The 57671-nt window shown below is 61.8% G+C and carries 42 protein-coding genes, 1 tRNA gene and 3 pseudogenes (2 of these 46 cut by a window edge); 30 read left to right on the forward strand and 16 right to left on the reverse strand.

Annotated features, from left to right (window positions below; genetic code table 11):
* The 3 genes in view from yhdP to tldD are tightly spaced (at most 7 nt apart) and all read left to right on the forward strand, a layout consistent with a single transcriptional unit that may run on beyond the window.
* Positions 1-3733 carry the 3' portion of an AsmA2 domain-containing protein YhdP gene (gene yhdP / locus QY76_RS04955; RefSeq protein WP_045427145.1) on the forward strand. Its footprint begins 50 nt before the window's first position, so only the last 3733 of its 3783 coding nucleotides appear in the window; its start codon lies beyond the left edge, outside the window; its stop codon occupies positions 3731-3733.
* Positions 3730-4572 carry a deaminated glutathione amidase gene (gene nit1, locus QY76_RS04960; RefSeq protein ID WP_034164806.1) on the forward strand — a complete coding sequence of 281 codons (843 nt, stop codon included), beginning with the start codon at positions 3730-3732 and terminating at the stop codon, positions 4570-4572. The genes yhdP and nit1 overlap by 4 nt, the downstream gene beginning before the upstream one ends.
* 7 nt (positions 4573-4579) lie before the next feature.
* Positions 4580-6025, forward strand: a complete 1446-nt coding sequence (gene tldD / locus QY76_RS04965) for a metalloprotease TldD (protein ID WP_045427148.1) — start codon at positions 4580-4582, stop codon at positions 6023-6025.
* A gap of 54 nt (positions 6026-6079) precedes the next feature.
* Here tldD and aaeR read toward each other — a convergent pair whose 3' ends face one another.
* Complete coding sequence (aaeR, locus tag QY76_RS04970; protein ID WP_034164803.1) at positions 6080-7000, reverse strand: HTH-type transcriptional activator AaeR; 921 nt, start codon at positions 6998-7000, stop codon at positions 6080-6082.
* A 306-nt stretch (positions 7001-7306) separates the two neighbouring features.
* Between aaeR and aaeX the strand changes: the two genes are divergently transcribed.
* The 6 genes from aaeX (at position 7307) to ridA (ending at position 12701) form a co-directional block, all read left to right on the forward strand.
* Positions 7307-7510, forward strand: a complete 204-nt coding sequence (gene aaeX / locus QY76_RS04975) for a p-hydroxybenzoic acid efflux pump operon protein AaeX (protein ID WP_012849940.1) — start codon at positions 7307-7309, stop codon at positions 7508-7510.
* 10 nt (positions 7511-7520) lie between these two features.
* Positions 7521-8456, forward strand: coding sequence for a p-hydroxybenzoic acid efflux pump subunit AaeA (aaeA, locus tag QY76_RS04980; protein WP_034164802.1), 936 nt, complete (start codon positions 7521-7523; stop codon positions 8454-8456).
* A gap of 13 nt (positions 8457-8469) precedes the next feature.
* Positions 8470-10416 (forward strand): p-hydroxybenzoic acid efflux pump subunit AaeB, encoded by a 1947-nt coding sequence (gene aaeB / locus QY76_RS04985; RefSeq protein ID WP_045427151.1) that lies wholly within the window; start codon positions 8470-8472, stop codon positions 10414-10416.
* Between the two features lie 389 nt (positions 10417-10805).
* A complete protein-coding gene (gene pyrB, locus QY76_RS04990; RefSeq protein WP_045427154.1) occupies positions 10806-11741 on the forward strand; it encodes an aspartate carbamoyltransferase in 936 nt (311 codons plus the stop codon).
* A 12-nt stretch (positions 11742-11753) separates the two neighbouring features.
* Positions 11754-12215 carry an aspartate carbamoyltransferase regulatory subunit gene (gene pyrI / locus QY76_RS04995; RefSeq protein ID WP_034164799.1) on the forward strand — a complete coding sequence of 154 codons (462 nt, stop codon included), beginning with the start codon at positions 11754-11756 and terminating at the stop codon, positions 12213-12215.
* Between the two features lie 99 nt (positions 12216-12314).
* Positions 12315-12701 (forward strand): 2-iminobutanoate/2-iminopropanoate deaminase, encoded by a 387-nt coding sequence (ridA, locus tag QY76_RS05000; RefSeq protein ID WP_012849935.1) that lies wholly within the window; start codon positions 12315-12317, stop codon positions 12699-12701.
* A 94-nt stretch (positions 12702-12795) separates the two neighbouring features.
* Here the strand turns inward: ridA and kch are convergent, their stop codons facing one another.
* From kch to QY76_RS05020, 4 genes are all read right to left on the reverse strand, one after another.
* A complete protein-coding gene (kch, locus tag QY76_RS05005; RefSeq protein WP_034164798.1) occupies positions 12796-14082 on the reverse strand; it encodes a voltage-gated potassium channel protein in 1287 nt (428 codons plus the stop codon).
* A gap of 99 nt (positions 14083-14181) precedes the next feature.
* Positions 14182-16080 carry a selenocysteine-specific translation elongation factor gene (selB, locus tag QY76_RS05010; RefSeq protein WP_034164797.1) on the reverse strand — a complete coding sequence of 633 codons (1899 nt, stop codon included), beginning with the start codon at positions 16078-16080 and terminating at the stop codon, positions 14182-14184.
* Positions 16077-17468 carry an L-seryl-tRNA(Sec) selenium transferase gene (selA, locus tag QY76_RS05015; RefSeq protein ID WP_045427157.1) on the reverse strand — a complete coding sequence of 464 codons (1392 nt, stop codon included), beginning with the start codon at positions 17466-17468 and terminating at the stop codon, positions 16077-16079. The genes selB and selA overlap by 4 nt, the downstream gene beginning before the upstream one ends.
* A 74-nt stretch (positions 17469-17542) precedes the next feature.
* Positions 17543-18154, reverse strand: a complete 612-nt coding sequence (locus tag QY76_RS05020; protein ID WP_034164795.1) for a glutathione S-transferase — start codon at positions 18152-18154, stop codon at positions 17543-17545.
* Positions 18155-18416: 262 nt separating this feature from the next.
* Here QY76_RS05020 and QY76_RS05025 point away from each other — a divergent pair, with 262 nt between their 5' ends.
* Positions 18417-19052, forward strand: coding sequence for a hypothetical protein (locus tag QY76_RS05025; protein ID WP_034164794.1), 636 nt, complete (start codon positions 18417-18419; stop codon positions 19050-19052).
* A 51-nt stretch (positions 19053-19103) separates the two neighbouring features.
* On the opposite strand, the gene glpQ is transcribed toward QY76_RS05025, so the two are convergent.
* Both glpQ and glpT read right to left on the reverse strand, forming a co-directional pair.
* Positions 19104-20183, reverse strand: a complete 1080-nt coding sequence (glpQ, locus tag QY76_RS05030; RefSeq protein WP_034164793.1) for a glycerophosphodiester phosphodiesterase — start codon at positions 20181-20183, stop codon at positions 19104-19106.
* Between the two features lie 128 nt (positions 20184-20311).
* Complete coding sequence (gene glpT / locus QY76_RS05035) at positions 20312-21664, reverse strand: glycerol-3-phosphate transporter (protein ID WP_012849928.1); 1353 nt, start codon at positions 21662-21664, stop codon at positions 20312-20314.
* Positions 21665-22087: 423 nt separating this feature from the next.
* Between glpT and glpA the strand changes: the two genes are divergently transcribed.
* The 4 genes from glpA to QY76_RS05055 all read left to right on the forward strand — a co-directional run bounded on the left by glpA (position 22088) and on the right by QY76_RS05055 (position 26892).
* Entirely contained in the window at positions 22088-23737 is a 1650-nt protein-coding gene (glpA, locus tag QY76_RS05040; protein WP_034164792.1) for an anaerobic glycerol-3-phosphate dehydrogenase subunit A, read from the forward strand.
* Positions 23727-24989: a glycerol-3-phosphate dehydrogenase subunit GlpB gene (glpB, locus tag QY76_RS05045; RefSeq protein ID WP_045427160.1), complete on the forward strand. Its 1263-nt coding sequence runs from the start codon at positions 23727-23729 to the stop codon at positions 24987-24989. The genes glpA and glpB overlap by 11 nt, the downstream gene beginning before the upstream one ends.
* Positions 24989-26188, forward strand: coding sequence for an anaerobic glycerol-3-phosphate dehydrogenase subunit GlpC (gene glpC, locus QY76_RS05050; RefSeq protein WP_045427164.1), 1200 nt, complete (start codon positions 24989-24991; stop codon positions 26186-26188). The genes glpB and glpC overlap by 1 nt, the downstream gene beginning before the upstream one ends.
* A 221-nt stretch (positions 26189-26409) precedes the next feature.
* Positions 26410-26892 (forward strand): YhcH/YjgK/YiaL family protein, encoded by a 483-nt coding sequence (locus QY76_RS05055; protein ID WP_034164787.1) that lies wholly within the window; start codon positions 26410-26412, stop codon positions 26890-26892.
* Positions 26893-26952: 60 nt separating this feature from the next.
* Here the strand turns inward: QY76_RS05055 and argF are convergent, their stop codons facing one another.
* Positions 26953-27954 carry an ornithine carbamoyltransferase gene (gene argF, locus QY76_RS05060; protein ID WP_034164786.1) on the reverse strand — a complete coding sequence of 334 codons (1002 nt, stop codon included), beginning with the start codon at positions 27952-27954 and terminating at the stop codon, positions 26953-26955.
* A gap of 172 nt (positions 27955-28126) precedes the next feature.
* On the opposite strand from argF, the gene rraB reads away from it, so the two are divergent.
* Positions 28127-28558, forward strand: coding sequence for a ribonuclease E inhibitor RraB (gene rraB, locus QY76_RS05065; protein ID WP_034164785.1), 432 nt, complete (start codon positions 28127-28129; stop codon positions 28556-28558).
* A 124-nt stretch (positions 28559-28682) separates the two neighbouring features.
* Here the strand turns inward: rraB and QY76_RS05070 are convergent, their stop codons facing one another.
* A complete protein-coding gene (locus QY76_RS05070) occupies positions 28683-30131 on the reverse strand; it encodes a sigma-54-dependent Fis family transcriptional regulator (RefSeq protein WP_034164783.1) in 1449 nt (482 codons plus the stop codon).
* A gap of 216 nt (positions 30132-30347) precedes the next feature.
* Here QY76_RS05070 and QY76_RS05075 point away from each other — a divergent pair, with 216 nt between their 5' ends.
* The 4 genes and pseudogenes from QY76_RS05075 to QY76_RS05090 all read left to right on the forward strand — a co-directional run bounded on the left by QY76_RS05075 (position 30348) and on the right by QY76_RS05090 (position 35816).
* Positions 30348-31745 carry an alanine racemase gene (locus QY76_RS05075; protein ID WP_034164782.1) on the forward strand — a complete coding sequence of 466 codons (1398 nt, stop codon included), beginning with the start codon at positions 30348-30350 and terminating at the stop codon, positions 31743-31745.
* 55 nt (positions 31746-31800) lie between these two features.
* On the forward strand, positions 31801-33222 hold the full coding sequence (locus QY76_RS05080; RefSeq protein ID WP_049648765.1) for an APC family permease: 1422 nt from the start codon (positions 31801-31803) through the stop codon (positions 33220-33222).
* A gap of 1 nt (position 33223) precedes the next feature.
* Positions 33224-34327, forward strand: a complete 1104-nt coding sequence (locus QY76_RS05085) for an alanine/ornithine racemase family PLP-dependent enzyme (RefSeq protein ID WP_034164780.1) — start codon at positions 33224-33226, stop codon at positions 34325-34327.
* A 71-nt stretch (positions 34328-34398) separates the two neighbouring features.
* A pseudogene (locus tag QY76_RS05090) lies at positions 34399-35816 on the forward strand (amino acid permease).
* Here QY76_RS05090 and QY76_RS05095 read toward each other — a convergent pair.
* From QY76_RS05095 to pepA, 6 genes are all read right to left on the reverse strand, one after another.
* Positions 35811-36314: a GNAT family N-acetyltransferase gene (locus QY76_RS05095; RefSeq protein ID WP_034164779.1), complete on the reverse strand. Its 504-nt coding sequence runs from the start codon at positions 36312-36314 to the stop codon at positions 35811-35813. The pseudogene QY76_RS05090 and the gene QY76_RS05095 overlap by 6 nt on opposite strands.
* Before the next feature lie 99 nt (positions 36315-36413).
* Complete coding sequence (locus tag QY76_RS05100) at positions 36414-37733, reverse strand: AAA-associated domain-containing protein (RefSeq protein ID WP_034164778.1); 1320 nt, start codon at positions 37731-37733, stop codon at positions 36414-36416.
* Positions 37734-37768: 35 nt separating this feature from the next.
* Positions 37769-39505, reverse strand: a complete 1737-nt coding sequence (locus tag QY76_RS05105; protein WP_034164776.1) for an ABC transporter permease subunit — start codon at positions 39503-39505, stop codon at positions 37769-37771.
* A gap of 224 nt (positions 39506-39729) precedes the next feature.
* Positions 39730-42585, reverse strand: a complete 2856-nt coding sequence (locus tag QY76_RS05110; protein WP_034164775.1) for a valine--tRNA ligase — start codon at positions 42583-42585, stop codon at positions 39730-39732.
* A gap of 24 nt (positions 42586-42609) precedes the next feature.
* The gene (locus QY76_RS05115; RefSeq protein ID WP_012849911.1) at positions 42610-43059 is read right to left on the reverse strand and encodes a DNA polymerase III subunit chi; all 450 of its coding nucleotides are present in this window, start codon (positions 43057-43059) and stop codon (positions 42610-42612) included.
* Positions 43060-43213: 154 nt separating this feature from the next.
* Positions 43214-44725: a leucyl aminopeptidase gene (pepA, locus tag QY76_RS05120; protein ID WP_045427173.1), complete on the reverse strand. Its 1512-nt coding sequence runs from the start codon at positions 44723-44725 to the stop codon at positions 43214-43216.
* A 448-nt stretch (positions 44726-45173) separates the two neighbouring features.
* Between pepA and lptF the strand changes: the two genes are divergently transcribed.
* Positions 45174-46274 (forward strand): LPS export ABC transporter permease LptF, encoded by a 1101-nt coding sequence (gene lptF, locus QY76_RS05125; protein WP_034164774.1) that lies wholly within the window; start codon positions 45174-45176, stop codon positions 46272-46274.
* Positions 46274-47344 (forward strand): LPS export ABC transporter permease LptG, encoded by a 1071-nt coding sequence (lptG, locus tag QY76_RS05130; protein ID WP_012849908.1) that lies wholly within the window; start codon positions 46274-46276, stop codon positions 47342-47344. Before lptF ends, lptG begins: the two co-directional genes overlap by 1 nt.
* 166 nt (positions 47345-47510) lie before the next feature.
* Here lptG and ampH read toward each other — a convergent pair whose 3' ends face one another.
* Positions 47511-48662, reverse strand: a complete 1152-nt coding sequence (gene ampH, locus QY76_RS05135; RefSeq protein ID WP_034164772.1) for a D-alanyl-D-alanine-carboxypeptidase/endopeptidase AmpH — start codon at positions 48660-48662, stop codon at positions 47511-47513.
* Positions 48663-48989: 327 nt separating this feature from the next.
* Here ampH and QY76_RS05140 point away from each other — a divergent pair, with 327 nt between their 5' ends.
* The 9 genes and pseudogenes from QY76_RS05140 to QY76_RS05180 all read left to right on the forward strand — a co-directional run.
* Positions 48990-49910, forward strand: coding sequence for a L,D-transpeptidase family protein (locus QY76_RS05140; RefSeq protein ID WP_012849905.1), 921 nt, complete (start codon positions 48990-48992; stop codon positions 49908-49910).
* A 229-nt stretch (positions 49911-50139) separates the two neighbouring features.
* Positions 50140-50224 (forward strand) — tRNA-Leu (locus tag QY76_RS05145).
* 96 nt (positions 50225-50320) lie between these two features.
* Positions 50321-50686, forward strand: a pseudogene (locus QY76_RS05150) (tyrosine-type recombinase/integrase); the annotation flags it as partial.
* A 351-nt stretch (positions 50687-51037) separates the two neighbouring features.
* Positions 51038-51277 (forward strand): hypothetical protein, encoded by a 240-nt coding sequence (locus QY76_RS05155; RefSeq protein ID WP_012849883.1) that lies wholly within the window; start codon positions 51038-51040, stop codon positions 51275-51277.
* 38 nt (positions 51278-51315) lie between these two features.
* Positions 51316-53746 (forward strand): annotated as a pseudogene (locus QY76_RS05160) (type I restriction-modification system subunit M).
* Positions 53746-55008, forward strand: a complete 1263-nt coding sequence (locus tag QY76_RS17395; RefSeq protein WP_045427183.1) for a restriction endonuclease subunit S — start codon at positions 53746-53748, stop codon at positions 55006-55008. Before QY76_RS05160 ends, QY76_RS17395 begins: the two are co-directional and overlap by 1 nt.
* A gap of 12 nt (positions 55009-55020) precedes the next feature.
* Positions 55021-55677, forward strand: coding sequence for a DUF4433 domain-containing protein (locus QY76_RS05170; protein WP_045427186.1), 657 nt, complete (start codon positions 55021-55023; stop codon positions 55675-55677).
* On the forward strand, positions 55674-56741 hold the full coding sequence (locus QY76_RS05175; protein ID WP_045427189.1) for a macro domain-containing protein: 1068 nt from the start codon (positions 55674-55676) through the stop codon (positions 56739-56741). Before QY76_RS05170 ends, QY76_RS05175 begins: the two co-directional genes overlap by 4 nt.
* A 163-nt stretch (positions 56742-56904) precedes the next feature.
* A protein-coding gene (locus QY76_RS05180; RefSeq protein WP_045427192.1) for a type I restriction endonuclease subunit R crosses the window boundary here: on the forward strand, positions 56905-57671 show its beginning. 2329 nt of this gene lie beyond the right edge of the window; 767 of the gene's 3096 nt are visible here — the first part of the coding sequence; its start codon is at positions 56905-56907; its stop codon lies beyond the right edge, outside the window.

A 57671-nucleotide genomic window follows, 5' to 3' on the forward strand; every position in this document is an offset into this window, starting at 1 on the left:
GCTGGTCGCTTTGCTGGTGAGCGGGCTGCGTTTACTGCTGCCGCACATCGACAGCGTGCGCCCGCAGATCGCCGCGCGCCTCGGCCAGTTTATCGGCGCGCCGCTGACCATCGGCGCGCTGAGCGCCAGCTGGCAATCCTTTGGCCCCACGCTAGAGGCGCGCGACATCGCCCTGCAGGGGGCGCAGGGGCAGCTGCAGGTACGGCGCATGACGCTGGGGCTGGATGTCTGGCAGTCGCTGCTGCACGCGCGTCCGCAGTTTCGCGATCTGACGTTTTATCAGCTGCAGGCCAGCACCGATCGCCCGCTGGTGCGCGAAGAGGGCCATGGCGGCCTGAAGCGCGACGAGCTGAGCAACATCTTCCTGCGCCAGTTTGACCACTTTACCCTGCGCGACAGTCGCCTGAGTTTCCCCTCGCCCTCGGGCACCCAACTGCAACTGACCATTCCGCAACTGACCTGGCTGAACAGCCCGGATCGTCATCGTGCCGAGGGTGAGGTGAGTTTTACCACCCCACAGGGGCAACATGGCACCCTCCAGGTCCGCATGGATCTGCGCGATAAAAACGGCTTGCTCAGCGATGGTGAACTCTACCTACAGGCGCAGCAGATCGACCTTACCCCCTGGCTGAGCCGTTGGGTCAACCGCAACACCGGGGTGAGCGGCGCTGACTTCAGCTTAGATGCCTGGTTGACCATCCATAAAGGCGAGATGCAGGCGGCGCAGATCCGTCTGCGTGACGGCCAGGCTGACTGGCAAGCGTCCAGCCAGCGCCACCGTTTAACCGTCGATGATCTGACGCTGCGTGCCGCGCGTTACCAGGATGGCTGGCGCCTGGATGTCCCGCGCCTGAATCTGGCGACGGATGGCCAATCTTGGCCGGCAGGGAGTCTGAGCCTGCTCTACCTGCCCAGGCAGGGGACGGCGCAGGATGAAGAGCTGCGGCTGCGGGCCACCGATCTGCAGCTGGCGCGCATTACGCCGCTGCTGCCGACCTTCAGCTTCCTGTCTCCGGCGCTGGTGGAGCCGCTGCAGCGTCTGCAGCCGCAGGGGTACATCAGCCGGGTGGGCGTCGATATTCCGCTGCAGCATCCCGAGCGCAGCCGGGTGCTGGCCGATTGGCGCGGCGTCAGCTGGCAGCCCTGGAAGCTGCTGCCCGGCATCGATCGCTTCAGCGGCTCCCTGAGCGGCAGCGGGCAGGATGCTCGGCTGCGTTTCACCCTGAAAGACAGTACGCTACCTTATGCTGCGATGTTCCGGGCGCCGCTGTCGGTGCAGCGCGCCAGCGGCGCGGTCAACTTTACCCGCGATGCTCAGGGGTGGACGCTGAGCGGACAGGATGTGGATGTGCAGGCGCGCGCCCTGTGGAGTCACGGCGGCTTTCGCTACCATCAGCCGACGACGGGGCCGGCGCTGCTCAGTATTCTGGCCGGGATTCGCCTGACGGACGCCCGCGAGGCCTGGCGCTATTTCCCCGAGCCACTGATGGGAACGGCGCTGACGGACTACCTGAGCGGGGCGCTGGAGGGGGGCGCGGTGGAGAACGCCACGCTGCTGTATGACGGCGATCCGCAGCAGTTCCCCTATCCGCACCACGACGGTCAGTTTCAGGTCTATGTGCCGCTGCGCCAGGCCACCTTCCGCTTTCAGCCGGACTGGGCCCCGCTGACCGATCTGTCCATCGACCTCAATTTCCTGAACGACGGACTGTGGATGTTTGCCCCGTCGGCCCATCTGGGGGCGGCGCGCGGCAGCGCTATTCACGCGGATATCCCGCAGTATGGCGCCGAGCGCCTGCTGATCCGCGCCGGAGTGTCCGGCAGTGGCAAGGCGGTGCGCGACTATTTCATGCTGTCGCCGCTGAAAAGCTCCGTGGGCGCGACGCTGGATGAGCTGCAGGTGGGCGGCGACGTGACGGGGCGCCTGGATCTGGATATTCCGCTCGACGGTGGCGATACCCGCGCCCGCGGAGAGGTGCGCCTGGACAATAACTCACTGTTTATCAAGCCCCTCGGCAGCCAGATGCAGGGGGTCAGCGGCGCGTTTCGCTTCGACGATGGTCGCCTGCAGAGCGATCGGCTGCGCGCCCACTGGCTGGGGCAGCCGCTGACGCTGCAGTTTGCCACCGTACCCCAGGCCGATCGGTATCAGGTCGCGGTCGATCTGAATGGCGACTGGCTGCCGGCCCGTCTGCCGTGGCTGCCGTCGGGTATGGATACGCGTCTGCAGGGGAACGCCCCCTGGCAGGGTAAGGTGGCGATCGATCTGCCTGACCGCGGCGCCAGCCGCTATCAGGTCGACGTCGAGGCTGACCTGCGCGCGGTGGCCAGTACGCTGCCCGCGCCGCTGACGAAAGCGGCCGGCGCGGCCCAGCGGCTGAAGGTTAACGCCGACGGCGATATGGTGGGCTTTACGCTCAACGGCAGTCTGGGCCGCGACAGCCATTTTGCCGCGAACGTGGCGCTCGGCCCGCGCGGCGTGGCGCTGGACAGCCTGAGCTGGGACAGCCAGAGCAGCGCTGCGCCGCAGACGCAGCCCGGTCAGGCCACGCTGCGCCTGCCGCCGCTGGACGGCGCCGGGTGGCTGGCCCTGCTAGCGGCGCCGCTGTCGTCGCAGTTGGATAGCCGCAGCGTGCTGCGTCTGCCGGCGCAGATAACCCTTTCTACGCCGCGGCTGCTGCTGGGTGGGCAGGCCTGGCACCAGCTGAGCCTGGCGCTGACGCGCCAGGGGGAGACGACGCATCTGCGCGCCGATGGCCGCGAAATCCGCGGTACCGCGCGTCTGGGCGCCGGGCAGCTGAGCGCTGCGCTGGACTTTCTGTACTACGATCCCCAGCCGATGATGCCGGGGAGCGCGGCGCCCATCGCCCGGCCGGTCGCCGGTCAGCCGCCCCTGTTTCGCCGCTGGCCGGCCATGCAGCTGCGCTGTCAGTCGTGCTGGTTTATGGGGCAAAACCTGGGGAAAGTGGCCGCCGATATGCGGGTGGAGGGAGATACCCTGCGGCTGACGGATGGCCTGCTGGACAGCGGTAACACTCGTCTGACGCTGAGTGGCCGCTGGCAGCAGCAGGACGGCATCAGCCGGACGCAGATCAGCGGGGTGCTGCAGGGGGCGAACCTGACGGACAGCGCGGACTTTTTTGGCCAGACCCTGCCGCTGAAGCAGTCCGCCTTTAAGGGCGAGTACGATCTCCGCTGGCAGGGGGAGCCCTGGCAGCCGCGCGTAGAGACGCTGGATGGCGCGCTGCGGGTGAGCCTGGGCAAGGGGGTGCTTGAGAGCATGGATACCGGGCGCGCCGGTCAGCTGCTGCGCCTGGTGAGCTTTGATGCTCTGCTGCGCAAGCTGCGGCTGGACTTTAGCGACACCTTCGGCGAAGGCTTCTACTTCGATGGCATCAAGGGGCATATCGCCCTACAGCACGGGGTGATGTCGACGGACGATCTGCTGATCGATGGCCTTTCTGCGGACGTGGCGATGAACGGCACGGTGAACCTGGTGACCCAGCGGATCGATATGCAGGCGGTGATCGCGCCGGAGCTGTCGGCGACGGTCGGCGTGGCCACCGCCTTTGCCGTTAACCCGGTGGTGGGGGCCGCGGTCTTTGCCGCGTCAAAAGTGCTGGCGCCATTGTGGAATAAAATATCGCTGATACGCTACAACATAAGCGGCGGGCTCGACAGCCCGACGATCCATGAAGTGTTACGTCAGCCGAAGAAGGAGAAGGCACAATGAGGAATGCCAACGTCGCCTTACTGCAACTGTGTAGCGGTGAAAACAGCCGCGCCAACCTGGCGCAGATTGAGCAGCAGTTGAAGCAGCTCAACGGCAATATCAGGCTGGCGCTGACCCCGGAGAATGCGCTGCTGTTCAGCGACGCCGCGGGGTACCGCCAGCACGCCGAGCGGGAGGGTGACGGTCCGCTCCAGGCGGCGGTGCGCGAGCTGGCGCGCCGCTACGGGGTGTGGCTGTTGGTCGGTTCGATGCCGCTATACAGCCGCGAGGACGCCGGCTGCATTACCTCAAGTAGCCTGCTGTTTGATGACGGCGGCGCGCTGCGCGCCCGCTACGACAAGCTGCACATGTTCGACGTCGAGGTGCGTGACGCGCATGGCCGCTATCGTGAGTCTGACGTTTACCGCCATGGCGAACTGCTGACGGTGGTGGATACGCCTGTGGGGCGTCTGGGGATGACCATCTGCTACGATCTGCGCTTTCCCGGACTGTTCCAGGCGCTGCGCGCGCAGGGGGCGGAGCTTATCTCGGTGCCGGCCGCCTTTACCCGGGTGACGGGCGAGGCGCACTGGGAGGTGCTGCTGCGCGCCCGGGCGATTGAAAACCAGTGCTATATCCTGGCGCCGGCCCAGGTCGGCAGCCACGGCGCGACCCGGCGTACCTGGGGCCACAGCATGGCGGTGGACGGCTGGGGCCGCGTGCTGCAGCAGAACGCCGATGCCGTACGGCCGATAAAGATTAAAGTGAACACCAACTCACTGAGCGTGCTGCGCGGGCAGATGCCGCTGGCACAGCACAACCGATTCCAGCCTGAGCTGATCCATCTTCACCAAGGGTAAAAACACCATGAGTCTGACGTTTGTCAGTGAGCAGTTACTGGCTGCCAATAACCTGAATCATCAGGATTTATATAATGTCTTGGGGCAGTTGAACGCCCGCCGCCTGGACTATGCCGATCTCTATTTTCAGTCCAGCGTCCACGAATCCTGGGTATTGGAAGATCGCATCATTAAAGAGGGCTCTTACCATATCGATCAGGGGGTGGGGGTGCGGGCCATCCACGGTGAAAAGACCGGGTTCGCCTATGCCGATCAGATAACCCTGCAGGCGCTGACCCAGAGTGCCCACGCCGCGCGCAGCATCGTGCGTGAGCAGGGCGATGGGCGGGCGCACACCCTGGGAGGGCTCAAGGCAGTTTCCCGCTACGGCACGCACTCCCCGCTCGATAGCCTGCCGCGCGAGGAGAAGATCGCGCTGCTGGCGCAGGTCGATCGGGTGGCGCGGGCGGCCGATGCCCGGGTTCAGGAGGTGAACGCCAGCCTGACCGGGGTGTATGAGCTGGTGCTGGTGGCCGCCAGCGACGGCACGCTGGCGGCGGACGTACGGCCGCTGGTGCGCCTCTCCGTCAGCGTGCTGGTAGAGCAGGATGGCCGCCGTGAGCGCGGCAGCAGCGGCGGCGGCGGCCGCTTTGGCTATGACTACTTCCTGACCCCCCGTGACGGCGAGGTGTGTGCCGATGCTTATGCGCGCGAGGCGGTACGCATGGCGCTGGTCAACCTGCACGCCAAGGCGGCGCCAGCCGGTACCATGCCGGTGGTGCTCGGCGCCGGCTGGCCGGGGGTGCTGCTGCACGAGGCGGTCGGCCACGGGCTGGAGGGGGACTTTAACCGGCGCGGCACCTCCGTGTTCAGCGGTCAGCTGGGCCAGCAGGTGGCCTCGCCGCTGTGTACCGTGGTGGACGACGGTACGCTGGAGGCGCGGCGCGGCTCGCTGGCGGTGGACGACGAAGGGGTGCCCGGCCAGTACAACGTGCTGATTGAGAACGGAGTGCTGCGCGGCTATATGCAGGATAAGCTCAACGCCCGCCTGATGGGGATGGCGCCGACCGGCAACGGCCGCCGCGAATCCTATGCCCACCTGCCGATGCCGCGGATGACCAACACCTATATGCTGGCCGGCGAGAGCACGCCGCAGGCGATTATCGAGAGCGTGGAGTATGGGTTGTATGCCCCTAACTTCGCCGGTGGTCAGGTCGATATCACCTCCGGTAAGTTTGTCTTCTCCACTTCGGAAGCCTATCTGATCGAGAAGGGACGGATCACCCATCCGGTGAAGGGGGCGACCCTGATCGGCTCCGGCATTGAGGTGATGCAGCAGATCTCGATGGTCGGCAACGATCTAGCGCTGGATAAGGGCGTCGGGGTCTGCGGCAAAGAGGGGCAGAGCGTGCCGGTCGGCGTCGGCCAGCCGACGCTGAAGCTGGATGCGATGACCGTCGGCGGCACCGCCTGAGTTCGGCGCGATTCGCCACGGTATGTCCCGCGGGCCGGCATTTGCCGGCCCGCGCTATTTCTCCTGGCGGGTATCGCGGAAGGTGTCTGCCATCTGGGCAAAATAGTCGCTTAGGTACTCTAGACAGAGACGCAGCTTGACGGGCAGGTGTGCCTTTTGGGCGTACAGCGCATACACCGGGCGCGGGGTGGACTGGTACTGGGGGAACAGGATCTCGACCTCTTTACGCCGCACCGCGTCGATCACCCACATCAGCGGCAGATAGGTGATCCCGGCCCCGGCGTTCAGCCAGCTCAGCAGGGTCTGAGCATCATTGGTGTGGAAGCGTCCGCTGGGCATCAGCCGCAGCGACTCCCCCTCCGGGGCGATCAGCGTCAGGTCGTGGGCGGGCTGGCCGCTAAAGTTGAGCCAGCTATAGCTGCCCAGCTCGGCGGGACTCTCCGGGGTTCCGTGTCGCTGCAGGTAGCCTTTGGCGGCGCAGATCACCATGGGCATGGCGCCCAGGGCGCGGCAGAACAGGCGTGAGTCCTGGAGATCGCCGGCGCGGACTACCAGATCCAGCCCGTCGGCGATCAGGTCGGGCGCCGGGACGCCGGTGACCAGGTTGACCGACAGCCCGGGATATTCGGCCAGCATCCGGGCGCTGATCGGCGCCAGAACGTTTTGCGCCATGGTGGCCGAGCAGCCGATGCGCAGGGTGCCGCTGGGGGTATTGTTATAGGCGTACAGCTGTTCGTGCACCTCCTGGGCCTCCTGCAGCATCTTGCGACAGCCCTGATAATAGATGCGTCCAGCTTCGGTCAGGCTGATGCGGCGGGTGCTGCGGTTGAGCAGCCTGATCTGCAGGGCGCGCTCCAGCTTGGTAATGGTCTGGCTGATGGATGACACGCTCATCGCCAGCTGCGCTGCGGCGCCGGTAAACGAGCCGCACTCGACCACCCGAGCGAAGATGGCCATACGCTTTAATCGCTCCATTTTTAATCCTGTCTTAATGGTGGTGGCCGAATTCAGAACCATCTGCCTGTTTTATGCGCATTTTTTCTTATCGACAATAGATAATCACCGCTGATTGTTTATTTACAATAAAAAGTGATTTGCGTCACAGATTATATATCCACGCGGCGCATTAGGCTAACATGTCCCTGCGCCGCCGATGTCGGGGCGCATCTGTTCCGCCCTGCGCCTGCGGCGCACATCGCGTAACCGCCACCCCTTTTCTCTGTCCGCCGTCTTTTGTCGTCAGCTTCGTGCGGGCATGCGTCGTTAAGTAAGGATTTTGCCATGGGAACGCTGCCCGTGATGGTGCTGTTTGGCCTCTCTTTTCCGCCGGCCTTTTTTGCGCTGCTGGCGGCTCTGCCCTTGTTCTGGCTGCTGCGGCGTCTGCTGCAGCCCAGCGGGCTGTACGACATGATTTGGCACCCCGCGCTGTTTAACTGCGCGCTGTACGGGTGTCTGTTTTATCTGGTGAGCTGGCTTTTTATCTGAAGGGGGTTTTGTGAAGCGTTGGATTGGACGCATGACGCGAGTGGCCATTACGCTGGCCTTACTGGCGCTGGCCGCGCTGGCGGTCTTCAAGGCCTGGGTGTTCTATACCGCCTCTCCCTGGACGCGGGACGCGCGTTTCAGCGCCGACGTGGTTGCCATCGCCCCCGACGTCAGCGGGCTGGTGGAGAACGTGCAGGTACAGGATAACCAGCGGGTGGCGCAGGGGGCGGTGCTGTTTCGCATCGATCCGCAGCGCTACCGCGCGGCGCTGGCGCAGGCCGAGGCGGACGAGCGCTACTATCAGGCGCTGGTGACGGAGAAACGGCGAGAGTCGCAGCGCCGGGCCGAGCTGGGTGGGCGCATCGTCGCCCAGGAGAGCATCGATCTCGCCTACAGCGCGCTGGCGGCGGCCGAGCAACAGTTGGCCCGAGCGCAGGCGACCCGAACCTTGGCGCAGCTGGATCTGGAGCGCACGGTGGTGCGGGCGCCGGCCAGCGGCTGGGTGACCAACCTGCAGGTTCACGGCGGCGAGTTTATCAACCGCGGGGTTAACGCCGTGGCGCTGATTAAGCAGAACAGCTTTTACGTGCAGGCCTATATGGAGGAGACCAAGCTGGCCGGAGTGCGCCGCGGCTCACCGGCGCAGATCACCCCGCTGGGCAGCGATCGCATTCTGCACGGCACGGTAGACAGCATCTCCGCCGGGGTCAACGACAGCAGCGCGACGCCGGGGCGCAAAGGGCTGGCGACGGTGGACTCCAATCTGGAGTGGGTACGTCTGGCGCAGCGGGTGCCGGTACGTATTCGCCTGGATGCGGCGACCCAGGCGCATCCCTATCCGGCGGGTACCACGGCGACGGTGGTGATCGGCACCGGCGGTGAGACACAGGCCGCGCGTCCGGCGCCGTATCGGCGCCTGCTGCAGCGTCTGCGCGAGTTCGGCTGAGCTGGGGGCGAAGATGCTGCATCCACGTGTACTCCGCCTGCGCTTTGCCTGCAAGCTGACGCTGGCGATCGTCCTGTCGCTGCTGCTCGGGTTCTATTTCGGCCTGCAGACGCCGCGCTGGTCGGCGCTGACCGCCGCCCTGGTGGCCGCCGGACCGGCCTTTGCCGCCGGCGGTGAACCCTTTGCCGGCGCCATTCGCTACCGCGGCTGGCTGCGTATCATCGGCACGGTGCTGGGCTCCCTGTGCGCGCTGCTGCTGATGATGCTGTTGATCCGCGCGCCGCTGCTGATGATCCTGCTGTGTTGCCTGTGGGCGGGCGTCTGCACCTGGCTGTCGTCGCTGGTGCGTATGGAGAACGCCTATGCGCTGGGACTCTCCGGCTATACGGCGCTGATCATCGTCGTCTCCTGCCTCGGCGAGCCGCAGTTTATCCTACAGCTGGCCCTGGAGCGCTGCGGCGAGATCGTGCTGGGGATCGTCTGCGCGGTGCTGGCCGATACGCTGCTGGCGCCGCGCTCGATCAAGGGCGAGGTGGATCGCGTCGTCGGCGGAATGCTGCTCGGTCAGCTACGCCTGCTGCAGCGCTGCGTCGACGGGTGCGACAGTGACGCCGTCGATCGGCACTGGCACGGGCTGATCCGGGAGAGCCATACGCTGGAGGGGATGCGCGCCAGCCTGGCGCTGGAGTCGTCCCGCTGGCCGCGCGCCTGTCGCCGGCTGGCGGCGCTGCACACCCTATCGCTGACCCTGATCACCCGGGCGTGTGAAATTTTCCTCACCCAGCGTCAGACGCCGACGGCGCTGCCGGCGCCGTTTTTGACCCTGATAGCCGCCCCGGCCAAGACGCCTGCGGAGGCCTATCAACGCTTAAAACAGCTGCGTCGCCTGCTGGCGACGCACGGGGGACATCAGCTACCGCCCGCGCTGATCGGCTGGATCGACGGCGCCAGCCAGCTGCAGCTGCTGGCCAAGGGGGTGGCGAGCAACGTCCGTATCGGGCGGCATGAGGCGGCGATCCTCGCCCACGACGCCGCGCCGCGCCAGCTCTACTCCGCCCAGGGGCACCATGCGCTGATCAATGGCCTGCGCACCTGGCTGGCCACCTCGCTGGGTGCGCTGTTTTGGCTGTGGAGCGGCTGGAACGCGGGCAGCGGTTGCATGATCATGATCGCAGTAGTGACCTCGCTGGCGGTGCGCACCCCCAACCCGCGGATGGCGGCGATCGACTTCTTGATGGGCTCACTGGTGGCGCTGCCGGTCGGCGCGCTGTACTACACGCTGATCCTCCCCGCCACCCAGCAAAGCCTGGTGCTGCTGTGCCTGAGCCTGGGCGCGCTGAGCTTTATCTGCGGGATGGAGGTGCAAAAGCGTCGTCTGGGATCGCTGGGAACGCTGGCCTCGACCCTGAATATTCTGGTGCTCAGCAACCCGATGCGTTTTCCGATCGAGAGCTTTGTCGACAGCGCCATCGGCCAGGTGATCGGCTGCCTACTGGCGCTGGTGGTGCTGCTGGCGGTGCGCGATCATTCGCGTGCCCGCACCGGTCGAACGCTGATGCGGCGCCTGGCGTTCGGCGCGGTGGCGGCCCTGCGGGGAGAGGGGACGCGCGGAAATCTGCTGCCGGCTCTCTACCGCCAGCTGTTCTTGCTGCTGACGCTGTTTCCCGATGACATCGGGCGTTACCGCCTGGCGCTGACGCTGATCGTCCTGCAGCAGCGTTTGGCGCACCCGGCGCTGCCGTACGACGCCGGGCGGCTGCGCGCGATCGATACGGCGGCGACCCGGCTCTTGACCGGGCGCGGTGCGGCGCGGCGCCGCGACGCCCTGCTACGGCTGACGACGGGGCTGAGCGGCTATGCCGATGCGCTGGCGCGGCAGGGCACCGCCGCCGCCGCGCTGCAGCCGCTGTATCAGCTTGCCGATGTGCTGCACCGATACCGCGGCGTGCTGCTGGGTTAACGGCTGCGCTAATCCAGCAGGCGCCCGCGCCGGTGCAACGATTAATCAAATGGGCGCTTTATTAATCGGGTAACCGTTTGCGCTAAATCAATCACCGGGGAAGATTGTGCTTGCGGCGAGGCGAGCGCTGAGTATAATGCCGGACAATTTGCCGGGAGACAGCATGAGAAACAGCGTTGGCTATTGTGGTTTATCGGTCGTGATGCGACCGAAGAATCTGCCCCATCAGGGCAGCCACCGGCCGTTTTTCTCCCGTCGCATTCACGATCGTAGAAAACCCCTCATTGGAGGGGTTTTTTTTTGCCCGTAATACGGCAAGTTGAAAAATTAACCCGAGTGAACAGTATGCCCGCGCCGCGCGATGCCGGCGCCAGAACAGGAGAATACCAATGGCCAATCCCTTGTATCTAAAAGATATTATCTCCATCAACGATCTGAGCCGCAGCGAGCTTGAGCTGGTGCTGGAGACCGCCGCCCGCCTGAAGGCTACGCCGCAGCCGGAGCTGCTGCGCCACAAGGTGATCGCCAGCCTGTTCTTTGAGGCCTCCACCCGTACCCGCCTCTCTTTTGAAACCGCCATGCACCGCCTGGGCGCCTCGGTGGTCGGCTTTGCCGACAGCAGCAACACCTCGCTGGGCAAGAAGGGGGAGACGCTGGCGGATACCATCTCGGTGATCGGCACCTACGTCGACGCCATCGTGATGCGCCACCCACAGGAAGGGGCCGCCCGTCTGGCCACGGAGTTCTGCGGCCGCATCCCGGTGGTCAACGCCGGCGACGGCGCCAACCAGCACCCGACCCAGACGCTGCTGGATCTGTTTACTATCCAGGAGACCCAGGGGCGCCTGAACAACATCAACATCGCCATGGTCGGCGACCTGAAGTATGGCCGTACCGTGCACTCCCTGACCCAGGCGCTGGCCAAGTTTGAGGGTAACCGCTTCTTCTTCATCGCCCCGCAGGCCCTGGCGATGCCGGACTATATCCTGACCATGCTGGAGGAGAAGGGGATCGCCTACAGCCTGCATGAAACCCTTGAAGAGGTGATGCCGCAGCTGGATATCCTGTACATGACTCGAGTACAGAAAGAGCGTCTGGACTCCTCCGAATACGCCAACGTTAAGTCGCAGTTCATTCTGCGCGCCGCGATGCTGGAGGGCGCGCGCGATAACCTGAAAGTGCTGCATCCGCTGCCGCGTATCGACGAGATCACCCCCGACGTCGACGCCACCCCCTATGCCTACTATTTCCAGCAGGCGGGCAACGGCATCTTTGCCCGTCAGGCGCTGCTGGCCCTGATCCTCAACGCTGAACTGAATTTCTAAGGGAGAAACGAAATGACTCACGACAACAAACTGCAGGTTGAAGCGATTAAATGCGGCACCGTCATTGACCATATCCCGGCGCACGTCGGCTTTAAGCTGCTGACCCTGTTCAAGCTGACGGAGACCAACCGGCGGGTCACCATCGGCCTGAATCTGCCCTCTAACGCACAGGGCAGTAAGGATTTGATCAAGATTGAGGATGTCTTTCTCAGCGAGGAGCAGGTGAACCAGCTGGCGATTTATGCCCCGCGCGCCACGGTCAACTGCATTGAGAACTACAGCGTGGTGCGCAAGATGGCGCCGAGCCTGCCGGAGCGTATCGACAGCGTGCTGACCTGCCCCAACAGCAACTGCATCAGCCGCAGCGAGCCGGTTTGCTCCAGCTTCAGCGTGCGCGCTCGCGCCGGCGAGGTGCTGCTTAAGTGCAAGTATTGTGAGAAAGAGTTTGAACATCACGCCGTGATGGAACAGTGATCCGGCAGGGTGGGATTTGCCGTGCGGGCTCCTTATAATGGGGCCTGGTTACCGTAGTCCCGCGGTAACGTCACATCCTACCATCCTTAAGGAGCAGATATGTCTGGCACCATCAGCACTGAGCACGCACCGGCCGCCATTGGGCCTTATGTACAGGGCGTTGATCTGGGCAACATGATCATCACCTCCGGCCAGATCCCGGTTGACCCGAAAACCGGTCTGGTTGCGGACGATGTGGCCGCCCAGGCCCGTCAGTCGCTGGAAAACGTGAAAGCGATCGTTGAAGCCGCCGGCCTGAGCGTGGCCAGCATCGTGAAGACGACCGTATTCGTTAAAGATCTGAATGACTTTGCGACGGTGAACGCCACCTATGAAGCGTTCTTTAATGAGCACAGCGCGCCGTTCCCGGCCCGCTCCTGCGTTGAAGTGGCTCGCCTGCCGAAAGATGTGAAGATCGAAATCGAGGCTATCGCGCTGCGTCGCTGAGGCTTATCGGTCAGCCCATCCGGGCTGACCGCTGCGTGATTTCCCCGATTTCCTTCTCCCCGCCGATAGGCGGCACTCCGTAGCGCAACGGGGATCAGTCCTGCTCCCCTGCTACCTCGGCATTGCCAAAGAACAGCTGCGTAACCAGCTTGTTGTCGATGGCTTCGCCGCTCAGGGTGCGCACCAGCAATTCGCTGCCCAGCAGCTGCAGCGAGAACACCATATCTGGCTGTACCCGCTTGATCTTCTGCAGATGCTTACTGGCGTTGACCAGCGAAATGGTCTTGGTGGCGCCGCCGGCCACCTCTTTGGCTGCTAAGACGATAAAGGCGTTTTCCGCATCGTCCTCGCGCAGCGCCAGAATGTACAGCGCACGCGCGGCGCCGGCCTCCGTCAGCACCTGTGCGCTGGAGGGATCGCCGACCACCACGTCGGCGTCCTGCGGATACTCGTGGGCGATGCCCATCGGGACGATGGCGGTGATCGCATCGCCGCGCTCCTTCAGCCCGTTGTAGATACTGAGCGCCAGCGGCGACGCGCCGGCGATAATAAAGTGGTTTTTCCGCATCACGTGAGAGATCCTGCCTTTAACCATGCGTTTAAGGTTGCCGCCGATCACCGGACCGATGATGGCGCTGATTGACGTGGCGAATACCGTAATCCCCATCACGATCACCGAGATGGTGAACAGCCGCGCGGTGGCGGTATAGGGAACGATGTCGCCGAAGCCGACGGTGGACATGCTGACGACCGAAAAGTAGAACGCGGTGACCACGTCCAGGATCGGCGGCTTGAACTCGTCGCCCAGATACAGCGAGCCAAAGATGGCGTAGATCAGCAACGAGGCAAAGCTGACCAGGGCAAACAGGCTACCGGCGGCCAGGCTGGCCCGGTCAAAGCGCTCCCAGTAGCGGATCAGCAGGGCGATCAGAACCAGGGTATACAGCGTCAGGTTATGGCTGTAGTTCTCCAGATTGGTCAGTGAGATATCCTGCCAGTTCCACGCCCTGAGATCGTGCCACAGCAGGCGCACCAGATCCTGCGCCTGCCAGATGGGCAGACTGGGATCTTGGATCAGCGACAGCACGGCGATGGCGATCAGCAGCAGCAGGGTAAACGCCCAGGCGACGCGCGCCCGCAGCAGTAGGCCGATGGACATCAGGATCAGCGCGACGCCGAGCATGACCCGGGGGATCTCCAGCAGGTTAACCACGGAGAGCGCCTCTTTCCAGCTGTGGAACGTCTGTAGTGCGCCGGGAACATAGCGGAATGCCTGAATGACGACCGGTTCGGCAAACAGATAACCCTCAAGGGCGACCAGCAGTGCCAGGCACCACGAGGGTTTGAATAGGCTATATACGCGGTGGAACAGTTTTTTCATAGCAATGCGCGGTAGAGGAATAATAAAAAAGTGTAACGCGAATGGGCCAAGATGGATAGGGAGAGCGGGCGCGGCCGCGCGGCGCCGCCCCCGCTACGCTTAACGGTGATCTTCCGGCGCCGACGCGCGCTCATCGCGGCAGAACAGAGCGCTGTCGCGCAGCAGATGGTCGTTGGCGCGCCGCCGGGTGAAGCCGCAGCGGTCGAAGAACTCCAGGATCTGCACTGCTAGCTTACGACCGATGCCGAGCCGATCGCGGAAGTCGGCCGCGCTAGTGCTGCCTTGGCTGCGATCCTGCCGGCGGATCAGCTCGGCAAACTGGTAGAGCCGTTCGTTGCGGTAGTAACGATCGCGCACCACGGCGGTGATGTGCCCGAGCAGCGCCGCCTGGCGCAGCGTCTGGCGCATCTCGTCTTCGTCGGCGCTCAGGGCATGGGCCAGATCGCGCACCCACCACGGATCGTCGGCGAACAGCGGCTGCGCCCGCTGCCACAGCGCCTGCTGCGGCGGCGTCATGGCCAGGCTGTGCTGCGGCAGATGCAGCCAGCCGCGGCTATTGCACAGCGCGCCCTCGGCCAGCAGCTCGCCTATCAGATGAAATACCAGCGTCTCCGCCTCGGTCGGTAGCGCCATGCGCCGCAGGCGGGCGCGCCCGACGCCCAGCTGATCGCCGTGCTGGTCATGGTAGTGCGCCAGGGTCTCCAGCAGCCGCTGGCGCAGCCGCGCCGCCGTCGCGCGGGAGAGCAGGTGATCGCCGACCACCAGCAGATCGTCCTGCGCCAGCAGCGTCCGGCAGGCCTCCTCCGTCAGCTGGCGCGCCCAGGCCAGGCTGGCGATGCTCAGGGTGCCCGAGGGCAGGCGTAGGCTGAGCGCCTCGCGATCGCCGTGGGCCTGCGCCAGGCGACGTAGGGTTTCCAGAAAAGCGGGCTGACGCTTGCCGCGGCGCGGTGCCTCCAGCTGCAGCACCCGCGCCGCGCCCAGGGTGTGGCGCGCGGCGATGTCGCGCAGGATCAGGGTGTCATCCTCGGCCAGCCAGAGGGGCGCATCGAGCACCAGTTCGGCCAGGATCGGCGCCTGCGGCGCCGCGGCGGTCTCCAGCAGCGAGAGGCGCCCGGTGATATGGCGTGCGGCGTGGTGGAGATGCAGCGGCTGCCAGTGCTGCAGCGGTGCGATGCTGTCTACGGCGACCAGCACCCGCTGGGCCGCCGCTGCGGCAGGCCGCTGCGCCAGCAGCCAGTCGCCGCGCTGGATCTGGTTTTTTTCTATGTCGCCGCTGAGGTTCAGGGCCACGCGCTGGCCGGCCTGCGCCTGCTGCGCCTCCCGGTTTTGGGCGTGCAGGGTGCGAACCCGCACCGGCGTGTCGCAGCCGGTTAGCCACAGCGTATCGCCACAGCGTACCGTTCCGGCCAGCGCCGTACCGGTAACCACCAGACCGCTGCCCTTGACGCTGAAGGCGCGATCGATGGCCAGGCGGAAGCGCCGATCGGCCCGCGGCGGGGCCGCGTTCAGCGCCAACAGATGGCGGCGCAGCGCCTCGATACCCTGACCGCTCAGGGCATCGGTTTCGAACAGCGCCGCGTCGGGCCAGCCCTGCTCCGCCAGCAGCGCCTGCACCTGATCGCGCACCTGCGCCCGCCGCGATGCATCGGCCCGATCGGATTTGGTCAGCGCCACGGTCAGGCCGGGACGTCCGGCCAGGCGCAGCAGCAGTAGGTGCTCGCGGGTCTGGGCCATCACGCCGTCGTCGCAGGCGACTACCAGCAGCGCCTGTGGAATACCGCCGATGCCGGCCAGCATATTGGCCAGAAATTTTTCATGTCCGGGGACGTCAATAAACCCCAGCACCCGCCCATCCGCCAGCGGCAGATAGGCATAGCCGAGATCGATGGTCATGCCGCGGCGCTTCTCTTCCGGTAGGCGATCGGTGTCGATGCCGGTCAGGGCGCGCAACAGGGTGGTCTTGCCATGGTCAACGTGTCCTGCGGTGGCTATGATCATTGGCACAGCTCCTGGAGCAGCGCCTGCTCATCGTCCAGACAGCGCAGATCGAGCCATAGTTTGCCCTCCTGCAGGCGCCCGATGACCGGGCGTGGCAGCGCACGCCAGCGCTCGGCCAGCGCCGTCAGGGTGCCGCCGCGGCCGTCACGCGGGGTCAGGGTGAGCGCATGGCTCGGCAGGCGATCCACCGGCAGCGAGCCGCTGCCGATCTGCGACAGGCAGGGCTCCAGCGCTAAGATGAACGCCTCGTCATAGCGCGGGCGCAGGCGGGCTAGCAACCGCTCGCCGCAGGCGGCGATCTCGCTGGCCTCCCGCGTCAGGTGGCGCAGGGTGGGTAGCGCCTGCCGCAGTTTCTCCGGCTGCTGGTACAGCTGCAGCGTGGCGTCCAGCGCCGCCAGCGTCATCTTGCCGCAGCGCAGGGCGCGCTTGAGCGGGTGGCGCTGCAGGCGGTGGATCAGCTCCCGGCGGCCAACGATGATCCCCGCCTGGGGACCGCCGAGCAGCTTGTCGCCGGAGAAGCTGACCAGATCGACGCCGTCGGCCAGCATGCGCTGCGGCATCGGCTCGGCCGGCAGACCGTAGCCGGCCATGTCCAGCAGCGATCCGCTGCCGAGATCGCTGATGACCGGCAGGCCATATTCGTGGCCCAGGGCGGCCAGCTCGGCCTCGCTGACGGCGGCGGTGAACCCGGCGATGGCGTAGTTGCTGGTGTGTACCTTCATCAATAGCGCGCTATGCTCGTCAATGGCCTGGCGGTAGTCGTGCAGGTGGGTACGGTTGGTGGTGCCGACCTCGCGCAGACGGCATCCGGCCTGGATCATGACGTCGGGAATACGGAACGCGCCGCCGATCTCCACCAGCTCGCCGCGCGAGACGATCACGTCTCGCCCCGGCGCCAGGGCCGCCAGCATCAGCAGCACCGCCGCCGCGTTATTGTTAACGATACAGGCGTCTTCGGCGCCGGTCAGGGCGCACAGTCGATCGGCGATCGCGCGATCGCGGTGGCCGCGCCCCGCATCGTCCAGATCGTACTCCAGGGTGACCGGGGCGCTCATCGCCTCGGCCGCCGCCGCGATCGCCGGATCGGGCAGCAGCGCCCGGCCCAGGTTGGTGTGCAGGACGGTGCCGGTCAGGTTAAAGACCTGGCGCAGGGCCGGCCGCAGCGTCTCGGCGAGCCGCCGGGTGCAGGCTACTCCCCAGTCGGCGCACCAGTCGGGCAGCGTCTGCTGTCGCTGCACGGCGTGACGGGCCTGCTGCTGCAGCGAGCGCAGGGTCTGGGTAACCAGCTGACTGCCATACTGCGCCTGTAGGGCTGCGCACGTGGGCGTGCGCAGCAGGGTATCGATCGCGGGGATTTGGCTGTAAAGCGCCTGATGATCTGAACTCATTGAACTGTTCCGTACCTTTATCTGCGCTGGGCGAAGGACTCCCATGATAAAGGCTGACGGGACAGGAATACAGCCTAGTCGGCCGGCGGCGCGGTGCGCAGAAAACTGTCGCGCTGAAACAGGCGCTCCGCCAGGCGTACTAACGCCGGGCGGCCAACGCACCAGTTGGGACAGACGCGGCGGAAGTTGAGATAGCTTAGGCAGCAGCCGGCAGCGATATCGGCCAGGCTCAGCGCCTCGCCGCCGATCCAGCGGCCCGCGGCGACGCTGCGCTCCAGCTCATCCAGTCCGCGCAGGATCTTGTCGCGCTGGCGCTGCAGCTCATGCTCATCTCTGTGCTCAGCGGGACGGCGCAGCTCTTTCACAATGGTGACCGCGGCGTCGCAGATGCCGTCGGCCAACGCCTCGGTCTGGCGCACCCGCAGCGCACGCTCCCAATCGAGGGGCAGAAAGCGGGGTGTCTCCGTTAGCCTGTCGATATAGTCGGCAACGATCGGCGAATCGAAGAAGATCTCGCCGTCGTCCGCCACCAGCGCGGGCACTTTGCCCAGCGGATTCACGTCGGGCACCCGGGAGCCGTCCAGATTGGGATTGTCGTTGACGAACTCGAAGGTCAGCTGCTTTTCCAGCAGCAGAATAAAGATTTTGCGCACGAAGGGACTGGTATAGCTGCCGATCAGTTTCATTCGGGCCTCCTATTGACGGACTGTGACGCTCCATAGCCGGATTGGCGGGGAGAACCGCCGTGAGACTCCAGTATGACAGAATTTCAGCATGCTACCGGGCGCACTGCGCAATCCTTGCACAGAAAAAGCCGTTTTCAGAGGATTGCCGTTTTATCAGAGCGAGTGCAGGGCATGCGCCTGTCGCCGCCGCGGGCGCCATCGTATGCTGGAAGGATCGGTGCGTGGCCAGCGCGGACTCGCACCACGGTTCAAGGAGGAGATCATGGGATATCGAGTATTTTGCTGTCTCTGTTTCTGCTGGCTGCTTTCCGGCTGCGCCCAGGCGGGCGACGCCGACGCGCGGGCGCTGATCGTGCGTGGCACTCTGAGCGCCGTTTCGCCCGGCGCGCTGCAGCTGCGCGAGCGCCACGGTGGAGAGTTGACGCTGAGGCTGACTCCCGCGACACGCCTGTTCGGGGTGTTCAGCGCAGCGCTGGACGATATCCGTCCCGGCGCATTTCTGGGGGCGGCTGCGCTGCCGCTGGCGGATGGTACGCTGGAGGCTCAGACGCTGCATCTGTTCTCCGATCGCCTGCGCGGCGCGGGCGAGGGGCATTCCCCCTGGCGGCTGGTCAACGGTGAACAGGGCAGCATGACCAACGGCACCGTCGACGTCGGGGGTGCCTGGCACGGTGACGGCGATGTGGCGGGGCAGCCGTTGATATTACGCTATGGCGGGGGGGCGCAGCAGATTAGGGTCGGCCTGCAGACGCCGGTGGTCTTTGTGGACTCGCTCACGCGCGGCGCACTGCGGCCGGGGCAGGCCGCGGTGCTGATCCTGACATCGCGTGACGGGCGCGCGACGGCGGAGGTGCAGCGTGCCTTTATCGGTATCAATGGGATGATTCCGCCCTTTTAGGCCCCGCGCCGGCCGTGGAGACCGGGGCCGAGGGGCCCCGGTGAGTCCGACTTACTGATGCTGTCCCTGCTTTTGCAGGAACTGTACGCCCTTGTCCGGGAAGTCGGTGAATACGCCGTCGACGCCGGCCTGGTTGTAGATCACGTCATACAACTGATTGACGTCGGTGACGTAGTCCGGCAGCTTATCGGCGCGAATGGTGTAGGGGTGGACGGCCATGTTGTTGGCGTGCGCCTCTTTCACCATCGAGGTCAGCTTGACGTTGCCCTTACGGGAGTCTTCGCTGACCAGCATGTGGTAGTCCGGGCCGATGCCGTCGGCATACTGGGCGATCTGTTTCATGGCGCCGGGCTTGAACATCCAGTCATAGCTGTAGTTGACCCAGGTGCCGTCCGGCTTCTTCTCCTGGGTTTCGTTCCAGTCGGTATAGGCGATCAGCTGCACCAGCTTGAGGTTCTGCCCCATCTTTGGCATCAGCTCGTTTTTAATCCGCTTGAGTTCGTTGGCGTCGAAGCACTGTACGTAGACGTTGGCGTCTTTATTGGTATAGCCGTACTGCTTGAGCACCTGCAATACCTTAGCGGAGATGTCCTTGCCCTCCTGCTGGTGGAACCAGGGAGCCTTGATCTCCGGGTAGATGCCGATGTTCTTGCCGGTGGAGTGGTTCAGCCCCTGAACGAACTCGATCTCCTCTGCAAAGGTATGTACTCGGAAGTCCGATTTCCCCATCGGGAAGCGGCCCGGATAGCTCTGCACCTTCTTGCCGTTTTCGATATCAAACCCCTCGGTGAACTTCAGGGATTTGATCTCATCCAGGGTAAAGTCGATGGCGTAATAGCGGCCATCCTTGCGCGCACGGTCCGGGAAGCGGTCGGCGACGTCGGTGACCCGATCCAGATAGTGGTCATGCAGCACCACCAGCTGGTCGTCCTTGGTCATCACCAGATCCTGCTCCAGAAAATCGGCGCCCTGGGCGTAGGCCATGGCCTTGGCGGGCAGGGTATGCTCCGGCAGGTAGCCGCTGGCGCCGCGGTGAGCAATCACCACTTTATCGTCAGCCGCCTGGGCGCTCATTGCCAGCGTCCCGCCGAGAAGAAGCCCGGCGACAATCGCATTCATTTTGATTTTCATAGGATTATCCTTGTTTTTGGTGTTTTTTTACGCTGCGTAGGGGTAAAGAAAAGGCCGCGCCCCGGGTGAGCGGCACAGCCTTGGTTCAACGGCGGCAGCGCGCAGGGCGCCGCCGCAATCGCGTGCTATCAGCCTCTCTTGGCTTCCAGATCGCGGTGGTGTTTGGTTTCGTTGATCATCACGACCAACAGCAGAACCACGGCGAGGATGCTGCCGCCGATCATCACCATAAAGCCGCCGTCCCAGCCAAAGTAGTCAACGGTGTAGCCGACGATGGCGCTGGCCGCCACGGAGCCGCCCAGGTAACCGAACAGGCCGGTGAAGCCCGCCGCGGTACCGGCCGCTTTTTTCGGCGCCAGCTCCAGGGCGTGCAGGCCGATCAGCATGACCGGACCGTAGATCAGGAAGCCGATGATGATCATACAGGCCATATCGACGTTGGGGTTGCCCGCCGGGTTGAGCCAGTAAACGATGGTGGCAATGGTCACCAGGGTCATGAAGAACACGCCGGTGGCGCCGCGGTTGCCGCGGAAGACCTTGTCAGACATCCAGCCGCAGATCAGAGTGCCGGGGATACCCGCGTACTCATACAGGAAGTAGGCCCAGGAGGACTTATCCAGCGCGAAGTGCTTCACCTCTTTCAGGTAGGTCGGTGACCAGTCCAGGATGCCGTAGCGCAACAGATAGACGAACACGTTGGCGATGGCGATGTACCACAACAGCTTGTTGGGGAAGACATACTGCATGAAAATCTGCTTGGCGGTTAGCTCTTGCTCCGCCTTGTCGGAGTAGTCGTCCGGATAGTCGTTCTTATACTCTTCGATGGGCGGCAGGCCGCAGGACTGCGGGGTATCGCGCATCATGCCAAAGGCGAACAGGGCGACCAGAATGGCGGCGAAGGCCGGCATGTACAGCGCGGCGTGCCAGTCGTTGAACCAGGCCATCCCTAGCAAGAACAGCAGCGGCGGCAGCCCCCCGCCTACGTTATGGGCGCAGTTCCATACCGACACGATACTGCCGCGCTCCTTCTGCGACCACCAGTGCACCATGGTACGGCCACACGGCGGCCACCCCATGCCCTGGAACCAGCCGCACAGGAACAGCAGCACGAACATGGTCATGATGCTGGAGGTTGCCCACGGGACGAAGCCCATCACCAACATGACGACGGCGGCCAGGATCAGGCCGGCCGGCAGGAAGACGCGCGGGTTGGAGCGGTCAGAGACGGAGCCCATGATGAACTTGGAGAAACCGTAGGCGATGGAGATACCGGACAGGGCAAAGCCGAGATCGCCGCGCGAGAACCCCTGTTCTACCAGGTAAGGCATCGCCAGGGTGAAGTTTTTACGCACCAGGTAGTAAGCGGCATAGCCAAAGAAAATCCCCATAAAAATCTGCCAGCGCAGGCGGCGGTAGGTCGGGTCTACCTGCGCATCCGGCAGCCGCGGTTTATGCGCCGCGGGCTTAAACATGCTTAACATAACTCTCTCCGATGACTGTTATTGTTTGTACTGTCTCAATCCGCTTCCCCAGTGAATGCGGTTAAGGCACACCCTATGCTTATCAAGAGAAAAGACGCGCATCCACTGGCGTAGGGGCGAGTGGATATACCGTCTGTTTTCATTTTCGAGCGCAGGATAGGCAATTACGAACGTCGATACTGTGAGAGATCACTCATATTGTTACAGTTTTATGAATTTGATATACAAATTGACCGTTAGGGTAAAAAATAACGATTATTTGTATGATTAAATCGTGTGTGTAGAGTGATTTCGATCACATTGATGAGCTTTTGTGGCCTGATTATTTTCGTTTTGTGCGCGTATTTGCTCCTTATCAAACATTTCATCATCGTAATATGGCCTACTAGCGTCATTACTACTCATTTGGCTTGGGAGCCACTCATGTTACAGAGCCCCGCATCACAGGAAACTGACGTCGTCATTATCGGCGGCGGCGCCACCGGCGCCGGCATCGCCCGTGACTGCGCGCGTCGCGGCCTGCGTTGCATTCTGCTGGAGCGCCACGACATCGCCACCGGTGCGACCGGCCGTAACCATGGTTTGCTGCACAGCGGCGCCCGTTATGCGGTGACCGACGGTGAGTCCGCGCGCGAATGTATTGAAGAGAACCGTATTCTTAAGCGCATCGCCCGCCACTGCGTCGAGCGCACCGACGGACTATTTATCACGCTACCGGAAGACGATTTGGCCTATCAGCCGCACTTTATTGAGGCCTGCCGCGCCGCGGGTATCGATGCCGAAGCCATCGAACCGGCCGAGGCGCTGCGTCTGGAGCCTGCCGCCAACCCGAATCTGCTGGGCGCGGTGCGCGTGCCGGACGGCACCGTCGATCCTTTCCGCCTGACGGCAGCCAACATGTTAGATGCGCGTGAGCACGGCGCCCAGGCGTTGACCTACCATGAGGTGTGCGGGCTGCTGCGCCAGGGCGATCGGGTGACCGGCGTGCGCGTTATCGACCATAAATCGCGCCAGCGCTACGACATTCACGCACAGATCGTGGTGAACGCCGCCGGGATCTGGGGGCAGCACATCGCCGAGTATGCCGATCTGCGTATCAAGATGTTCCCGGCCAAGGGGGCGCTGCTGATCCTGGGCCACCGTATCAACAACATGGTGATCAACCGCTGCCGCAAGCCGGCGGATGCCGATATTCTAGTACCGGGCGATACCATTTCGCTGATCGGTACCACCTCGACCCACGTCGATTACGATCAGATAGACAACATGATCGTCACGCCGCAGGAGGTGGATATCCTGATCCGTGAAGGAGAGAAGCTGGCGCCCAAGCTGGCGGCGACCCGCATTCTGCGCGCCTACGCCGGGGTGCGTCCGCTGGTGGCCAGCGACGACGATCCGAGCGGGCGTAACGTCAGCCGTGGTATCGTGCTGCTGGATCACGCGGTGCGCGACGGGCTGGAGGGCTTTATTACCATTACCGGCGGCAAGCTGATGACCTATCGCCTGATGGCCGAATGGGCCACCGATAAGGTCTGTGAAAAGCTGGGTGTCACCACCCCCTGCACCACCGCCAGCGAGCCGCTGCCCGGCTCTGAGCAGTCGGCTGAAGAGACGCTGCGCAAGGTGATTTCTCTGCCGGCGCCGATCCGTGGCTCGGCGGTTTACCGCCACGGCGATCGCGCCGATCGCCTGCTGAACGGCGATCGCCTCAATAGCAGCCTGGTGTGCGAATGCGAGGCGGTGACCGCCGGCGAGGTGCGCTATGCGGTGGATTCGCTGACGGTGAATAACCTGGTGGATCTGCGCCGTCGCACCCGCGTGGGGATGGGCACCTGTCAGGGCGAGCTGTGCGCCTGCCGTGCGGCCGGATTGCTGAACCGATTTAAGATCACCACGCCGCAGCAGTCTATCGATCAGCTGTCCCACTTCCTGAACGAACGCTGGAAGGGGATCCGCCCGATCGCCTGGGGCGATGCACTGCGCGAAAGCGAATTTACCAGTTGGGTTTACCAAGGGCTGTGCGGGATGGACGCCGCGCTGCCGCAGCGCGGGGAGAGCGACGATGAAATTTGATACCCTGATGATCGGCGGCGGCCTGGCCGGACTGGCCTGCGGCATCCGCCTGGCCGAGGCCGGGCAACGCTGCGCTATCGTCAGCGCCGGGCAGAGTGCGCTGCACTTCTCCTCCGGCTCCTTTGATCTGCTGTCGCGCCTGCCGGACGGTACGCCGGTTACCGCGCCGCGTGCGGCGATTGACGAGCTGCAGCGCCAGGCGCCGCAGCACCCCTATAGCCTGATGGGCGCCGAGCGGTTTTCCCGCTACGCCGTTGAGGCCGAGCGCCTGCTGGAGCGCAGCGGACTGGCGCTGGTGGGCGACCATCAGCGTAACCACCTGCGAGTCACCCCCCTGGGCACCCGCCGTCTGACCTGGCTGAGCCCGGATGAGGTGCCGGTGAGCGATGCGGACGCCGCGCTGCCGTGGCGGCGTATCCTGGTGGCCGGCATTGAAGGGTTTCTCGATTTTCAGCCGCAGCTGGTGGCCAGCTCTCTGCAGGAGCAGGGGGCCGAGTGCGAGGTGGTCGAGCTGACGCTGCCGGCGCTGGATCGTCTGCGCGGCAACCCCAGCGAGTTCCGCGCGGTCAACATCGCCCGGGTGCTCGACGTGGCGGAGAACCGCCGCCTGCTGGCCGAGGAGCTGAACCGTCATGGGGCGCAGGCGGATGCCATCCTGATGCCCGCCTGCGTCGGCGTGGACTGCGACGATGCGCTGGCGCAGCTGCGCGCGGCGGTCGCCCGTCCGCTGATGCTGCTGCCGACCCTGCCGCCGTCGGTGCTGGGGATCCATATTCACCAGCGGCTGCGCCGCCGTTTTCAGGCGCTGGGCGGCCTGATCATGCCGGGGGATACGGTGCTGCGTGCGGAGTATGAGAATAACCGGGTGGCTCGTGTGTACACCCGCAATCACGGCGATATTCCGCTGCGTCCGCGTCATGTGGTGTTGGCCAGCGGCAGCTTCTTCAGCAACGGGCTACGCGCCGACTTCGGCGGCGTGCGTGAGCCGGTGTTCGGTCTGGACGTCATCTCGGCCGCCGATCGCAGCGACTGGTGCAGCGAGTCGATGTTCGCGCCGCAGCCGTACCTGCAGTTCGGGGTGCGCGGCGACGCCGAGCAGCGCGCCGCCGTCAACGGCGCCGTCGTCAATAACCTGTATGCCGCCGGCGCCGTGCTGGGCGGCTATGATCCGATCCATCAGGGCTGCGGCGCCGGGGTTTCCCTGCTCACCGCCCTGCACGCCGCGCAACAGATTCTGGCGGAGGACGCGTAATGAGCCTGCCTGCTGATAACAGCTTTGAACAATGTATCAAGTGCACCGTGTGCACCACCTATTGTCCGGTCGCCAAGGTGAATCCGGCCTATCCCGGCCCAAAACAGGCGGGCCCGGACGGGGAGCGTCTGCGCCTGAAGGATCCGCAGCTGTACGATGAGGCGCTGAAGTACTGCACCAACTGCAAGCGCTGCGAGGTGGCCTGTCCGTCCGACGTAAAGATCGGCGACATCATTCTGCGCGCCAAGAATCAGTACGGTAACCATAAGCCCAAGCTGCGCGACGCCATCCTCAGCCATACCGATCTGATGGGCACCCTCTCAACGCCGTTTGCGCCGCTGATCAACGCCACCACCGGCCTGAAGCCGGTGCGTCAGCTGCTGGATAAGGCGCTGAAGATCGACCATCGCCGCGAGCTGCCCAAGTACTCCCATGGCACCTTCCGCAGCTGGATGCGCAAGCAGAGCGCGGAGCAGGCGCGCTTTAGTGAGCAGGTGGCGTTCTTCCACGGCTGCTACGTGAACTACAACCATCCACAGCTGGGCAAGGATCTGGTGCGGGTGTTTAACGCCATGGATATCGGGATCCAGCTGCTGTCACGTGAGAAGTGCTGCGGCGTGCCGCTGGTGGCCAACGGCTTTATCGATCAGGCCAAGAAACAGGCGCGGGTGAACGCCGACTCCCTGAGCGAGGCGGTGCTGGAGAAGGGGCTGCCGGTGGTGGCGACCTCCTCGAGCTGCACCTTCATGCTGCGCGACGAGTACCCGCACGTGCTGGATATCGATACCACGCCGGTGCGCGATCGGGTCGAGCTGGCGACCCGTCATCTCTACCGTCTGCTCGACGGCGGACGCACGCTGCCCCTGAAGCCGCTGAACCTGAAGATCGCCTACCATACGCCGTGTCATATGGAGCGGATGGGCTGGGCGCCCTATACCCTGGCGTTGCTGCAGATGATTCCGGGCGTAGAGCTTATCATTCTGGACTCCCAGTGCTGCGGTATCGCCGGGACCTACGGTTTCAAGAAGGAGAACTATGAGACCGCACAGGGCATCGGCGCCGGGTTGTTCCGCCAGATCGACGCCAGCGGCGTGGATCTGGTGGTCACCGACTGTGAGACTTGTAAATGGCAGATCGAAATGTCCACCAGTAAGCGCTGCGAACATCCGATCACCCTGCTGGCCCAGGCGCTGGCGTAGCCGGTCGGCGGCCCCGCTGGGTGACGGGGCGTCTCTGTATCATCGAGCTTTTCTTGTTATTACCTCCTGTTAGAGTGAGTGTCCCTGTTTGGTCCCGGCCTGCGCCGGGACCTTTTTTTCTTTCTGACGCCCCTGCCATAAATGTGGCGAACGGCGCAGTTACGCCGTCGTCTCCTGGTTAAAATAAAACGCAGTTTTATAAACAAGGGAATGAATGAGTCATGTTAACCGGTAACGTTCACTATCTGGATCAGATGCCGTATCTGCCGGTCGCGCTGCGCCAGGCGATTGAGTATGTGATGGTCAACTTCAGCGCCGAAACGCCGGCGGGCCGCTATGAAATTGATGCGCAGCGCCAGTTCGTGCTGATCGCCCACGACGATACGGCGCCGGCCGAGACACGCCGCGCCGAATACCACGCTCGCTATCTGGATATCCAGATCGTGCTGGAGGGGCAGGAGGGCATGGGCTTTAGCAATCTGGCACCGGGCGTCGCCGGGGAAGATCTGCTGGCGGAGAAGGATATCGCTTTCCTGCCGGTGGGCGCGGGCGGTCTGCAGGAGAAGCAGCTGGCGCTGTGCGCGGGCGATTTTGTGGTGTTCTATCCCGGCGAGGTGCACAAGCCGCTGTGCGCGCTGGGTGAGCCGGCGCGGGTGCGCAAGGCGGTGATCAAGCTGGATGCGCAGGCGCTCGGCCTGCTGTAGCGGTCACGGCGGCCAGCGGCGGTGGCCGCTGGCTCGTGCGGTCTTTGATGCCGCGCGCCGTTATTCGCCCAGGGTCGCCACCATCACCGCCTTGATGGTATGCAGGCGGTTCTCCGCCTGATCGAAGACGATGCTGTGGGGCGATTCAAACACCTCATCGGTCACCTCAATTCCGCCGTGTAGCCCATACTGTTCGGCCATCTGCTGGCCTACGCCGGTCATCTCGTCGTGGAAGGCGGGCAGGCAGTGCAGGAATTTTACCTGCGGGTTGCCGCTCAGCTGCAGCGTTTGCAGGTTGACCTGATACGGCAGCAGCTGGGTAATGCGCTCTTGCCAGACCGATTTGGGCTCGCCCATGGAGACCCACACATCGGTATACAGGAAGTCGGCGCCCTGTACCCCTTCGGCGACCTCCTCCGTCAGCACCAGCTTCGCCCCGGTCTGCTCTGCCACGGCCTGGCACTGGGCGATCAGCTCGGCCTCCGGCCAGTAGGCCTTGGGCGCGACCAGGCGCAGCTCCATCCCCATCAGCGCGGCGCCCTCCAGCAGTGAGTTGCCCATGTTATTGCGCGCGTCGCCCAGATAGGCCAGCTTCATGGCGGCAAGGGGCTTGGCGCAGTGTTCGCGCATGGTGAGGAAGTCCGCCAGGATCTGCGTGGGGTGAAACTCATCGGTCAGGCCGTTCCACACCGGCACGCCGGCGTAGTGCGCCAGCGTCTCTACCACCTGCTGGCCAAAGCCGCGGTATTGAATGGCGTCATACAGCCTGCCGAGCACCCGCGCGCTATCCTTGATCGACTCTTTATGGCCTATCTGGCTGCCGCTGGGGCCGAGGTAGGTGACATGGGCGCCCTGATCGTAGGCGGCCACCTCAAAGGAGCAGCGGGTACGGGTGGAGTCCTTTTCAAAGATCAGCGCGATGTTTTTGCCCCGCAGACGAGGGCATTCGCACCCCTGTTTTTTGGCCTGCTTCAGTTCGGCAGCCAGATTGAGTAGATATGCAATTTGCTGCGGGGTGAAATCCAGTAACCTCAGGAAGTGCTGCTGATTAAGCTGATCCATATGGGTCATCTCCGTCTGTGGGGGGTTATGCTGCGATGAATTTATATTCACATTATGTGTATTAAAATTCATTTTCAACCCCCGAGCGTGAAATATTGTATTTTCTTGAGTGGTGAGGCGCCGTCGCCTGTGGGAGAATGCGCCAAAGGCTTAGCGATTGAGGATCAGTGAAATGGCAAACCGAGAGCTGCTGGAAGAACAGCGCGAAGAAACCCGCATGATTATTGAGGAGCTGCTGGACGACGGCAGCGATCCGGACGCGCTGTACACCATTGAGCACCACCTGTCGGCGGAGCGCTTTGAGGCGCTGGAGCAGGCTGCCGTGGAGGCGTTCAAGCTGGGTTACGAAGTGACCGATGCCGAGGAGCTGGAGGTTGAAGGGGGCATCCTGCTGATGTGCTGCGACGTGATCAGTGAAGTGGGGCTGAACGCCGAGACCATCGATGCTCAGGTCGAGCAACTGATCGCCCTGGCGGAGAAGCACGGCGTCAGCTACGACGGCTGGGGAACCTATTTTGAAGATCCGGACGGCGAAGAGGGTGACGACGGCGAGGAGTACGACGACGAGGCGATCGACGAGGACGACGACGGTCGTCGCCACTGAGATCGATGTCGATCGCGATCGTGCTGACGGGAGCCTGCGGGCTCCCGTTTTTTTGTCCCGCGCAGGCTCTCCTGCCAGGCAGGGCGCGTCCCGTGCTGCGTCAGCGATGACGCTCCTCTCTGAGTTAGTCTAGGGTATCAATGACCCCCAGATGGATCGCGTATTTGTGCACCTTGTACTGCAGGGTGGTACGCGAGAGCCCCAGGCTGCGCGCCGCCTGGGCGACGCAGCCGTTGCTGTGGTTGAGGGCCTGGACGATCTGGCCGCGCTCATAGCGTGCGATGCGTTGGGCCAGATTGCCCTCTTCCTGGATGGCCGGATACGCGCTGGGCGGCGGCTCGATGGGCGGCGGAGGGCATGCGCCGCGCGACGGAATCATGCTCAGCGCCTCTTCATCGTAGGCGATGCAGTCGAGGGGGCCGTCGTGATCCTGCATGATCATGCTGCGTACGATGGTGTTTTCCAGCATGCGCACGTTGCCGGGCCAGCGCCGACGCAGCAGGGTATCCTGGGCCTCTTTGGCGATGCCGTGGATGCGGTGCACCATGTCGTTGCGGTATTTGGTGAGGAAGTGGTTAGCCAGCAGCAGAATATCGGACGGCCTGGCGGAGAGCGGCGGCAGCGCGAGCATGCCGACGCTTAGGCGATAGAACAGATCGGCCCGCAGTCTCCCCTGGTCTATCAGGGCGGCAGGCGCCTCGTTCATCGCCGCCACAATGCGTACGTCCGACTGTTTCTGCTGGCTGCCGCCCAGCTTCCAGTAGGTTTTATCCTGGAGAAAGCGCAATAGCTTGCTCTGCATCTCCAGCGGCATGGCGTTGAGCTCATCCAGGAACAGGGTGCCGCCGTCGGCCAGCTCCAGATACCCCTTGCTGTTCTCCGCGCCGGTAAAGGCGCCTTTGACGGTGCCGAACAGCGTACTCTCGATCAGGGTCGGCGGCAGGGCGCCGCAGTTCAGGGCGATAAAGGGGCGCTCCGCCCGCGGGCTGCTGCGGTGGATCAGGCGGGAAAACAGTTCCTTACCGGTTCCTGTCTCGCCGACGATGATCACCGGCACGTTGCTCTGCGCCAGGCGTTTCCCTTTATCGATCAGCGCCAGCGTCGCCGGATCCTGGGTAATGATGGCATGGCTGTCCTCGTCGGCCGCGGCGTACAGACGCTGGTTCAGCTCGACGACCTGCTCCTGCAGACGGCGTACGCCCGACATATCGCGGCCAATTTCGATGGCGCCCACCATGCTGCCGTCGCGGGCGTACAGCGGCGCCGTCGTATGCTGATAGTCGACCGCCCGCCCGCGGGCGTTGTAGTACACCTGGTAGTTCCCCACGTATTCAACGCCGCTTTTCAGCGAGCACAGCATGGTGCTTTGGCTCTCCTTCATCCGTGGGTAGACGGCCAGTATGTGGCGCCCCAGAGCACACTCTGCGCTGCAGCCGTCCAGCTCCGCGCTTTCCTGGTTGTAGTACACGTAGCGGCCCTGCTCGTCGATGATGGCGAGGGGCTGATGAATCAGATCGAAGAATCGCGCAAACATGCTGAGTGCGCTGCGGAGATCCGGGTTGACTGGCGGCATGGTGCATTTTCCTTGGGTTGACTGCCGGGCGCCTGGGGACGTAGCGCCGAATTTTCGGCGCTACGACGAAAAACAGACCGACCGACCAATGTTTGGCAATGCGATTTTATTTTATCTACTTGATTTTTAATGATTTAAAAGCTGGCACGTGCATTGCTATAGAGTTGCTATCGATACGATATCAATCAATATTATCCACAGCAATCAGAGGTTTTTATGTCAGATAACGTTATTAAAAACTATAACCAGTTGCGTCATAACGTAATTGAACACGATCGTCGCTTCAGCGCCCGCGGCGGCAAGCTGTGCTTTGAGGGACAGGATGTCACCGCGCTGGCGAAGAAGTATGGCACCCCCTTCTACGTATTCTCCGAGGCGGAGATCGTGCGCAATATCCGTGAGATCGAGCAGGCCTTTTCCGCCCATCCGAACACCAAAACCTTCTTCGCCTCCAAAACCTGCTCCGTGATGGGGGTGCTGCAGGCGATCCGCGACGCCGGGATCTGCGCCGAGGCCAACTCGCAGTATGAGGTACGCAAGTGTCTGGAGGTTGGCTTTCGCGGCGATCAGATCGTGTTTAACGGGGTGGTGAAAAAGCCTGAGGATCTGGAGTACGCCATCGCCAACGATCTGTACCTGATCAACGTCGACAGCTTGTATGAGCTGGACCATATCGATGCGATCTCCCGCCGCCTGAAGAAGACCGCCAACGTGTGCGTGCGCGTCGAGCCGAACGTGCCGTCCGCTACCCACGCCGAGCTGGTCACCGCATTCCACGCCAAGTCGGGGCTGGATCTAGAGCAGGCCGAAGAGACCTGCCGCCGTATCCTGGCGATGCCCTACGTACACCTGCGCGGCCTGCACATGCACGTGGGCGATCAGGTGCCGGAGGCGGAGCCGTTTGCCAAAGCGACCCGCGTGCTGGTGGACGAATCCCGCCGTCTGGAGCAGGTGCTGGGGATCAGGTTCGATCTGATCAACGTCGGCGGCGGCATTCCGGTGCCATATAAGTACGATGAAGAGAACGGCGATCCGCTCAAGGACAACATGTACGCCGGGATCACTGCGCAGGACTTTGCCGATGCCGTCATCAGCGAGGTGCACAAGTGGCGCACCGACGTGCAGATCTGTATCGAGCCGGGGCGCAAGGTGACCGGCTCGGCGGCCATCCTGCTGACGGAGGTGGCCTGCGAGAAGCGCAAGACCAACTACGATGTGGACGGTAACGTGGAGTGCCACGTGGAGTGGAAGTTTGTCGACGCCGGCTACAGCGTCCTTTCCGACAGCCAGCACTTTGACTGGTTCTTCTATGTCTATAACGCCTCGCGCATCACCGAGGCGCACGATCGCTACATCAAGCTGGCGGGCCCGCTGTGCGACGGCGGCGACTACTTCCACGTCGGCGTGAAGGGCGAGGAGTTCCTGATGCCGCACGATACGGCGATCGGCGATGTCGTCGCCTTCCTGGACGCCGGCGCCTACTCGATTGAAAGCCAGACGGTCTATAACAACCGTCCGCGCACCGCCGTGGTGATGATCGATCGTCAGGGCAATGATCGCCTGATCCGCCGTGAGGACAGCTACGAAGACATGGTTAAGTACGACATTTATTAATCTGCATGGGGGGCCGCGGCTCCCCGTTTCTGTTTCTCTGGCTCTGGAGATGTCCATGAGTACTCAAGACACCAGTAAGCTCGGCATCAAAGACATTGTTTTTATGAATGTCATTGCCATTCTGAGTCTGCGGCAGATCCCCAACGTCGCCCCCTATGGCGCCTCGGCCATGCTGCTGTGGGTGATCGCCGCATTTTGCCTGTTTTTCCCGTTAGCCATGGTCTGCGGCGAGCTGTCGACCGGCTGGCCGAAGGACGGCGGTATTTTCGTCTGGATCAAGGAGGCCTTTGGTAAACGCATCGCCTGGATTGTCGTGGTCTGTTTCCTGTTCTCCTGCGTGCTGTTTTTCCCCCTGATGCTGCAGTTTGGCTTCACGGCCCTCGGCTATATGTTCAGCGCTTCGCTGGCGGAGAATAAGATCTTCATCGGCGTCGGATCGATGGTGATTTTCTGGCTGCTGACCCTGATGAATATCCGCGGTATGCAGTGGACCAAGATCATCAACAGCATCAGCGCCTGGTGCGGGGTCTTTATCCCGTCGGCGATCCTGATCCTGCTGGCGATCGTCTGGCTGGCGACCGGCCACCCGATGCAGACCGACTACGCTACGCCCGCCAACTGGGTGCCGGATCTGAGCCACTGGGATACCATCGTCTTCCTCTCCAGCATGATGTTCGCCTTTGCCGGTCTGGAGGTGGCGCCGATGATCGCCGGGCGCACCCGCAACCCGCAGCGTGACTTCCCGCGCGCCATGGCGTTTTCTGCCGCGGTGATCGTCGGCATCTACATGGTGGGCACCTGGGCGCTGAATACCCTGCTGCCGGCCGGACAGACCGATATCGTCGCCGGCGTGATGCAGGCCATGCGCTCCGCCGCCAATACCCTGCATATGCCGTGGCTGCTGCCGGTCATGGCCATCTGTATGTTCTTTGGCGCCCTGGGGCAAATCAACTCCTGGCTGGTTGGACCCATCTACATGCTGCAGGAGGCCTCGCGTGAGGATAACCTGCTGGGCGAGCGCATCGGGCGTCTGCACCCCAAATACCAGACGCCGGCGTTTGCCTTAGTCTGGCAGGCCATCATCGTGACGGTGCTGTGCTTCTCGACCTTTGTTTCGCCGAGCGTCGCCGCCGCCTACTGGATGCTGACCGCGCTGACGACCATCACCTACTTTATCCCCTATCTGGTTATGTTCCCGGCCTTCTACCGCCTGCGTATCACCCAGCCGGATACCCCGCGCAGCTTCCGTATTCCGGGACGCGTCCTGCCGATCGTGCTGCCGGCGCTGGGCTTTATCTCTATCGCCTTTGCCGTATGCCTGCTGTTCATTCCGCCGTCACAGATCGACATGGGCGGCTATATGCAGTACGCCGGCAAGATTATTGGCGGCGCCGTGCTGGCCGTGATCGTGGCGGAGCTGATTTATCACCGCGCGCAGCGCCGCAATGCGAAGTTACTGAGTGAAGGAGCAAAATAAGATGTATATGCCAACGCTAGAGATAGATCTGCGCAAGCTGCGCGACAATGCCCGGACCGAGCTGGCGCTGCTGGCGGAGCAGGGGATCGAGGTCATGGCGGTCAACAAGGTGTTTGACGGCTGCCCGGAGACCGCCCGCGCCGTCGTGGAGGGGGGGATCAGCGTGGTCGCCGAGTCGCGCACCTACAACCTGAAGAAGATCCGCGCAACCGGCTGCACCACCTGCCTGCTGCGCAGCCCCTGTCTGAGCGAGATCGAAGAGGTCGTACGCTACGCCGATATCAGCTTAAACAGCGAGCCCGCGGTGCTGCGGGCCCTCTCCGCCGAGGCGCTGCGTCAGGACAAGGTGCATCAGGTGCTGCTGATGGTGGATATGGGCGATCTGCGCGAGGGGATCTGGTTTGAGCACTATGCGCAGATCCTGGAGACGGTGCGCCTGATCGCGTCGCTGCCTGGGCTGGCGCTGTACGGGCTGGGCACCAACTTCAACTGCTATGGCACGGTGCTGCCGACGGTGGAAAACGGCGAGCGCTTCCAGGCCATCGCCCGGCGTCTGGAGAGCGACTGCGGCATCACCGTTCGCCGCCTGTCGGCCGGCAACTGCACCAGCGTCCATCTGCTGGATAAGGGCATCTGGCCGCAGGGGCTGAACCACCTGCGCATCGGCGGGCTGCATGAGTTCGGCATCGAATATGTCGACATGAAGTATCTGGAGGCGTTTCACCACTCGACCAAACCGGTGGATCGCGCCTGCTCGGATATGTATCTGCTGCACGCCGAGATCATCGAGCTGAACAGCAAGCCGACGGTGCCGGTCGGCGAGCTGGGGGTCGATGCCTTCCTACAGCACAAGACCTTTGTCGATAAGGGCACCCGCCGCCGCGCGCTGCTGGCCTTTGGCCGCCAGGATGTGCCGGCGGAAAACTGCACGCCCTGCAACGACGCCATCACGCTGCTGGGGCAGACCAGCGACCATACGCTGGTGGATATCGAGGACTGCGATGAGGCGCTGAAGGTCGGCGATAGCATCAGCTTCGAGCTGGACTATACCGGGCTGCTGATGGCCTGCCAGACCCATGGTGTGCAACGCCGTTTTAAGGGATGATCCCGAGGCCATAAACGTGCGCCGGCGTACCCGCGCCGGCGCGCAGAATGCACCTTACATAGGGGGATACCATGGCTTGTCAGACGGAGACGCCTTCACCCTCAACCGCTCCGGCGCTCCAGCGCACGCTGAAAAAGCGTCACCTGCTGATGATGTCGCTGGGGGGACCATCGGTACCGGTCTGTTTATCGGCATTGCCGAGCCGCTGCACAGCGTCGGGCCGCTCGGCACCCTTCTGGCCTATCTGCTGGGCGGCGGGGTGATGCTGATCACCATGATGTGTCTGGGAGAGCTGGCCTGCGCGTTTCCCCACTCCGGCTCGTTTCAGCACTATGCGCTGATGTTTCTGCCCCATCCGCTGTGGAGCTATAGCATCGGCTGGCTATACTGGCTGAGCTGGGTATTTTCGCTGGCCGCCGACCTGACCGCCGCCGGACTTATCGCCCACCAGTGCTTCCCCGCAGTACCCATCTACCTGTTTTGTCTAGCAATCCTTATCTCCCTGCTGTTGCTGAACCTGCTGTCCGCCGCCAGCTTTGGTGAGTGTGAATATTGGCTATCGGCGCTCAAAGTGTTCGCCATCGTTCTGTTTATCGCCGCCGGAATCGTGATGATGTTTCGCCTGCAGGGGAGCGGCGCATGGCAGCCGACGCTGCGCACCGCCGGCGGCTGGTTTCCGCACGGTACCTGGAGCCTCTTTCTGTGCATGACCGTGGTGGTGTACTCCTTTCAGGGGGTGGAACTGGTGGGCAGCGCGGCCGGGGAGACCGAGGCGCCGGAGAAGGTGCTGCCGCGGGTGATAATGGGGATCGGTGGGCGCATCATTCTGTTCTATGTGCTGGCTATCGCGGTACTGGCGCTGGTCTATCCCTATGCGCGGGCGGTGAGCGGCGACAGCCCGTTCGTCTGGGTCTTTGCCCACGTCGGCCTGCCGGGCGCCGATACCCTGATGCTGCTGGTGATCTTCTCCGCCGCGGTATCGGCGGCCAACTCGGCGATTTACGCCAGCTCGCGCATGCTGTGGTCGATGGCGCAGGACGGCTTTGCCCCGCGCCTCTGCGGCCGGGTCAACCGGCGCGGCGTTCCGGCTAACGGGATCGCGCTGACCTGTCTGATCTCGCTGGTGTGCCTGCTGAGCAAGTACATTCCGGCCCAGTCGCTGTACCTGTATCTGATCGCCAGCACCGGGCAGGTCGGCTGCCTGGCCTGGATGGTGATCGCCTGGTGTCAGTATTGCTTTCGCCGCCGTCAGCGGGCGGGGCACTATCCCGATATCCGCGCGGGCTACCGCTCCCCGTGGTTTCCCTGGCTGTCTTGGGCCTGCATCGTGCTTAACGGGCTGGTGATCGTCGGTACCTGGCTGAGCGAGCAGGGGGGCAGCATGCTCTTGGCCGAGCTCACGCTGCTGGCGCTGGTGATCGCCAGCTATTTTCTGCGCCGGCGCCCCGCGGCGGGGGCGCCGGACGCGTCGCCGGCCGATAGCCTATAGCGCGCGCAGCATGCGGACTTCACAGTCCACGTGACGGGTGGCGCCCAGCGCGGCGTCGATAGGTTCAAAGCCCAGATGACGGTACAGGGCGATGGCGTCGTGCAGGGTGGCGGTGGTTTCCAGGTAGCAGTGGGTAAACCCCTGCACTCGGGCGAAATCCAGCGCCTGCAGGGCCAGGCGCTTGGCCAGCCCGCGTCCGCGCAGCGCGGGCAGAAAGTACATTTTTTGCAGCTCGCACAGGTGTGGCGCCGCCCCCTCCAGCGGCGCGACGCCGCCGCCGCCCGCCACCTCACCGTCCAACTCTACCACCCAATAGGCGCAGCGCGGCGCCGCATAGCTCTGCGCCAGGCGATCCAGATTGGGATCGGACACCGTGAACCCCTTGTCGGCGCTTAGGCCGCATTCGGCGGAGACGCGGCGGATCACGTCGGCAATCGCCCCATTGTCGGCGGCGGTCAGTGGGCGAATGCGGATGTCGGGGGCGCGTTGGTCGGTCATCTGGGAATCCCTGGTCAGTGTGCGGATAAGCAGTTTCTTAAATAGCACCGTCGCCCCCCACAATGCAAGATGCCGCCGGGGAAAGCGGCCCCGGGCGGATTAAAACTCGACGTCCTCCAGGCTAAAGGAGCCGCTCTGATCGTTATAGGAGAAGATCTCGGCGTAGCGCCCCCAGTTGATCACGGTATCCAGGGTTTCGCGCGCGGCGTCATCGGAGAGCACGTCCTCCAGCTCCTGCTCAAAGCGTACCCGCGGCGCCCGGTGGCCGGGGCGCTCGTCGAGTACGCTCTTGATCAGCGTGGCCAGCGGCACGTGGCGCAGCAGGTGGGCGGCGAACAGCGCCTTGCGCGGCTGGGTGTCCATGACGGCGAACTGCTGCCCCGCGGGGGTGAGGATAATATCCCCCTGATGAACCTCGGCAAAGTCCAGCTGCTGCAGCACCTCGGCGACGGAGAGCAGGCGGTCGGCCTCTATGTGTAGCGCCAGCGCCAGATCGGGCATGTCGGCTCGGCCGTGGTAGGGGGCGGCCGCCAGGGTCTCCAGCAGCCCGGCGATCAGGTTGGTGGAGACATGGGGTAGCCAGGAGCCCAGCTTTAGCTCGTGACGCAGCGTGTTGTCGCCGCTGCGCGCCGTCATTTGGGCGTAAATCTCATCGACTAGGTGGCGGAACGGCGGATCGAGGCGGCTGCGCGGGTGGTGAAAGGGGACCGCTATCTCGGCGACGATCTTGCCGGGGTGCGAGGAGAGCAGCAGGATGCGATCGCACATGAAGACCGCCTCCTCGATGTTATGGGTGACGATCAGCATCGACTTAATCGGCAGCTTGCCTGCGCTCCACAGGTCGAGCAGGTCGGTGCGCAGGGTTTCGGCGGTCAGGACATCGAGGGCCGAAAACGGCTCATCCATCAGCAGCAGCGTGGGGTCAACCACCAGGGCGCGGGCAAAGCCGACGCGCTGGCGCATCCCGCCGGAGAGTTCGCGCGGGTAGGCGTTCTCAAAGCCGTCCAGGCCGATCAGGTCGATGGCCGCCAGCGCCCGGGTACGCCGCTCGGCGGCCGCCATGCCCTGGGCCTCCAGACCGGCCTCCACGTTTTGCAGCACCGTCAGCCACGGAAACAGGGCGAAGGTCTGGAACACCATCGCCACCCCCCTAGCCGGGCCATGCACCGGTACGCCAAGGTAGTCCACCTGGCCTGCGCTGGGGGTGATCAGGCCCGAGATGATGCGCAGCAGCGTGGATTTTCCAGAGCCGGAGCGACCGAGCAGGGCCACTATCTCGCCCTCGCGCAGGGTCAGGTTAACCCCCTGCAGGATGGTCTGGACGCCGTGCGCCTGCTCATAGCCGTGATCAACGTCCTGCACGCTCAGGATAGGCGCCGGCGTGACGCCGTGCGGCAGCGGGGAAAGGGGATCGGTCATGGCGCGGCTCCTCGGTTAGTATTCTGTGTTCAGGGTCAGTTGGCGCGAAAGCGGGATTCTGCATAGGCGTACAGCGGGCGCCACAGCAGGCGGTTAAACAGGGTGACGAACAGCGACATGATGGCGATGCCCAGGATGATTTTGGGAAAGTTACCGCCGGCGGTGTTTTCGGCGATATAGGCTCCCAGACCGTGCGCCGCCACCCGGGTATCGCCCCACTGGACATATTCGGCCACGATGCTGGCGTTCCAGGCCCCGCCGGCGGCGGTGACGGCGCCGGTGACATAGTAGGGAAAGATGGCCGGCAGCATGATCTGGCGCCACCACTGCCAGCCGCGAATATGCAGATTGGCCGTGACCTCGCGATAGTCATTGGGAAAATTCATGGTGCCGGCCACGATGTTGAACAAAATATACCACTGGGTGCCCAGCACGATCAGCGGCGACAGCCAGATGTCCGGGTTGAGCTGAAAGTGCATGATGGCGATGACGAAGGCGGGAAACAGCAGGTTGGCCGGAAAGGCGGCCAAAAACTGGGCCAGCGGTTGGATCTTACCGGCCAGGGCCGGACGCAGGCCGATCAGCACCCCCAGCGGCACCCAGATGAGCGAGGAGATCAGGATTAACAGGCTGACGCGCAGCAGGGTTACCAGCCCCATCAGCAGGACATAGCCGACCTCATGCAGCGAAACGCCGCTGCGGACATACAGGACGACCCGGATACAAAGATACAGGGTCAACACGAGGATAGCCGCACTCCAGAGCAGATCGAGATAGCGCGGTGAGCGCCCCGGTGCCGGCGTGGGGCGGTAGCGCGACTGTCCGGGCCAGCGCAGCGGCAGGCGTGCCAGCCAACCCAGCAACTGCCCCAGCGGGGCGAGCAGGCGGTGGAACAGGCGGGTACGCCGCAGCAGGTTGAGCAGCCAGGAGGTAGGGGGATTGGCGGTGCGGGTATTCTCCATGCGGAACCTATCGGCCCAGGCGACCAGCGGGCGGAACAGCAGCTGATCGTAGATGAGGATCACCGCCACCATGGTCAGCAGCACCCAGCCGATGGCGTGGAGATCGCGCTGCAGGATCGCCTCGGCCAGATAGGCGCCGATGCCCGGCAGGACGAAGTGGGTATTGCCGACGGTAATCGCCTCCGAGGCCACAATAAAGAACCAGCCGCCGGACATCGACATCATCATGTTCCAGATAAGCCCAGGCATGGCAAAGGGGACATCCAGCTTCCAGAAACGCTGCCAGCCGGTGAAGTGCAAGCCGCGGGCGACCTCATCCAGATCGCCGGGGACGGTGCGCAGGGACTGGTAAAAGCTGAAGGTCATATTCCAGGCCTGGCTGGTAAAGATGGCGAAGATGGCCGCCAGCTCGACCCCCAGCACCCGCCCGGGGAACAGGGCGATAAAGAAGGTGACGGTAAACGAGATATAGCCGAGCACCGGCACCGACTGCAGGATATCCAGCATCGGCACCAATACCTTGGCCGCCCGCCGGCTTTTAGCCGCCAGCGTGCCGTAGATCAGGGTGAACAGCAGCGAGGCCAGCATGGCCACCAGCATGCGCAGGGTGGTGCGCAGGGCATACTCCGGCAGGGCGCCCGGCGCCAGGGAGATACTCTGCTTTTCCAGGCTGGCGAGAGGCTGCAGCGCCTGATGAAAACCGATGGCCATCATGGCGATCAGGCTGATGATCAGCGGAAAGGCGACGATATCCCAGCGATTGGGGTTCAGGCTCAGCGGCCCGTGGCTGCCGGGGAAACGAATATCCATCGGGCTCCTCGCATCAGGGGGCGGTGGGATCCGGCACGACGATGGCCGGAGTGCGCGCGTAGATGGCCCCCAACGTCGGTAGGTGATTGATTGCGCTGTCTGTGATTATAGCCGCTGCGGTAGGCTTAGCACCGGTATCGCGCATTTGCGGGCCGGCCCGGGCGTACACTAAAAAAAACGGGAGCCGTCTGGCTCCCGCTGTCGTGCTTGCCCGCCGGGGGCGATTACAGCGCGGCGATCACCGCCTGCTGTTCGATCAGCTTGGCCTTGGCATCGGCGTAGCCGTTCAGCTTTTCGCGCTCCTTGGCGACCACCGCCTCCGGGGCACGCGCCACAAAGCCTTCGTTGGAGAGCTTGGCTTCGATGCGGGCGATCTCGCCGTCGATCTTGGCCACCTCTTTGGTCAGGCGATCCAGCTCGGTGGCCTTGTCGACCAGACCGGCCATCGGGATCAGTAGCTCGGCGCCCTCCACCAGCTTGGTGACGGAGACCGGGCCCTTGTCGCCGGCCGGCAGCAGGGTGATGCCCTGCAGGCGCGCCAGCGACTGGATAAAGCTGCGGTTCTGCTCCACGCGACGCTGGGCGTCGGCGCTGGCGTCGCGCAGCAGCAGATCCAGCGGCTTGCTCGGGGCGATGTTCATCTCGGCGCGGATGTTACGCACCGCGATGATGGCCTGCTTGATCCACTCCAGATCGGACAGCGCCTGCGCGTCGTCCAGGGCCGCGTCATACTGCGGGTAGGGCTGCAGCATGATGGTATCGGCGTCGATGCCGACCAGCGGCTTGACCCGCTGCCAGATGGTCTCGGTGATGAACGGAATGATCGGGTGCGCCAGGCGCAGCAGCCCTTCCAGCACGGTGACCAGGGTGTGGCGGGTGCCGCGCAGCTCGGCGTCGCTGCCGTCGTTGATCGCCGGCTTGGCCAGCTCCAGATACCAGTCGCAGAACTGGTTCCAGGTGAACTCGTACAGGATATTGGCGGCGATATCAAAGCGGTAGCTGTCCAGCGCCTCACGCATCGCCTTCACCGTGCGGTTGAACTCCGCCAGGATCCAGCGATCGGCCAGCGAGTAGACCTTTTCGCCGTCGTTGAAGCCACAGTCGTGGCCTTCGGTGTTCATCAGTACGAAACGGCTGGCGTTCCACAGCTTGTTACAGAAGTTGCGGTAGCCTTCCAGGCGCTTCATGTCCCAGTTGATGTCACGGCCGGTGGAGGCCAGGGCGGACAGGGTGAAGCGTAGGGCGTCGGTGCCGTGCGGCTCGATGCCGTCCGGGAACTGCTTCTCGGTGCGCTTGGCGATCTTCTCGGCCAGCTGTGGCTGCATCATGTTGCCGGTGCGCTTCTCCAGCAGCGCCGGCAGGCTGATACCGTCGATCATATCCAGCGGATCGATGACGTTGCCCTTGGACTTGGACATCTTCTGCCCTTCGTCGTCGCGGATCAGGCCGGTGATATACACGGTCTTGAACGGCACCTGTGGTTTGCCGTCTTCATCCTTGATGAAGTGCATGGTCATCATGATCATGCGGGCGATCCAGAAGAAGATGATGTCGAAGCCGCTGGTCAGCACGTTGGTCGGATGGAAGGTCTTCAGCGCCTCGGTATTCTCCGGCCAGCCCAGGGTGGAGAAGGTCCACAGGGCGGAGGAGAACCAGGTATCCAGCACGTCGTTGTCCTGGGTCAGCGTCACCTCGGCGCCCAGGCCGTTCTCGTTGCGCACCTCTTCTTCGCTGCGGCCCACGTAGACGTGGCCCTCGGCATCGTACCAAGCCGGGATACGGTGACCCCACCACAGCTGACGGGAGATACACCAGTCCTGAATGTCGCGCATCCAGGAGAAGTACATGTTTTCGTACTGCTTGGGCACAAACTGAATGTCACCGTTTTCGACCGCTTCAATGGCCGGCTTAGCCAGCGGGGCGGCGCGCACGTACCACTGGTCGGTCAGCATCGGTTCGATCACCACGCCGCCGCGGTCGCCGTAGGGCACCGTCAGATCGTGCGGCTTGATCTCGACCAGCAGACCGGCCTCGTCGCAGGCCTTGACGATGGCCTTACGGGCGGCAAAGCGCTCCATGCCGCGGAATGCGGCCGGCAGCTCATCGCTGTAGGCGTCGCACTCGACGCCGTTGGTGTCGAGCACCTGCGCCTGCTCACGGATGTCGGCATCGAAGGTGAGGATGTTGATCATCGGCAGCTGGTGGCGACGACCGACCTCATAGTCGTTGAAGTCGTGCGCCGGGGTGATCTTCACGCAACCGGTGCCTTTCTCCATGTCGGCGTGTTCGTCGCCGACGATCGGAATGCGGCGGTTGACCAGCGGGACGATGACGAACTTGCCGATCAGATCTTTGTAGCGCGGATCCTCCGGGTTGACCGCCACGCCGGTGTCGCCCAGCAGGGTCTCCGGACGGGTGGTGGCGACCACCAGGTGATCCTGACCCTCTGCGGTCTTGGCGCCGTCGGCCAGCGGATAGCGCAGATGCCACATGGAGCCCTTGGTTTCACGGTTCTCCACTTCCAGATCGGAGATGGCGGTGCGCAGCTTCGGATCCCAGTTGACCAGACGCTTGCCGCGGTAGATCAGATCTTCCTGATACAGACGGACGAAGACTTCTTTCACCGCGTTGGACAGGCCGTCGTCCATGGTGAAGCGCTCGCGCTCCCAGTCGACGGAGTTGCCCAGACGGCGCATCTGGCGGGTGATGGTGCCGCCGGATTCGGCCTTCCACTGCCAGATCTTGTCGATGAAGGCGTCACGGCCGTAGTCGTGGCGGGTCTTGCCCTCTTCGGCCGCAATCTTACGCTCAACCACCATCTGGGTGGCGATACCGGCATGGTCGGTCCCTACCTGCCATAGGGTATTTTTACCCTGCATGCGCTGGTAGCGGATCATGGTGTCCATGATGGTCTGCTGGAACGCGTGGCCCATGTGCAGGCTACCGGTCACGTTCGGCGGCGGGATCATGATGCAGAAGCTTTCTTTGCTGGTGTCGCCGTTCGGCTTAAAGTAGCCCTGCTGTTCCCAGTGCGCATACAGCGGCTGTTCGATGTCTTGCGGGTTGTATGTTTTTTCCATTCTTCGTCTGTTTCGTCTGATCGGTCAGTGAGTTGGCGGCGTCGCCGTGGTCAAGTGAAAGCCGACGCTGCGATAGGCTTTATAGCGTTCGCGCGCCAACTGCTTTAATGCGTCTTCGTAAGGCACGAAGTCTATCACTTCATGGAAAGCGGTGGCAAAATCCGCGAACGTCGGCAGCAGGCTGATTAACAGCTCGCGCGGTGCGCTGCCGCGTTTGCCCGGCCAGGACAGCTCCACCGGCGCGCCGAAGCGCGGCCCCTCTCCGGCCAGGCTGTGCGGCACGAACTGCTGCGGATCGCGCGCCCACAGCGCCTCGTCCAGGCGCAGCGCCTGTTCCTGGCTGGCGCAGGCCAGCAGCACCCGTTTACCGGCGCGCCAGTGCTGACAGGCCAGATCGCAGGCCAGCGTTTCTACATCGTCCGGCGCGTCCGCCGCCTGGGGCTGCTCCAGCAAATAAAAGGTTGCCTGTTTCATCGGGAGTCGGATCTATCCTGCTAGGTGATTGCCCCGCCGCCGGGATCAGCGACGGGACGCGGCCGCCCGCGCGGCGGACGACCCTTTCTTCTATTCTACAGCAATGGCGGGAATATTCATGCATCCCCTCCCGTGCGGGAGGGGAGAGGCGGGATCACTCCTCGCCGTTTAGCCCTGCGCGGTTGAGCAGGAACTGCGACAGCAGCGCCACCGGGCGGCCCGTGGCTCCCTTGGCCTTGCCGGAGCGCCAGGCGGTACCGGCGATATCCAGATGCGCCCAGTTGTACTTGCGGGTGAAGCGCGCCAGGAAGCAGGCGGCGGTGATCGCTCCGCCCGGACGGCCACCGATGTTGGCCATGTCGGCGAAGTTGGAGTCCAGCTGTTCCTGGTACTCCTCGCCCAGCGGCAGACGCCAGGCGCGATCGCCCGCCTGTTCCGCGGCGCTCAGCAGCTCGGAGGCCAGCGGGTTATGGTTAGCCATCAGGCCGGTCAGGTGATGACCCAGGGCGATGACGCAGGCGCCGGTCAGGGTGGCGACGTCCACCACCAGCTCTGGCTCGAAGCGTTCGACGTAGGTCAGCACGTCGCACAGCACCAGGCGCCCTTCGGCGTCGGTGTTGAGCACCTCGACGGTCTGGCCGGACATGGTAGTGAGAATGTCGCCCGGCCGGTAGGCGCGCCCGCCCGGCATGTTTTCACAGCCCGCCAGCACCCCGACGATGTTGAGGGGCAGCCGCAGCTCGGCCGCCATGCGCATCACGCCATACACCGAAGCGGCGCCGCACATGTCGTACTTCATCTCGTCCATGCCTTCGCCCGGTTTGAGGGAGATGCCGCCGGCGTCGAAGGTCAGCCCTTTGCCGACCAACACGATCGGGCGTGCGTCCGGGTTCGGGCTGCCCTTGTATTCGATCACCGACATCAGCGACTCATTCTGCGAGCCCTGACCGACGGCCAGATAGGCGTTCATGCCCAGCTCTTTCATCTGCTGTTCGCCGATCACCCGGGTGGTGACGGCGTCGGCGTAGCTGTCGGCCAGCTGACGCGCCTGCGAGGCCAGGTAGCCCGCGTTACAGATATTGGGCGGCATGTTGCCGAGATCCTTGGCGGCCTTGATCCCGGCGGCGATGGCCAGGCCGTGCTGAATGGCGCGTTCGCCGCTGGTCAGCTCGCGGCGGGTCGGCACGTTGAACACCATCTTGCGCAGCGGGCGGCGCGGCTCCACCTTGTTGCTCTTCAGTTGATCGAAGGTGTAGAGGGTCTCTTTGGCCGTTTCGACGGCCTGACGCACCTTCCAGTAGGTGTTGCGGCCCTTGACGTGCAGCTCGGTGAGGAAGCACACCGCCTCCATCGAGCCGGTGTCATTCAGGGTGTTGATGGTCTTCTGGACCACCTGCTTATACTGGCGCTCGTCCAGCTCACGCTCTTTGCCGCAGCCGATCAGCAGGATGCGCTCTGAGAGTACGTTGGGGACATGGTGCAGCAATAGGGTTTGACCCACCTTGCCTTCCAGTTCGCCGCGGCGCAGTAGGGCGCTGATATAGCCGTCGCTGATCTTGTCGAGCTGTTCGGCAATCGGTGACAGGCGACGCGGTTCGAACACGCCGACCACGATACAGGCGCTACGCTGTTTTTCCGGGCTACCGCTCTTTACACTGAACTCCATGCACTCTCCTGAATCTTAAAGACAGCGGCCGGGGGGGCAGATAAACTATACTCAAGCGAGCTGCGGCCCCTGCGCCGTTGAACTGACTAGAAACAATTATTGCCACACGTTTTTTGAGCCAAACGGTAAAATCGTGCCGGCATTGGTCTTATCCGGCCACCGCAGCGGCTTTTGCTGGTTTTTTGCGCTGCCGGCGGCTAAATTTGTCGTTTTCGTGACTAACGATTACGGTACAATCGGTTTACAGTACAATCAGTTTACCTGACAAGCGGTTGGCGTTTTGGGATCTGGTCACGTTCCCAGTGTGCTTTTACGCCGCCCGGACAGCAAAGGCTGTATATCGTGTTCCTGATTGTTGCCGCTGCCATAATCATCATAAAAATGGCGCGTTAGCGTAGAAATTATCTATTTTCCTGCAAAAATACAAGTTTTCACAGGCGTAATAAGCGTGATCATCATTAGATATCTAGTACGGGAAACCTTTAAGAGCCAGGTCGCTATCCTGTTTATTCTGCTACTGATCTTTTTTTGCCAAAAGATGGTGCGAATTTTAGGGGCGGTGGTGAACGGTGATATCCCGACCAATCTGGTATTTTCCCTGCTCGGGCTGGGAATACCGGAGATGGCCCAGCTCATTCTTCCGCTCAGCCTGTTCCTGGGGCTGCTGATGACGCTGGGCAGACTGTACACGGAGAGCGAGATCACGGTGATGCACGCCTGCGGCCTGAGCAAGGCGGTGCTGGTGAAGGCGGCGATGGCGCTGGCCTTTATTACCGGCGCGCTGGCGCTGGTCAACGCCTTCTGGCTGAGCCCGTGGTCCTCGCTGCATTCGGACGAAGTGATGGCCGAGGCACGAGCCAACCCCGGCCTGGCGTCGCTGGCGGAGGGGCAGTTTCAGCCCTCGCAGGACGGCAACTATGTGCTGTTTGTCGGCAATGTGAAGGACAAGAAATTCCATAATGTCTTCCTGGCCCAGCTGCGCCCCAGCGGCTCCCAGCGCCCGTCGGTGGTGGTGGCCGACAGCGGCCATCTGGTGGAGATGAAAGACGGCGCGCAGAAGGTGGTGCTGGACAGCGGCACCCGCTATGAGGGCACCGCCATGCTGCGTGATTTCCGTATCACCGACTTTGTCGACTATTCAGCGATCATCGGCCATAAATCGGCGATGCTGGACCCCAATAACGCCGATCAGGCCAGCATGTCCGCCCTGTGGCACTCGCAGGAGCCGAGCTTCCGCGCCGAGTTTCACTGGCGTCTGACCCTGGTGTTCTCGGTGATCGTGATGGCGCTGATGGTGGTGCCGCTCAGCGTGGTCAACCCGCGCCAGGGGCGGGTGCTGTCGATGCTGCCGGCGATGCTGCTGTACCTTATCTTCTTCCTGCTGCAGAGCTCCCTGCGCTCCAACGGCGGTAAGGACAAGCTGGACCCGATGATCTGGATGTGGGCGGTGAACGGTCTCTACCTGCTGCTGGCCGTCGCGCTTAACCTGTGGGATACCGTCCCGATGCGTCGCCTGCGCGCGCGCCTGAGCGGAAAAGGAGTGGCCTGATGTTTGGCGTTCTCGATCGTTATATTGGCCGCACCATCTTCAACACCATCATGATGACCCTGTTCATGCTGGTGTCGCTGTCGGGCATCATCAAGTTTGTCGATCAGCTGCGCAAGGTGGGTCAGGGCGACTACTCCGTGGCCGGCGCCGGCCTGTTTACCCTGCTGAGCATCCCCAAGGATATCGAAATCTTCTTTCCGATGGCGGCGCTGCTCGGCGCCCTGCTCGGGCTGGGGATGCTGGCGCAGCGCAGCGAGCTGGTGGTGATGCAGGCCGCCGGCTTTACCCGTATGCAGGTGGCATCGGCGGTGATGAAAACCGCCATCCCGCTGGTGCTGCTGACCATGGCCATCGGTGAGTGGGTGGCGCCGCAGGGGGATCAGGCGGCGCGCAACTACCGCGCCCAGCAGATGTACGGCGGCTCGCTGCTGTCGACCCAGGGCGGGCTGTGGGCCAAAGATGGCAACCAGTTTGTCTATATTGCCCAGGTGGTGAACGACCGTACCCTTGGCGGGGTGAGCATTTACACACTGAACGCCCAGCGTAAGCTGACCTCGCTGCGCTACGCGGCGTCGGCCACCTTTGACGGCAAGCAGTGGAAGCTGGCCCAGGTGGAGGAGTCCAACCTGACCGATCCGAAGATGATCACCGGCTCACGTACCCTGAGCGGGGTGTGGAAGACCAACCTGACGCCGGACAAGCTGGGGGTGGTGGCGGTTAGCCCCGACTCCCTCTCCATCAGCGGGCTGTACCACTACGTCAAATACCTGAAGCAGAGCGGCCAGGAGTCCAGCCGCTACCAGCTCAACCTGTGGAGCAAAATCTTTGCGCCGCTCTCCGTGGCGGTGATGATGCTGATGGCGCTGTCGTTTATCTTCGGCCCGCTGCGCAGCGTGCCGATGGGGGTTCGGGTGCTGACCGGCATCTGCTTTGGCTTTGTGTTTTACGTGCTGGATCAGATCTTCGGCCCGATGAGCCTGGTGTACAACGTGCCGCCGGTGATCGGGGCGGTGCTGCCCAGCGCGCTGTTTCTGGGGCTCAGCGTCTATCTGCTGCTGCGCCGCAGCTAGCGGTGTGGGGATAGGTTATGCGGGGCGCCTAAGGGCGCCCCGCTTGTATCTGATGAGTAAAAAACCCGGGCGAGGCATGAGCGCGCGGGGGGCGGCATCCAAAGCGGCCCGCTGGCGCGATATAAGTGATTACTCACTTCGAGCATCTCGCCCTTGGCCTCAGGCCTTAACGCTTCTGCGCCGCCAGCGCGCTGACCAGATCGTTCACCCCGTCGCTCATGTTCTTAAAGCGCGTCAGGTCGCTGCGGGTGACCACCACGAAGACTCCGATGTTCTTCTCCGGGATCAGCGCCATATAGGTGATAAAGCCGCCGGCGCCGCCGGTCTTCTGAATGATGGCCGGGTGCCCGTCCTGCGGCGCCATCGCCACCCATCCCAGCCCCAGGGCGGAGGCCTTGCCCGGCACATCCATGCCTTTCACCTGATTCAGCTTGGCGCGCGGATAGTACATCTTCAGCAGACGGGCGGCATAGGGGCTGCGCGGCTGCTGACCGCCGGCCAGAAACTGCTGCATCCAGCGACGCATGTCGTCCGGCGTGGAGTAGACGCCGCCGCTGCCGATAGCCGCCAGCGAGGAGATACAGGGGCTGGCACTGCGCGCCGGGATCATCAGACGCGCGCACTGCGTCGCCGTCGGGGTATAGGTAGTGCTGCTCATCCCCAGCGGGCGGGCGATCAGGCGCTGAAACAGCGCCGGGTAGCTCTGCCGGGTGGCGTGGGCCAGGGCGTCAGCCAGCAGATCGTAGGCCAGGTTAGAGTAGGCTGCGCTGCTGCCCGGGGCCACGCTCAGACGCGCGCGCTGCAGCCACTGCCAGCGCTGGCTATAGGTCGGCCAGGTGAACACCGCCCGATTGGCGGCGCCGCCCGGCTGCTCGCGCGGCAGACCGCTGGTGTGGGAGGCCAGGTGCATCAGGCGGATCGGCCTGCCGGAGGCGTTAGTGGGCACACGCTTACCCGGTGGCGCATAGCGCGACAGGGGATCGGTCAGCTTGACTTTGCCCTCGGCGTCCAGCTTGACCAGCGCCTCACTGGTCATCAGCTTAGTCAGGGAGGCGATACGGATCAGCGAGTCGGGGCGCGGGCGCTGATGGTTGCCCGGCTTGGTCTCACCGTAGCTGCGGAACAGCTGCTCCCTGCCGTCGATGGCGACCAGCGCCATCCCGGTGGCGCCGCTGTTGTAAAAGATATGTTCGGCGTAGCGATCAACGGTTGCGCTGATCTGGGCATCCGGCGCGGCGGCGCGGGCGGAAACGCCGCTCAGCATGCAGCCGATGGCCAGCGCGGCCAGCGGAAAAAAAGAGCGAAAACGAGTATCCATGTCATTCAAACGCTAGGGAATTAAGAGGGTAAGTATAGTAATGCCAGCCAACGCTGCACGGCAGCGCTTTTCGCCGGGAATTTTGTAAAAAATACCGCCAGAGTGCTGCCGCGGGTAAAAATGAATGTGACGCAGCGCACATGCAAGGGTAATCTTGCTACGCTGTAAAGAGAGAGGCTGAACGGGGCGGTCACGGTGAAATTTTCTGCCGCAGCGCAGTTATTTTTTCCTCTTTGTCCTCTGTGAACATATAATGCGCAGCGGTCATTTGTGACTGTAACCGAACAACCGCCTGCGCGGCGTTAAGCACCCAACAGGAATAGAAACATGAAAATGAGTATCCGTGCGCTTCTCACGGTACTTCTGGCCGCGACTGCCTGCGTGCAGTCTGCGTTTGCCGTGGTATACCCTCTGCCGGCGAACAACAGCCGAGTGGTTGGCGAGAACCTGCAGATCAAGGTCCCGGAAGACAGTAAGTACCCGCTGGAGCACTTTGCTGCCCAGTATCAGATGGGGCTGAGTAACATGCTGGAAGCCAACCCCGGCGTCGACCCCTACCTGCCGCGCGCAGGTCGTAGCCTGACCATCCCGCAGCAGCTGATCCTGCCGAACACGCCCCACGAGGGGATCGTGATCAACAGCGCCGAAATGCGCCTGTACTACTATCCGAAAGGCAGTAAGACCGTGATCGTACTGCCGATCGGCATCGGCCAGCTGGGCCGCGACACCCCGATGAACTGGGTGACCTCCGTCCAGCGCAAGAAAGCCGGCCCGACCTGGACCCCGACCAAGAAGATGCACGAAGAGTACGCCGCCAACGGCCAGTACCTGCCCGCCGTCTTCCCCGCCGGTCCGGACAACCCGATGGGGCTGTACGCCCTGTACGTCGGCCGCCTGTATGCGGTGCACGGCACCAACGCCAACTTCGGCATCGGCCTGCGCGTCAGCCACGGCTGCGTGCGCCTGCGCGACCCGGACATCAAGTGGCTGTTTGACAACGTCCCGGTCGGCACCCGCGTGCAGTTTATCGACGAACCGGTAAAAGCCACCGTCGAACCGGACGGCTCCCGCTATATCGAGGTGCATAACCCGCTCTCCACCACCGAGGCGGAGTGGCAGTCCCGCGCGCCGGTCCCGATCCAGCTCAACGCCGCGGTGACCAAGATCGTCGCCGACCCCAGCGTCAGCACCCACGCCGTAGACGAAGCCCTGAAGGCCCGCTCCGGCATGCCGGTGAAGATCAACTAAGCCCATTCGCTGGGCCAGATAGCCAGGCGGGTCAGCGACCCGCCTTTTTTGTCTCTGTCGGTTTTCGGCCTTGCGGGCTACTGGCGCCATCCCTTGCTAACACGCTGAAAAACCAGCGCACCTATCGACTGAGGTGCTTTTTTCAACAGTTGAAAACCGCCGCGGCGGATATCTGTTGCATGGCGATCGCCAGCGGGTATAATGCACGGGTTTCCGCATCCCCTTCAGTGCCGAAGTGGCGAAATCGGTAGACGCAGTTGATTCAAAATCAACCGTAGAAATACGTGCCGGTTCGAGTCCGGCCTTCGGCACCAAGTGATGCGATCAAACCACCGAAAGGTGGTTTTTTTGTATCTGAAATCTGTGCTACGCAAGGTAATTTCCTGCCTTTACTTTCTATCGCTATTCTGAATTCGGTAGTTCTCTTTGTTGGCGATCACGATCCGCATAAATCTCTGAGTGAGAATACGGTGAACAAGGCTTTACGAGTGATGGACTATGACACGAAAACGGAAGTGTGTGGATATAGCTTCAAAGCTATGGCATGTAGTTCATTGATGGAGTCACGCTTGTGGTCGAGGGATGCAGCAGAGCGGCAGATGAGTCACCAAGAACGCAACTCTGTGCGGGCTGCTTATATCCATAAGGCTGAGCATCTGGGGGAGAGGAGGCTGATGCTGCAGTGGTGGGCGGATTATCTGGATGCAAATCGAGAAAAAATCTTTTCTCCTTTTGACTATGCAAAAATCAATAACCCACTAAGCCAGAATAAGTAACTGTGCAAAAAAGCTGATAGCAATAGTTGGCTTGAGTTAATTTAATCGGCTTTAATTCCACAGTCACGTCTTGCGATACCTGATCCAGCTATTCAGTAATGATAGCTGCGTCAGGTATAAAAAATGTAAATGTATGATAGTCACAAATAAGCGATATCTTTAGGAAACTGAACCAGAAATCTAATTTCGTAGACGCTAATGACAAAATCTAGATGGCTGGTTTGCTTAAAGATATTTTCTTTGTTCGAAAACCGTGCAATCAGAGCTGCTAAACGTCTTACTCATTGAACTCAACGTCAATTTTAGCTAATTTAGCTAAATTATCTAGCATGTCCACGGGTGCCTGTCTTTATGAACGAAAACGAGATTTATTACCGTATTCAGCAGGCGCTTGCCTGTGCGTCGCGTAACCGGTACACCGTCGAGCTGCATCTGCAAATGATAAAATATGCCGACGAACTGGAACACATTACGGCGAAAGCCTTTTGCGAAGGCACTGGCCTGAGCCAGAGCCTCGGCACTGAATTCAGCAAAATGCGTAACTTAACCCGTCGGCTGAAAGCCGCCGGACTGAACACCGATCTGCTGTAATCGTTTACAGCACAGAATCGCGCGAAACGAGATATTTAATGGCTATCAAAAAAACCGAACTCTATTCCTCCCTGTGGGCAAGCTGCGACGAACTGCGCGGTGGGATGGATGCCAGCCAGTACAAGGACTATGTACTGACCCTGCTGTTTATGAAGTACGTTTCTGACAAATATAAGGGCGATCCCTACGGGATGATCGTGATCCCGAAAGGGGCCAGCTTTGACGATATGGTCGCGCTGAAAAACGATAAAGAAATCGGCGATAAAATTAACAAAATCATCCGCAGGCTGGCGGAAGAGAACGATTTGAAAGGCGTTATCGACGAGGCTGACTTTAACGACGAAGACAAGCTCGGCAAAGGTAAGGAGATGATTGACCGCCTGACCAAGCTGGTCGGTATCTTCGAGGGATTGGATCTGTCCGGCAACCGGGCCGATGGCGACGATTTGCTGGGCGATGCCTATGAGTACCTGATGCGCCACTTTGCCACCGAATCCGGTAAAAGCAAGGGGCAGTTCTACACGCCTGCGGAGGTATCGCGTATTCTGGCGAAGGTGATCGGCATTACGCCCGATACGCCACAGGATGCCACGGTCTACGACCCCACCTGTGGCTCCGGTTCGTTGCTGCTTAAAGTTAGCGATGAAACCCGACGCGGGCTGTCGATCTTCGGGCAGGAGATGGACAACGCTACCAGCGCGGATGAACATGATCCTGCATAACAACGCCACCGCTAAAATCTGGCAGGGCAATACCCTGAGCGATCCACAGTGGAAAGTGGCCAACGGCAAACTGAAAACCTTCGACTTCGCCGTGGCGAACCCGCCGTTTTCCAATAAAAACTGGACCAGCGGGCTGGATCTGAAGAGAGATCCGTTTGAGCGCTTCGTCTGGGGCGTTCCACCGGAGAAGAACGGCGATTATGCCTTTCTGCTGCACATCATCAAGAGCCTGAAAAGCACCGGCAAAGGGGCGGTGATCCTGCCACACGGCGTGCTGTTCCGCGGCAACGCCGAAGCGAATATCCGCGAAAACCTGATCAAGCAAGGCTATATCAAAGGCATTATCGGCCTACCGGCTAACCTGTTTTACGGTACCGGCATCCCGGCGTGCATTATCGTGATTGATAAAGAGCACGCCCACAGCCGCAAAGGCATTTTTATGATCGATGCCAGCCGGGGCTTTATCAAAGATGGCAACAAGAACCGCCTACGTAGCCGGGATATTCACCGCATCGTGGATGTGTTTAACCATCAGCGAACGCTGCCCGGCTACAGCCGGATGGTGTCATTAAGCGAGATCGCCGGGAATGATTACAACCTGAATATCCCCCGCTATATCGACGGCGGCGAGCCGGAAGATTTGCACGATCTGAGCGCCCACCTACAGGGCGGTATTCCGGCGCGCGATGTGGATGCCCTACAGGATTACTGGCGGGTATTTCCTGCCCTGCGCGACGTACTGTTTACCGACGATCGCCCCGGCTACTGTCGGGCTCAGGTCGAAGCCCAACAGGTTAAACCGACCATTCTGGCGCATCAGGAATTTAAGGATTTTTCCACCCGCAGCCTGCTGCCGTTTAAGGCGTGGCTGAAAGAGGCGGCGCTGAATGAGATCGGTAAGGGCGATAAACCCAAGGCGCTGATCCACGATATCAGCGAGATGCTGCTGGCGCAGTATGCCAACAGCGAGCTGCTGAATAAATACAGCGTGTACCAGATCCTGATGGACTACTGGGCCGACATCATGCAGGACGATGTCTACGTGATCATGCAGGACGGCTGGCAAGCCGCCGCGCACATTCGCGAACTCCAGCCGGTAAAAGGCAAGGATGGCAAAAACGTCTGGAAAGAGGCGCATGATTTTGAGTTTGACAAGCGGCGCTACAAGGCCGACGTGCTGCCTCGTTCTTTGGTGGAGATTCGCTGTTTCCCGCAACAGCTGGACACGCTGAACCGCGCGCAGGAACGCAGTGAAGAGGCCAGCCGTCAGTTAGCCGAGTTTATCGAGGAGCAGACAGGGGAAGAGGATCTGCTGGCCGAGGCGAAGAACGACAAGGATAAGGTGACGCAAAAGCTGGTCAATGCCCGCCTGACAAAATTGAAGAAAACCACCGCCGATCCGGATGAGCTGGCGGCGCTGACCCGTTGCCTGGCGCTGATTACAGCAGAGGCGAATGCGAAAAAAGCGCTGAAAGCCGCGCAAAAAACGCTGGATCGCGCGGTGTTTAAACAGTATCCCACGCTGGATGAAGCGGCGATCAAGGCGCTGGTGGTGCAGGACAAATGGCTGGCGACGTTGCAGGCCGGGATTCAGGCGGAGATTGAGCGTATCACCCAGCAACTGGCGGAGCGCGTGAAGGAGCTGGAAGAGCGCTATGCCGAGCCGCTACCGGCGCTGGAGGCGTCCGTTGAGGCGTTAAGCAAGAAGGTGGCCGGGCATTTGCGGGCGATGGGGCTGGAGTGGTGATGGTGGATTTAATGGTGCATGAGCAGCAGTCGGATACGGCAGGGAAAAGTGTGCCTGCGGGGTATAAGTTGACTGAAGTGGGGGTGATTCCGGAGGATTGGGGTGTAAAGACCATCAATGAGATAGCTAAAGTCTACTCTGGCGGAACTCCAAACAGAAAAATAGCACAATATTGGGATGGTGATATTCCATGGGTCACGACAACTCTAATTGATGGTAATGATATCTCTCATGTAGATGAATATATAACTGACAATGGTTTAAATAATTCATCTACCAAATGGTGTGACAAAGACACACTATTAATGGCTATGTATGGTCAGGGGAAAACCCGGGGTAAAGTTGGCATTTTACGCATTAGAGCCACCATTAATCAGGCCTGTGCTGCAATTTCATTGTACGAAAAAGCATCAGTTAAATATTTATTTCACTACCTGAATAGCAAATATGCAGAAATACGTGAGCTAAGTAACTCTGGCGGTCAAGAAAACCTTAGTGGAACAATAATAAAGATCCTCCCCATTCCTTATCCATCAGATAGAGAGCGATTAATCATCGCGGATACACTATCTGATATTGACACATTCATCCTTACTCAGGAAAGATTACTTGTAAAAAAACAGGCCATCAAAACAGCTGCTATGCAGCAACTGTTAACAGGTAAAATCCGTTTGCCGCAGTTTGCGTTGCGGAAAGATGGCTCTGTTAAGGGATATAAAAAGAGTGAGTTGGGGAAAATTCCTGAGGATTGGGTAGTATCTACTTTTGTCTCGGTCATAAAAATTCGACATGGAAAAAACCAGAAGCACGTCGAATGTCTTGATGGAGAATACCCAATCTATGCTACTGGTGGTCAAATAGGAAAAGCCAATGCTTTTCTCTATAACAAACCATCTGTATTAATTGGGAGAAAAGGCACTATTGATAAACCACGATATACAGATAAGCCATTCTGGACAGTTGATACATTATTTTACTCAGAAATATCAGAGTCAGCAGATGCACAATTTATTTATTATAAATTCTGTATGATTGACTGGATGCAATACAATGAAGCTTCAGGGGTACCTAGCTTAAACGCTAGCACAATTGAGAGTATTCAAACGGTGTTACCATCCATTGAAGAACAAATCGCCATTGCCACCATCCTCTCCGATATGGATAAGGAGATTCAGACCTTGCAACAGCGTCTGGACAAAACCCGCCAGCTTAAACAGGGGATGATGCAGGAGCTGTTAACCGGGAAAACCCGCTTAATATAGAAGGGAACGCACATGGCTTATGATTACAGCGCCAGCCTCAACCCGGAAAAAGCCCTGATTTGGCGCATTGTCCATCGGGATAATATCCCGTGGATACTGGACAACGGCCTGCACTGCGGCAACAGTCAAGTGCAGGCGGCAAACTGGATCAATATCGGCAACCCGGAACTTATCGGCAAACGCGCCGGGCATCCGGTGCCTGTCGGTATGGGCGGGACGCTGCATGACTACGTGCCGTTTTACTTTACCCCCTTTTCGCCGATGCTGATGAATATCCACAGCGGGCGTGGCGGCATTACGCAGCGCCCCAATGAGGAAATCGTCATTCTGGTCAGCAGCCTGCGAAGCGTGGCGGCGCAAAACGCCCCCTTCGTGTTTACCGACAGCCATGCCTACTATAACTGGGCCAACTACTACACCCGCCTGGAGGACCTGAATCAGATCGACTGGTCTATCTTACAGGCGCGGGATTTCCGTCGCGATCCAGACGATCCGGCTAAGTTTGAACGCTATCAGGCCGAGGCGTTAATCTGGAAGCACTGCCCCATCACACTGCTGGATGGGATGGTTTGTTACAATAACAACGTCAAGGTACAATTAGAAGACTGGCTGTCGCAACGTAATTTGACAATGCCCGTTCACGCACGGGCCGGGTGGTACTTCTCATGATCACATATACACAAGGCAATTTACTGGACGCGCCTGTGGAAGCACTGGTGAATACGGTGAATACCGTCGGTGTCATGGGTAAAGGCATCGCGCTGATGTTTAAAGAGCGCTTCCCCGACAATATGAAAGCCTATGCCGACGCCTGCAAACAAAAGCAGGTGATGACTGGCAAGATGTTTATTACCGAAACTGGCGAGCTGATGGGGCCACGCTGGATCGTCAACTTCCCTACCAAGCAGCACTGGCGCGCCGACTCCCGCATGGTGTGGATTGAAGACGGTTTGCAGGACTTGCGCCGCTTTTTGATCGAAAAGAAAGTGCGGTCCATCGCCATTCCCCCGCTGGGCGCGGGCAACGGCGGCCTGAACTGGCCGGATGTCCGGGCGCGGATTGAATCTGCGCTGGGCGACCTTCAGGACACGGAAATCCTGATTTATGAGCCTACCGAAAAATACCAGAACGTCGCCAAGAGCAGCGGTGTAAAAAAGCTCACCCCCGCCAGAGCGATGATCGCTGAACTGGTGCGCCGCTACTGGGTGCTGGGTATGGAGTGCAGCCTGCTGGAAATCCAGAAGCTGGCATGGCTGCTACAACGCGCCATTGAACAGCACCAGCAGGAGGACGTGCTAAAACTGCGGTTTGAGGCGCACTATTACGGCCCCTATGCTCCTAACCTGAACCATCTGCTTAACGCGCTGGACGGTACCTATCTGAAAGCCGAGAAACGTATCCCGGACAGCCAGCCACTGGATGTGATCTGGTTTAACGATCGGGAAAAAGAACACATCAACCTATGGTTGAACAGCGAAGCCAAAGCGTGGTTGCCAGCGCTTGAGCAGGTCAGCCAGTTGATTGACGGTTTTGAATCGCCGTTTGGTCTGGAGCTGTTGGCGACCGTTGACTGGTTGTTGACCCGGGGACAATGCCAGCCGACGCTGGACTCGGTGAAAGAGGGGTTGCATCAGTGGCCTGCGGGAGAACCTTGGGCCAGCCGTAAGATAAAGCTGTTTGACGATAAGAATCTGCAATTCGCCATTAACCGCGTGATGGAGTTTCATTGCTGAAAATTAGCCTGTCCCAGCAGGCGTCATTGTTGCAGTCAGACTGGATGCGGACAGCGCGGAAAAACCGGAGCGTACACGCAGTACGTGAGGATTTTGAGCACTGCCCAAGTCCAGTTTGGCAAGTAAAATAGCCTGGTGGGACAGGCTCTAAGGAGAGCGCCTTTTGAGCACCATAGGCCAGCGCGAACGCGCCACGCAAGAGCGTCTGATTCAGTTTTTTGTTAAGGATTTAGGCTACCGCTATCTGGGCCGCAGCGCTGGAGATGCCGATGACAGCAATATCGACACGGACATACTGAGCGCATGGCTGAAACGGCGCGGCGTCAGCGATACCCTGATCACCCGTGTGCTTCGGCAACTGGACTCCGCCGCCGCGCTGGGCGAAGGCAAAAAGCTGTATTACGCCAATAAAGAGGTCTATCGCCTGCTGCGCTACGGCGTGAAGGAAAAGGAAGGCGCGGGCGAGCAGAATCAGACCATATGGCTGATTGACTGGGCAAATCCTGAAGCCAATGATTTCGCTATTGCCGACGAGGTGACGGTCAACGGCGAATACAGCAAGCGCCCGGATCTGGTGCTGTACGTTAACGGCATCGCGCTGGGCGTGATTGAACTTAAACGCTCGTCAGTTCACGTCAGCGAAGGCATCCGGCAGAACCTCGATAATCAGAAGAAAACCTTTATCCGCAATTTCTTTAGCACCATGCAACTGGTGATGGCGGGTAATGATACGCAGGGGCTGCGCTACGGCACCATCGAAACGCCGGAAAAATATTATCTGGAGTGGAAAGAAGAGAGTACCGACGCATACACGCATAAGCTCGACTTCCATTTAAGCCGCCTTTGCAACAAATCAAGACTGCTGGATATCGTCCATAACTATATGGCCTTTGACGCTGGGGTGAAAAAACTCTGTCGCCATAATCAGTT

The sequence above is a fragment of the Edwardsiella sp. EA181011 genome (assembly GCF_000800725.1).
Classification (GTDB): Bacteria; Pseudomonadota; Gammaproteobacteria; order Enterobacterales; family Enterobacteriaceae; genus Edwardsiella; species Edwardsiella anguillarum.

Excerpts from the sequence above, each read along its gene's own strand:
- glpA (WP_034164792.1), top strand. The coding sequence starts at position 22,088 with ATGTTACAGAGCCCCGCATCACAGGAAACTGACGTCGTCATTATCGGC.
- QY76_RS05140 (WP_012849905.1), top strand. The coding sequence starts at position 48,990 with ATGAAAATGAGTATCCGTGCGCTTCTCACGGTACTTCTGGCCGCGACT.
- ampH (WP_034164772.1), bottom strand. The coding sequence starts at position 48,662 with ATGGATACTCGTTTTCGCTCTTTTTTTCCGCTGGCCGCGCTGGCCATC.
- QY76_RS17395 (WP_045427183.1), top strand. The coding sequence starts at position 53,746 with ATGGTGGATTTAATGGTGCATGAGCAGCAGTCGGATACGGCAGGGAAA.
- QY76_RS05095 (WP_034164779.1), bottom strand. The coding sequence starts at position 36,314 with ATGACCGACCAACGCGCCCCCGACATCCGCATTCGCCCACTGACCGCC.
- ridA (WP_012849935.1), top strand. The coding sequence starts at position 12,315 with ATGTCTGGCACCATCAGCACTGAGCACGCACCGGCCGCCATTGGGCCT.
- QY76_RS05155 (WP_012849883.1), top strand. The coding sequence starts at position 51,038 with ATGAACGAAAACGAGATTTATTACCGTATTCAGCAGGCGCTTGCCTGT.
- aaeB (WP_045427151.1), top strand. The coding sequence starts at position 8,470 with ATGCTGCATCCACGTGTACTCCGCCTGCGCTTTGCCTGCAAGCTGACG.
- glpB (WP_045427160.1), top strand. The coding sequence starts at position 23,727 with ATGAAATTTGATACCCTGATGATCGGCGGCGGCCTGGCCGGACTGGCC.
- QY76_RS05100 (WP_034164778.1), bottom strand. The coding sequence starts at position 37,733 with ATGACCGATCCCCTTTCCCCGCTGCCGCACGGCGTCACGCCGGCGCCT.
- tldD (WP_045427148.1), top strand. The coding sequence starts at position 4,580 with ATGAGTCTGACGTTTGTCAGTGAGCAGTTACTGGCTGCCAATAACCTG.
- QY76_RS05105 (WP_034164776.1), bottom strand. The coding sequence starts at position 39,505 with ATGGATATTCGTTTCCCCGGCAGCCACGGGCCGCTGAGCCTGAACCCC.
- aaeX (WP_012849940.1), top strand. The coding sequence starts at position 7,307 with ATGGGAACGCTGCCCGTGATGGTGCTGTTTGGCCTCTCTTTTCCGCCG.
- argF (WP_034164786.1), bottom strand. The coding sequence starts at position 27,954 with ATGGATCAGCTTAATCAGCAGCACTTCCTGAGGTTACTGGATTTCACC.
- QY76_RS05055 (WP_034164787.1), top strand. The coding sequence starts at position 26,410 with ATGTTAACCGGTAACGTTCACTATCTGGATCAGATGCCGTATCTGCCG.
- glpC (WP_045427164.1), top strand. The coding sequence starts at position 24,989 with ATGAGCCTGCCTGCTGATAACAGCTTTGAACAATGTATCAAGTGCACC.
- rraB (WP_034164785.1), top strand. The coding sequence starts at position 28,127 with ATGGCAAACCGAGAGCTGCTGGAAGAACAGCGCGAAGAAACCCGCATG.
- pepA (WP_045427173.1), bottom strand. The coding sequence starts at position 44,725 with ATGGAGTTCAGTGTAAAGAGCGGTAGCCCGGAAAAACAGCGTAGCGCC.
- kch (WP_034164798.1), bottom strand. The coding sequence starts at position 14,082 with ATGAAAAAACTGTTCCACCGCGTATATAGCCTATTCAAACCCTCGTGG.
- glpT (WP_012849928.1), bottom strand. The coding sequence starts at position 21,664 with ATGTTAAGCATGTTTAAGCCCGCGGCGCATAAACCGCGGCTGCCGGAT.
- QY76_RS05175 (WP_045427189.1), top strand. The coding sequence starts at position 55,674 with ATGATCACATATACACAAGGCAATTTACTGGACGCGCCTGTGGAAGCA.
- aaeR (WP_034164803.1), bottom strand. The coding sequence starts at position 7,000 with ATGGAGCGATTAAAGCGTATGGCCATCTTCGCTCGGGTGGTCGAGTGC.
- selA (WP_045427157.1), bottom strand. The coding sequence starts at position 17,468 with ATGAGTTCAGATCATCAGGCGCTTTACAGCCAAATCCCCGCGATCGAT.
- pyrI (WP_034164799.1), top strand. The coding sequence starts at position 11,754 with ATGACTCACGACAACAAACTGCAGGTTGAAGCGATTAAATGCGGCACC.
- nit1 (WP_034164806.1), top strand. The coding sequence starts at position 3,730 with ATGAGGAATGCCAACGTCGCCTTACTGCAACTGTGTAGCGGTGAAAAC.
- QY76_RS05110 (WP_034164775.1), bottom strand. The coding sequence starts at position 42,585 with ATGGAAAAAACATACAACCCGCAAGACATCGAACAGCCGCTGTATGCG.
- selB (WP_034164797.1), bottom strand. The coding sequence starts at position 16,080 with ATGATCATAGCCACCGCAGGACACGTTGACCATGGCAAGACCACCCTG.
- QY76_RS05020 (WP_034164795.1), bottom strand. The coding sequence starts at position 18,154 with ATGAAACTGATCGGCAGCTATACCAGTCCCTTCGTGCGCAAAATCTTT.
- QY76_RS05075 (WP_034164782.1), top strand. The coding sequence starts at position 30,348 with ATGTCAGATAACGTTATTAAAAACTATAACCAGTTGCGTCATAACGTA.
- pyrB (WP_045427154.1), top strand. The coding sequence starts at position 10,806 with ATGGCCAATCCCTTGTATCTAAAAGATATTATCTCCATCAACGATCTG.
- QY76_RS05170 (WP_045427186.1), top strand. The coding sequence starts at position 55,021 with ATGGCTTATGATTACAGCGCCAGCCTCAACCCGGAAAAAGCCCTGATT.
- QY76_RS05070 (WP_034164783.1), bottom strand. The coding sequence starts at position 30,131 with ATGCCGCCAGTCAACCCGGATCTCCGCAGCGCACTCAGCATGTTTGCG.
- QY76_RS05085 (WP_034164780.1), top strand. The coding sequence starts at position 33,224 with ATGTATATGCCAACGCTAGAGATAGATCTGCGCAAGCTGCGCGACAAT.
- glpQ (WP_034164793.1), bottom strand. The coding sequence starts at position 20,183 with ATGAAAATCAAAATGAATGCGATTGTCGCCGGGCTTCTTCTCGGCGGG.
- QY76_RS05080 (WP_049648765.1), top strand. The coding sequence starts at position 31,801 with ATGAGTACTCAAGACACCAGTAAGCTCGGCATCAAAGACATTGTTTTT.
- QY76_RS05025 (WP_034164794.1), top strand. The coding sequence starts at position 18,417 with ATGGGATATCGAGTATTTTGCTGTCTCTGTTTCTGCTGGCTGCTTTCC.
- lptG (WP_012849908.1), top strand. The coding sequence starts at position 46,274 with ATGTTTGGCGTTCTCGATCGTTATATTGGCCGCACCATCTTCAACACC.
- QY76_RS05115 (WP_012849911.1), bottom strand. The coding sequence starts at position 43,059 with ATGAAACAGGCAACCTTTTATTTGCTGGAGCAGCCCCAGGCGGCGGAC.